General features: G+C 65.0%; 57 protein-coding genes and 1 tRNA gene (1 of these 58 running past the window's edge). 18 read left to right on the plus strand and 40 right to left on the minus strand.

Features of this window, described 5'->3' with window-relative positions; all coding sequences use genetic code 11:
- Window positions 1–227: 227 nt before the first annotated feature.
- The 5 genes from JQ592_RS34850 to JQ592_RS34870 form a co-directional block, all read right to left on the minus strand.
- Complete coding sequence (locus JQ592_RS34850; RefSeq protein WP_211407232.1) at window positions 228–1052, minus strand: alpha/beta fold hydrolase; 825 nt, start codon at window positions 1050–1052, stop codon at window positions 228–230.
- Between the two features lie 124 nt (window positions 1053–1176).
- On the minus strand, window positions 1177–1686 hold the full coding sequence (locus tag JQ592_RS34855) for a hypothetical protein (RefSeq protein WP_211407233.1): 510 nt from the start codon (window positions 1684–1686) through the stop codon (window positions 1177–1179).
- Between the two features lie 298 nt (window positions 1687–1984).
- Window positions 1985–2293, minus strand: a complete 309-nt coding sequence (locus JQ592_RS34860) for an EthD family reductase (protein WP_211407234.1) — start codon at window positions 2291–2293, stop codon at window positions 1985–1987.
- A gap of 183 nt (window positions 2294–2476) precedes the next feature.
- Window positions 2477–4183, minus strand: a complete 1707-nt coding sequence (locus JQ592_RS34865; protein WP_211407303.1) for an FAD-dependent oxidoreductase — start codon at window positions 4181–4183, stop codon at window positions 2477–2479.
- A gap of 39 nt (window positions 4184–4222) precedes the next feature.
- A complete protein-coding gene (locus JQ592_RS34870) occupies window positions 4223–4423 on the minus strand; it encodes a hypothetical protein (protein ID WP_211407235.1) in 201 nt (66 codons plus the stop codon).
- A gap of 316 nt (window positions 4424–4739) precedes the next feature.
- Here JQ592_RS34870 and JQ592_RS34875 point away from each other — a divergent pair.
- Window positions 4740–4814, plus strand: a tRNA-Thr gene (locus JQ592_RS34875).
- 1365 nt (window positions 4815–6179) lie between these two features.
- Entirely contained in the window at window positions 6180–6527 is a 348-nt protein-coding gene (locus JQ592_RS34880; RefSeq protein WP_211407236.1) for a DUF3024 domain-containing protein, read from the plus strand.
- A 741-nt stretch (window positions 6528–7268) separates the two neighbouring features.
- On the opposite strand, the gene JQ592_RS34885 is transcribed toward JQ592_RS34880, so the two are convergent.
- From JQ592_RS34885 to JQ592_RS34900, 4 genes are all read right to left on the minus strand, one after another.
- Complete coding sequence (locus JQ592_RS34885; RefSeq protein ID WP_211407237.1) at window positions 7269–7748, minus strand: cyclic nucleotide-binding domain-containing protein; 480 nt, start codon at window positions 7746–7748, stop codon at window positions 7269–7271.
- A 101-nt stretch (window positions 7749–7849) separates the two neighbouring features.
- On the minus strand, window positions 7850–8536 hold the full coding sequence (gene plsY / locus JQ592_RS34890; RefSeq protein WP_211407238.1) for a glycerol-3-phosphate 1-O-acyltransferase PlsY: 687 nt from the start codon (window positions 8534–8536) through the stop codon (window positions 7850–7852).
- 30 nt (window positions 8537–8566) lie between these two features.
- Complete coding sequence (locus JQ592_RS34895; RefSeq protein ID WP_211407239.1) at window positions 8567–9202, minus strand: ferric reductase-like transmembrane domain-containing protein; 636 nt, start codon at window positions 9200–9202, stop codon at window positions 8567–8569.
- Between the two features lie 14 nt (window positions 9203–9216).
- Complete coding sequence (locus tag JQ592_RS34900) at window positions 9217–9720, minus strand: Twin-arginine translocation pathway signal (protein WP_211407240.1); 504 nt, start codon at window positions 9718–9720, stop codon at window positions 9217–9219.
- An 819-nt stretch (window positions 9721–10539) separates the two neighbouring features.
- Here JQ592_RS34900 and JQ592_RS34905 point away from each other — a divergent pair.
- Entirely contained in the window at window positions 10540–11547 is a 1008-nt protein-coding gene (locus tag JQ592_RS34905; protein WP_211407241.1) for an LLM class flavin-dependent oxidoreductase, read from the plus strand.
- Window positions 11548–11656: 109 nt separating this feature from the next.
- Here the strand turns inward: JQ592_RS34905 and JQ592_RS34910 are convergent, their stop codons facing one another.
- Genes JQ592_RS34910 through JQ592_RS34935 form a run of 6 tightly spaced genes read right to left on the minus strand, consistent with a single transcriptional unit; the run spans window position 11657 to window position 16274 of the window.
- A complete protein-coding gene (locus JQ592_RS34910) occupies window positions 11657–12532 on the minus strand; it encodes an amidohydrolase family protein (protein ID WP_211407242.1) in 876 nt (291 codons plus the stop codon).
- A gap of 12 nt (window positions 12533–12544) precedes the next feature.
- On the minus strand, window positions 12545–12940 hold the full coding sequence (locus tag JQ592_RS34915; protein WP_211407243.1) for a RidA family protein: 396 nt from the start codon (window positions 12938–12940) through the stop codon (window positions 12545–12547).
- A 25-nt stretch (window positions 12941–12965) separates the two neighbouring features.
- A complete protein-coding gene (gene hpaH, locus JQ592_RS34920; RefSeq protein WP_211407244.1) occupies window positions 12966–13769 on the minus strand; it encodes a 2-oxo-hept-4-ene-1,7-dioate hydratase in 804 nt (267 codons plus the stop codon).
- A gap of 3 nt (window positions 13770–13772) precedes the next feature.
- Window positions 13773–14633 (minus strand): fumarylacetoacetate hydrolase family protein, encoded by an 861-nt coding sequence (locus JQ592_RS34925; RefSeq protein WP_211407245.1) that lies wholly within the window; start codon window positions 14631–14633, stop codon window positions 13773–13775.
- 54 nt (window positions 14634–14687) lie between these two features.
- Window positions 14688–15305 (minus strand): flavin reductase family protein, encoded by a 618-nt coding sequence (locus tag JQ592_RS34930; RefSeq protein WP_211407246.1) that lies wholly within the window; start codon window positions 15303–15305, stop codon window positions 14688–14690.
- A 3-nt stretch (window positions 15306–15308) separates the two neighbouring features.
- Window positions 15309–16274, minus strand: a complete 966-nt coding sequence (locus JQ592_RS34935; RefSeq protein WP_211407247.1) for a Bug family tripartite tricarboxylate transporter substrate binding protein — start codon at window positions 16272–16274, stop codon at window positions 15309–15311.
- 131 nt (window positions 16275–16405) lie between these two features.
- Here JQ592_RS34935 and JQ592_RS34940 point away from each other — a divergent pair, with 131 nt between their 5' ends.
- The 4 genes from JQ592_RS34940 to JQ592_RS34955 all read left to right on the plus strand — a co-directional run bounded on the left by JQ592_RS34940 (window position 16406) and on the right by JQ592_RS34955 (window position 20117).
- Complete coding sequence (locus JQ592_RS34940) at window positions 16406–17197, plus strand: IclR family transcriptional regulator (RefSeq protein ID WP_211407248.1); 792 nt, start codon at window positions 16406–16408, stop codon at window positions 17195–17197.
- Window positions 17198–17462: 265 nt separating this feature from the next.
- On the plus strand, window positions 17463–18758 hold the full coding sequence (locus JQ592_RS34945) for an O-acetylhomoserine aminocarboxypropyltransferase (RefSeq protein ID WP_211407249.1): 1296 nt from the start codon (window positions 17463–17465) through the stop codon (window positions 18756–18758).
- 4 nt (window positions 18759–18762) lie between these two features.
- Window positions 18763–19545: an alpha/beta fold hydrolase gene (locus tag JQ592_RS34950; RefSeq protein ID WP_211407250.1), complete on the plus strand. Its 783-nt coding sequence runs from the start codon at window positions 18763–18765 to the stop codon at window positions 19543–19545.
- A gap of 68 nt (window positions 19546–19613) precedes the next feature.
- Entirely contained in the window at window positions 19614–20117 is a 504-nt protein-coding gene (locus JQ592_RS34955) for a DUF6496 domain-containing protein (RefSeq protein WP_211407251.1), read from the plus strand.
- Between the two features lie 14 nt (window positions 20118–20131).
- Here JQ592_RS34955 and JQ592_RS34960 read toward each other — a convergent pair whose 3' ends face one another.
- The 11 genes from JQ592_RS34960 to phnG form a co-directional block, all read right to left on the minus strand.
- Window positions 20132–21085, minus strand: coding sequence for an aliphatic sulfonate ABC transporter substrate-binding protein (locus JQ592_RS34960; RefSeq protein ID WP_211407252.1), 954 nt, complete (start codon window positions 21083–21085; stop codon window positions 20132–20134).
- A gap of 21 nt (window positions 21086–21106) precedes the next feature.
- Entirely contained in the window at window positions 21107–21328 is a 222-nt protein-coding gene (locus JQ592_RS34965) for a hypothetical protein (RefSeq protein WP_211407253.1), read from the minus strand.
- 586 nt (window positions 21329–21914) lie between these two features.
- Window positions 21915–22526, minus strand: a complete 612-nt coding sequence (locus JQ592_RS34970; RefSeq protein ID WP_211407254.1) for a pyridoxamine 5'-phosphate oxidase family protein — start codon at window positions 22524–22526, stop codon at window positions 21915–21917.
- Between the two features lie 122 nt (window positions 22527–22648).
- Complete coding sequence (phnN, locus tag JQ592_RS34975) at window positions 22649–23245, minus strand: phosphonate metabolism protein/1,5-bisphosphokinase (PRPP-forming) PhnN (RefSeq protein ID WP_211407255.1); 597 nt, start codon at window positions 23243–23245, stop codon at window positions 22649–22651.
- Window positions 23242–24399 carry an alpha-D-ribose 1-methylphosphonate 5-triphosphate diphosphatase gene (locus JQ592_RS34980; protein WP_211407256.1) on the minus strand — a complete coding sequence of 386 codons (1158 nt, stop codon included), beginning with the start codon at window positions 24397–24399 and terminating at the stop codon, window positions 23242–23244. The genes phnN and JQ592_RS34980 overlap by 4 nt, the downstream gene beginning before the upstream one ends.
- A 5-nt stretch (window positions 24400–24404) precedes the next feature.
- Complete coding sequence (gene phnL / locus JQ592_RS34985; protein WP_211407257.1) at window positions 24405–25103, minus strand: phosphonate C-P lyase system protein PhnL; 699 nt, start codon at window positions 25101–25103, stop codon at window positions 24405–24407.
- 8 nt (window positions 25104–25111) lie between these two features.
- On the minus strand, window positions 25112–25909 hold the full coding sequence (gene phnK, locus JQ592_RS34990) for a phosphonate C-P lyase system protein PhnK (RefSeq protein WP_211407258.1): 798 nt from the start codon (window positions 25907–25909) through the stop codon (window positions 25112–25114).
- A complete protein-coding gene (locus JQ592_RS34995; RefSeq protein ID WP_211407259.1) occupies window positions 25902–26786 on the minus strand; it encodes an alpha-D-ribose 1-methylphosphonate 5-phosphate C-P-lyase PhnJ in 885 nt (294 codons plus the stop codon). The genes phnK and JQ592_RS34995 overlap by 8 nt, the downstream gene beginning before the upstream one ends.
- Window positions 26783–27886: a carbon-phosphorus lyase complex subunit PhnI gene (locus JQ592_RS35000; RefSeq protein WP_211407260.1), complete on the minus strand. Its 1104-nt coding sequence runs from the start codon at window positions 27884–27886 to the stop codon at window positions 26783–26785. Before JQ592_RS35000 ends, JQ592_RS34995 begins: the two co-directional genes overlap by 4 nt.
- A 4-nt stretch (window positions 27887–27890) precedes the next feature.
- Window positions 27891–28499: a phosphonate C-P lyase system protein PhnH gene (gene phnH, locus JQ592_RS35005; RefSeq protein WP_211407261.1), complete on the minus strand. Its 609-nt coding sequence runs from the start codon at window positions 28497–28499 to the stop codon at window positions 27891–27893.
- Window positions 28500–28503: 4 nt separating this feature from the next.
- On the minus strand, window positions 28504–28917 hold the full coding sequence (gene phnG, locus JQ592_RS35010; RefSeq protein WP_211407304.1) for a phosphonate C-P lyase system protein PhnG: 414 nt from the start codon (window positions 28915–28917) through the stop codon (window positions 28504–28506).
- Window positions 28918–29086: 169 nt separating this feature from the next.
- Here phnG and phnF point away from each other — a divergent pair, with 169 nt between their 5' ends.
- The gene (gene phnF, locus JQ592_RS35015; RefSeq protein WP_211407262.1) at window positions 29087–29815 is read left to right on the plus strand and encodes a phosphonate metabolism transcriptional regulator PhnF; all 729 of its coding nucleotides are present in this window, start codon (window positions 29087–29089) and stop codon (window positions 29813–29815) included.
- Window positions 29816–29947: 132 nt separating this feature from the next.
- On the opposite strand, the gene phnE (JQ592_RS35020) is transcribed toward phnF, so the two are convergent.
- The 4 genes from phnE (JQ592_RS35020) to phnC form a co-directional block, all read right to left on the minus strand.
- Window positions 29948–30763 (minus strand): phosphonate ABC transporter, permease protein PhnE, encoded by an 816-nt coding sequence (gene phnE, locus JQ592_RS35020; protein WP_246820933.1) that lies wholly within the window; start codon window positions 30761–30763, stop codon window positions 29948–29950.
- Window positions 30764–30792: 29 nt separating this feature from the next.
- A complete protein-coding gene (phnE, locus tag JQ592_RS35025) occupies window positions 30793–31677 on the minus strand; it encodes a phosphonate ABC transporter, permease protein PhnE (RefSeq protein ID WP_211407264.1) in 885 nt (294 codons plus the stop codon).
- Between the two features lie 79 nt (window positions 31678–31756).
- On the minus strand, window positions 31757–32692 hold the full coding sequence (phnD, locus tag JQ592_RS35030; RefSeq protein WP_211407265.1) for a phosphonate ABC transporter substrate-binding protein: 936 nt from the start codon (window positions 32690–32692) through the stop codon (window positions 31757–31759).
- A gap of 63 nt (window positions 32693–32755) precedes the next feature.
- Window positions 32756–33565 carry a phosphonate ABC transporter ATP-binding protein gene (gene phnC, locus JQ592_RS35035; protein WP_211407266.1) on the minus strand — a complete coding sequence of 270 codons (810 nt, stop codon included), beginning with the start codon at window positions 33563–33565 and terminating at the stop codon, window positions 32756–32758.
- A gap of 175 nt (window positions 33566–33740) precedes the next feature.
- Here phnC and JQ592_RS35040 point away from each other — a divergent pair, with 175 nt between their 5' ends.
- From JQ592_RS35040 to JQ592_RS35050, 3 genes are read left to right on the plus strand one after another with little or no spacing between them, the layout of a single operon-like run.
- Window positions 33741–34403 (plus strand): chloramphenicol acetyltransferase, encoded by a 663-nt coding sequence (locus JQ592_RS35040; RefSeq protein ID WP_211407267.1) that lies wholly within the window; start codon window positions 33741–33743, stop codon window positions 34401–34403.
- Window positions 34400–35593: an alpha-D-ribose 1-methylphosphonate 5-triphosphate diphosphatase gene (locus tag JQ592_RS35045; protein WP_211407268.1), complete on the plus strand. Its 1194-nt coding sequence runs from the start codon at window positions 34400–34402 to the stop codon at window positions 35591–35593. The genes JQ592_RS35040 and JQ592_RS35045 overlap by 4 nt, the downstream gene beginning before the upstream one ends.
- Window positions 35594–35611: 18 nt before the next feature.
- Entirely contained in the window at window positions 35612–36310 is a 699-nt protein-coding gene (locus JQ592_RS35050) for a DUF1045 domain-containing protein (RefSeq protein ID WP_211407269.1), read from the plus strand.
- 3 nt (window positions 36311–36313) lie between these two features.
- Here JQ592_RS35050 and JQ592_RS35055 read toward each other — a convergent pair whose 3' ends face one another.
- From JQ592_RS35055 to JQ592_RS35085, 7 genes are all read right to left on the minus strand, one after another.
- On the minus strand, window positions 36314–36907 hold the full coding sequence (locus tag JQ592_RS35055) for a hypothetical protein (protein ID WP_211407270.1): 594 nt from the start codon (window positions 36905–36907) through the stop codon (window positions 36314–36316).
- 83 nt (window positions 36908–36990) lie between these two features.
- Complete coding sequence (locus tag JQ592_RS35060; RefSeq protein WP_211407271.1) at window positions 36991–38391, minus strand: selenium-binding family protein; 1401 nt, start codon at window positions 38389–38391, stop codon at window positions 36991–36993.
- 410 nt (window positions 38392–38801) lie between these two features.
- On the minus strand, window positions 38802–39740 hold the full coding sequence (locus JQ592_RS35065; RefSeq protein ID WP_211407272.1) for a dihydrodipicolinate synthase family protein: 939 nt from the start codon (window positions 39738–39740) through the stop codon (window positions 38802–38804).
- 124 nt (window positions 39741–39864) lie between these two features.
- Window positions 39865–41946: a methyl-accepting chemotaxis protein gene (locus tag JQ592_RS35070; protein WP_211407273.1), complete on the minus strand. Its 2082-nt coding sequence runs from the start codon at window positions 41944–41946 to the stop codon at window positions 39865–39867.
- Window positions 41947–42067: 121 nt separating this feature from the next.
- The gene (locus JQ592_RS35075) at window positions 42068–42838 is read right to left on the minus strand and encodes an enoyl-CoA hydratase (protein WP_211407274.1); all 771 of its coding nucleotides are present in this window, start codon (window positions 42836–42838) and stop codon (window positions 42068–42070) included.
- A gap of 10 nt (window positions 42839–42848) precedes the next feature.
- A complete protein-coding gene (locus tag JQ592_RS35080; protein ID WP_211407275.1) occupies window positions 42849–43298 on the minus strand; it encodes a MarR family winged helix-turn-helix transcriptional regulator in 450 nt (149 codons plus the stop codon).
- A 44-nt stretch (window positions 43299–43342) separates the two neighbouring features.
- Window positions 43343–44002: a TetR/AcrR family transcriptional regulator gene (locus tag JQ592_RS35085; RefSeq protein ID WP_211407276.1), complete on the minus strand. Its 660-nt coding sequence runs from the start codon at window positions 44000–44002 to the stop codon at window positions 43343–43345.
- Window positions 44003–44092: 90 nt separating this feature from the next.
- Between JQ592_RS35085 and JQ592_RS35090 the strand changes: the two genes are divergently transcribed.
- Both JQ592_RS35090 and JQ592_RS35095 read left to right on the plus strand, forming a co-directional pair.
- Window positions 44093–45343 carry an HlyD family secretion protein gene (locus JQ592_RS35090; RefSeq protein WP_211407277.1) on the plus strand — a complete coding sequence of 417 codons (1251 nt, stop codon included), beginning with the start codon at window positions 44093–44095 and terminating at the stop codon, window positions 45341–45343.
- Complete coding sequence (locus JQ592_RS35095; protein WP_211407278.1) at window positions 45285–46904, plus strand: DHA2 family efflux MFS transporter permease subunit; 1620 nt, start codon at window positions 45285–45287, stop codon at window positions 46902–46904. The genes JQ592_RS35090 and JQ592_RS35095 overlap by 59 nt, the downstream gene beginning before the upstream one ends.
- A gap of 17 nt (window positions 46905–46921) precedes the next feature.
- On the opposite strand, the gene JQ592_RS35100 is transcribed toward JQ592_RS35095, so the two are convergent.
- Window positions 46922–47371, minus strand: coding sequence for a host attachment protein (locus tag JQ592_RS35100; protein WP_211407279.1), 450 nt, complete (start codon window positions 47369–47371; stop codon window positions 46922–46924).
- Window positions 47372–47609: 238 nt separating this feature from the next.
- Between JQ592_RS35100 and JQ592_RS35105 the strand changes: the two genes are divergently transcribed.
- Complete coding sequence (locus JQ592_RS35105; protein ID WP_211407280.1) at window positions 47610–48137, plus strand: Hsp20/alpha crystallin family protein; 528 nt, start codon at window positions 47610–47612, stop codon at window positions 48135–48137.
- Window positions 48138–48204: 67 nt separating this feature from the next.
- Here the strand turns inward: JQ592_RS35105 and JQ592_RS35110 are convergent, their stop codons facing one another.
- Window positions 48205–49875, minus strand: coding sequence for a tannase/feruloyl esterase family alpha/beta hydrolase (locus tag JQ592_RS35110; protein WP_211407281.1), 1671 nt, complete (start codon window positions 49873–49875; stop codon window positions 48205–48207).
- Window positions 49876–50157: 282 nt separating this feature from the next.
- Between JQ592_RS35110 and JQ592_RS35115 the strand changes: the two genes are divergently transcribed.
- The 4 genes from JQ592_RS35115 to JQ592_RS35130 all read left to right on the plus strand — a co-directional run bounded on the left by JQ592_RS35115 (window position 50158) and on the right by JQ592_RS35130 (window position 54635).
- On the plus strand, window positions 50158–51216 hold the full coding sequence (locus JQ592_RS35115; protein ID WP_211407282.1) for a toxic anion resistance protein: 1059 nt from the start codon (window positions 50158–50160) through the stop codon (window positions 51214–51216).
- Between the two features lie 63 nt (window positions 51217–51279).
- The gene (locus JQ592_RS35120; RefSeq protein WP_211407283.1) at window positions 51280–52869 is read left to right on the plus strand and encodes a vWA domain-containing protein; all 1590 of its coding nucleotides are present in this window, start codon (window positions 51280–51282) and stop codon (window positions 52867–52869) included.
- Entirely contained in the window at window positions 52870–53526 is a 657-nt protein-coding gene (locus JQ592_RS35125) for a 5-bromo-4-chloroindolyl phosphate hydrolysis family protein (RefSeq protein WP_211407284.1), read from the plus strand.
- Window positions 53526–54635, plus strand: coding sequence for a hypothetical protein (locus JQ592_RS35130; RefSeq protein ID WP_211407285.1), 1110 nt, complete (start codon window positions 53526–53528; stop codon window positions 54633–54635). Before JQ592_RS35125 ends, JQ592_RS35130 begins: the two co-directional genes overlap by 1 nt.
- A gap of 24 nt (window positions 54636–54659) precedes the next feature.
- Here the strand turns inward: JQ592_RS35130 and JQ592_RS35135 are convergent, their stop codons facing one another.
- Window positions 54660–54932 carry the 3' portion of a GntP family permease gene (locus tag JQ592_RS35135; RefSeq protein WP_211407286.1) on the minus strand. Its footprint extends 1182 nt past the window's final position, so 273 of the gene's 1455 nt are visible here — the last part of the coding sequence; its start codon lies off the right edge, out of view — the gene reads right to left on this strand; its stop codon occupies window positions 54660–54662.

Here is a 54932-nt window from a genome sequence, read left to right on the forward strand (position 1 = left end):
GTCATGATCAGAGGCCTCACCCAGTTCCACGCCATCAAGCATGGTTGGAGCCTCCGAAATGTGTGAATCTCGTAGCCTTGTGGGAGAGGGTGGATCAATCGCGCTCTGCGCGATTGAGACGGGTGAGGGGTTGTCTCCGCATACTCACTCTCAAATGCATTCGCGGATAGAACCCCTCATCCGGCGCTTCGCGCCACCTTCTCCCACAAGGGGAGAGGGAAGAATCTTCACTCCCTGAAAAACGCCAGCAGGTCGGCGTTGATCGTCTCGGCGTGCGTGGTCGGCATGCCGTGAGGGAATCCCTTGTAGGTCTTCAGGATGCCCTTCTTGAGCAACTTGGCCGACAGCGGCGCCGAATCGGCGTAAGGCACGATCTGATCGTCGTCGCCGTGCATCACCAGGACCGGCACGTTGATCTTCTTCAGGTCCTCGGTGAAGTCGGTCTGCGAGAACGCGACGATGCCGTCGTAATGCGCTTTCGCGCCGCCCATCATGCCCTGGCGCCACCAGTTCTCGATCACCGCTTCCAGCGGCTTTGCGCCGGGGCGGTTGTAGCCGTAGAACGGGCCCGCCGCGATGTCGCGATAAAATGCCGAGCGGCCGGCGGCGAGCTGGGCCTGGAAATCGTCGAACACGCTTTTCGGCAGGCCGCCGGGATTGGCCGCGGTCTGCACCATCAGCGGCGGCACCGCCGACAGGATCGCAGCCTTCGCGACGCGGCTCTCGCCGTGGCGAGCGATGTAGTGCACGACCTCGCCGCCGCCGGTGGAGTGGCCGACATGGACGGCGTTCTTGAGGTCGAGATGCGCAGTGAGCGCGGCGAGATCGTCGGCATAATGATCCATGTCGTGGCCGTCGGCGACCTGCGCCGAGCGGCCGTGGCCGCGGCGGTCATGGGCGATGACGCGGTAGCCGCGCGTGACGAAGTACATCATCTGCGCATCCCAGTCGTCCGACGACAGCGGCCAGCCATGGCTGAACACGATCGGCTGCCCCGAGCCCCAATCCTTGTAAAAAATCTCGACGCCGTCCTTGGTGGTGATGGTGGGCATGAAAGGCTCCTTCAGTGAGAATCAGTCCGGGGCCCGCGAGACGCGAACCGACGAGGCGGAGATGGTCGTGCGATGATGCGAGGTCGAGACCTCGCACCGGCCTGCGGCGATGAGAATCGTGTGATCAGGCAAAAGTCATCGGCTTGTAGCGCCGCCAGGCGCCGATCGTGAGCACGACGAAAAACACCAGCACGATGCCCTGCACCACGGCGAACACCGGACCGGAGGGCGGCGCCGGCGGCACGGCGGGCGCGAGCGCGGCGAGCGCCGGCACCTTCAGGAACGACTGGATCACCAGCACGAAGACGTTGAAATAGAGCGAGATCATCGCGGTCACGATGTAGACCGGACGCCAGACGCCCGAGAGCTTCATGCCGTAGAGCGCGAAGCAGGCGATCGCGAGCAGCACCAGCGAGATGATGCCGATGATGTGCGAGGGCAGCAGCTCCTTGAACGGAAACAGGAAGCCGGTGGCGCTGGTGAGGATGGTGAACAGCAGGAAGATCGCGGTGAGACCGGGCATCGACTTCGAGCCGAGCAGGCCGAACATCACGACGAAGCCGGCAACGATGGCGATCAGGCTGATGACGACATGGATCAGCGTAATGGCAGACAGGCTCAACCCGAGAACCATGACATCTCTCCTACTCTCTGCATTGAGACAACGAGAGTAGTATTACGGTCCTCATGGGATTGCCACATGCGTTGTCGTCACATGCATGAGCACAGCCATGCGTCATCGTGCGAATCGACAAACGCATGGCTGAATTTCTTGCAGCGCTGTCGCAAACGACGGCAGCTGTTCGTTTGTAGCCCGGATGGAGCGAAGCGCAATCCGGGAATCGTGCCACAAGCAACAGCGGCCCCGGATTACGCTTCGCTCCATCCGGGCTACGGACCTTTCGGGGTTCGACGAAAGTTGAATCGATCCTTCACACGTCCTTGGTGTCGAAGATCAGGATGTCGGCGCCACCGCTGGCGAATTTCGGCACGTCGGCGCCGGTCGCCTTGCCTTCCGGACTGGCGAAGGCCGCCTGAATGTCGGCCACGCTGTCGAAGGTGAGAATGGCGACGAGATGGATTCCGGAAGGACCTGCGGGAGATGCGACCTGCCCCTTGCTGACGGCGTATTTCTTCAGGCCGGGAAGTTTTTTCGCGAGTGGAATGTGGGTCTCGGCATAATACTTGTCGAAGGCGGCAGCATCCTTGGGTGTTTTGTACAGCACGACGATTTCAGCCATTGAGTCCTCCCTTGGGAATCCTTGTTTTTCCACGCGCGATTGGCCTCGCGACGAGACGATAGTCCGCAGGACGCGGCACGATGGCAAGCCACATTCATCTTGCCGTCTGCTTGTCTTCTGCTTGACTTATAGTTTGAGCACGATCTCGTCGGAAAACCGCTCCACACTTTTCCGTATCGTGCTCTAAAGCGCCGGTTTTGCGGCGTCGCCGAGATAGCCGTGCAGGGAGGCGACGACCTGGGCGCCTTCGCCGATGGCGCCGCCGACGCGCTTGACCGAGCCGGAGCGGACGTCGCCGACGGCGTAGACGCCGGGCACGGAAGTCTCGAGCGGCGCCACCAGCTTGCCCTGGTTCAACTCGGACTGCGCGCCCGTCACGACGAAGCCGCCGCGATCGAGCGTGACGCCGCAGCCGTGGAGCCAGCTGGTGGCGGGATCGGCGCCGACGAACAGGAAGAGATTACGGATGTCGGCGGAATCCTCGTCGTCCGACAGCCGGCTCTTCCAGCGGACGCGCCGCAGCAACGAGGTCTCGTCGCCTTCGAGCGCGGTGATCTCGGTGTTGAACATCAATTCGATGTTCGGCGTCGCTTCGATGCGCTCGATGAGATAACGCGACATGCTGGCGCCGAGGCCGCCGCCGCGGATGATCATCAGCACGCGCTTCGCATGGCCCGACAGGAACACCGCGGCCTGGCCCGCCGAATTGCCGGCACCGACCAGCGCCACCTCCTCGCCGGCACAGAGCCGCGCTTCCACGGGCGAGGCCCAGTACCAGACGCCGCGGCCCTCGAACTTGTCGAGGTTCGCGATATCAGGGCGGCGATAGCGCGCGCCGCTGGCGACCACCACCGCGCGCGAGCGCAAGGTGTCGCCGCAATCCAGCGCCAGCGCGAAGGTGCCGTTGGCGCGCGAGCAATCCAGCGAGCTCACCGACATCGGAATCATGATGTCGGCGCCGAACTTCTGCGCCTGGGTGAAGGCGCGGCCTGCCAGCGCCTGGCCGGAGATGCCGGTCGGAAACCCCAGATAGTTCTCGATGCGCGCGCTGGCGCCGGCCTGACCGCCGAAGGCGCGGGTGTCGACGACCGCGACCGAGAGACCTTCTGATGCCGCGTAGACCGCGGTCGCGAGCCCCGCCGGTCCGCAGCCGACGATGGCGACGTCGTAGATGCGGTTGTCCTTGGCCCCGCCGATCATGCCGATGGCCCGGCCGAGCTCGGTCTCGCTGGGATTGCGCAGCACCGTGCCGCCGGCCGTGACGACGAGCGGCCAATCCTCCGGCTTCGGCGAATAGCGGGCGATCAGCTCGGCGGCGTCATGCTCGCTGTCTGGATCGAGCAGATGATGCGGCTGGCCGTTGCGAGTGAGAAAGCCCTGCAGGCGCACCACGCCGGCGGAGTTCGACGGCCCGATCAGCACGGGGCCACCGATGCCGCCCTGGATCAGGTTGACCCGGCGCAGGATCAGCGCCCGCATGATGCGCTCGCCAAGCTCGGCTTCGGCCACCAGCAGCGCACGCAGCCGGTCCGGCGGGACGAGGAGCACCTCGACATCGCCCTCGGCGCGGCCGTCGACCAGCGCCGGCCGGCCCGAGAGCTGGCCGAGCTCGGCCAGAAACTGCCCCGGCCCCTGATCGATCACCGGGGTGACGTGACCGAGACCGTCGCGCTGGGTGATGGCGACGTGGCCCGCCAGCACCACGAACATGCCGGGCCCGGGCTTGCCGGTCTCGAACAGGAGCTCGCCATCCTTATAGTGCCTGAGCTCGCCGAAATGGCGCAGGCGCTCGATCTCGACTTGTGTCAGTGTCGGAAAAGTCTGCTCGGGACGCGTGAACTGCGCCATCAGCGCCTCCCTGTCGGTTCGTTGCACCTCGTCCTGCGCCATCGTCATTCCCGCTCATTCCAAAAATCTAGCTGCCGGTCTTCAGTCACCGGACTTGCCGGCGGTCTCCTCATTTAGGGAACCATCGTCATTCTGCGAGGGCTCGCTGATGGCCGCGCGCTCGCGCGCCTGCAGCTTGCGCCGCTTCAGGTTCTCGCGCAGCGCCGATTTCAGCCGGTCGTCCCGGGACGCCCGGCCCTGTTTGGAGTCCTGTCTCGCGTTCTTGTCGTTTGGGTCAGTCATCAAAGATTCACCGCAGCGATCGGCCATAACATGCCCAACGAACATGGCAGCTCAAGAGGCGACGTCGATCCGATCGTGCGAAACTCGAAATGGATCGAATCCGAGCCCTGGGCCAACTGGCCAGTTGGGCGGGGATATCGGCCCCCGAATCGGCGGGAAGTCGGTCGTTTCGAGCGAAAACGGGCATTTTGGCCCCGATATCGGCCCGATTTTCTCGTTTTGACGGGGCTAGCAAGCTTGCACAGGAGGGGGGCTTGTGGCAGATATCGGCCCGCTTGGTAGGCCCCTGTGGCGGCCGATTCTGATCCCAGCACATGCTGCCGTAGCTCAGTGGTAGAGCACTCCATTGGTAATGGAGAGGTCGACAGTTCAATCCTGTCTGGCAGCACCATTCTCTTCGTTCAATCAGACATGAATCAGCATTCTCGCGGCATGACGCCCGAGTTTTGCTGTTTTCCTTGCCCCTCTTTAAGTGAAGAGGACGCAGGGAAGGCCGGGTGCCGGCTGGCACCCATGATCCGCTGCGCGAAGATTTGCACACGCAAATGCGCAGGCGGGACAACAGGTGGGCCGGAAAAACACCCGGCCTTCCCTGCGCGATGGTTTGACGGCTTATGCCTGCTCTCCCCGGAGCCGAGTTCCTTCTGGCCTCCGTCACCTCGCGAATTGGCGATGTCTCCAGGCCCGGTTGAGCCTGAAAACATCTCCGCAAGGCTTGACCGTAGCAACGACGATCAGGACCACATGGTTTTGCCGTACGCAGCTCATCCGGCTTCGCTTTGGTAGCTTCGCCGGACTTTGGCGCCGTTCGTCCGCACGGAGCAAGACCTCACGAGGTTCATCTCGCCCTGGTCCCGCTGTCCCGTGCCCGACGCTGCCGCGTCCACCGCACCCCGATCCACGTTCGTTACGACGTACGATCGCCCCTCTCCGGGGACCGGGATGGCGGGATAGTGCCGCAAATCCGAATTTCGGTAAAGCGGAATATTTTTGCGGGAGGGGATTGACGGGGTTTGGCGGGAGGCGGGTGTTTTGCCCGACGGGCAAATTGGCGTGCATGGAGCACACAAGCCCGCCGATACGTCCAAAGTCCTGATGCCGAGATTGCGACCTGTTGGACCGCGCAAGTAAGGTTAATTCTTCCTTTCGATTGTCGGTAAAATTTTATCTATTATCGTCTTTGTCATTCATGACGAACCAGAGGCTCCGATAGTGTTTGCGTTTTGCCTGATCGTGACTGGGACTGTGCTGCTTCTGTCCGGCTTGGTTGCCTTCGGCTTTCATAGAAACTCGCTGCACTCAATGGCGTTGCTCTAGCCGTACCAGCCTTCCCTGAACGTCCGGATCTCTCTGGTCAGGACCTGAGCATCGCGGGATCACGCCCGCTTCAGCGGACTCGCAGCTCACAGGATGGTTAGAGCGAAGCGAATCCATCAGAGCCCAGCTCGGCGACCGAGGCATGATGGGTTTCGCAAGTGCTCAACCCATCCTACGGGCTGAAGCGCGCGCAAATCGTCGAAGCGAAGGCGCATCAATGGTCTGCGATGATGAGCCAAAGACTGCCTGATGGTCTCCCTGGGGCGAGGTATCGTAGCCCGGATGGAGCGCAAGCGTAATCCGGGGCCGTTAGCTGCGGATGCAGTCGTCCCGGATTTCGCTTCGTTCCATCCGGGCTACGGATCTGCTTGTCAAATCAGGAAAGTGTCCGCATGATCGCAATCAACATCCGATGCACAGCATTCGGCGCCAATGAACCATGACACTCTCAGAGTTTGAAATAAGGCGCTGCGAAAAGCTTGTCGCTGAATTCATCCAGCAGCGGCGACCACCGGCGCATCTCCGCGCCGAGCTTGATCTTGCATTCCGCATCGACGGTCAGAGCGTCGAGATTTATGAAGTGCGACCCCATTGGCGCGACCGAGACAAGACGCTCGAAGAGCCGATCGCAAAGGCTACCTACAACAAAAGCAAGAAGAACTGGAAGGTGTTCTGGCAACGAGCTGACCTGAAATGGCACGGCTACCAGCCGCACCCGGAAACAGCGTCGATCGAGGAATTCCTCGACGTCGTTGGGGAAGATTCACACGGATGCTTTTTCGGCTAGTGGCGTAGTCCGGATGGAGCGCAAGCGTAATCCGGGGCCGTTAGCTGCGGATGCAGTCGTTCCGGATTTCGCTTCGCTCCATCCGGGCTACGGATCTGCGCCGTCGCAGTAGCTCGTAGAATGGGTAGAGCGAAGCGAAACCCGTCGAAGGCCTGCGCCAATGTGAAGCATGATGGGTTTCGCAAGTGCTCTACCCATCCTACGCGCTACGCGCTGGCACGTATCAACGTGTCTCCAATGCGCCTTCCTGCACCGCAACCCGGGAGCACGAACCGGCGAAGCAAGGAGTTGCGGCTGATCGACGCGCCAGAACCGTGGCCGGCCTCCCGACATTTGAACTGCGTCGCACTGTCCGTTTGCCCTCCAATTTCATGGTGATAGTGTCGTATCTCGCGGTCTGTCCGGGAGGACACAATGGGATGGTTTGACGGGCTGTTTGGAAGAACGTCGGCGCCTACGACCCCGCTCTTTGCGAGATTCAGGCGGAAATCACGGGCACCGACTGATCCTGATCTTCTGAAGATTGCCAAGGAACGAAAAGGGCATGTTTCGAGGAGAGCCGTGAGAGACGAATATCATCGGCTGCTCCTGGAGAAGTACGCGCACGACAAGTCGTGACTTCTGGCGCGCAGGACGGGCGGAGGGAAGCCCGCAGGATGGGTAGAGCGAAGCGAAACCCATCAGCGTCTTGCTCGGTGACGAGACATGATGGGTTTCGCAAGTGCTCTACCCATCCTACGATCATCGATTGTCATCATCCGCCCGTCGCCCGGCAAACCGATCGTCGGAGCGGCGCAGGCGTCGGCACAGCTCGCGATTGATGTTCTGCAGGACGATCACGTAGGCGTGGACATCGGCCTTGTAGCAGGCATAGAGCTTGCGGGCCGTCAGCTCGTACAGCACGGTCGGGCTCTCCGTGACCACCGTGGCCGAGCGATTTTGCATTTCGATCAGCGTCATCTCGCCGAAGAAATCGCCTGGCTCCAGACGGGAAATCGGCACCACGCTCCCTGAACTCGCGCGCTTGCTCACCGCCAGCCGGCCGGACTTGACGATGAACATCGAGCGTCCCGGCTCGCCCTCGGCCACGACGGTTGCTCCGGCATCGAAGCGGCACTCGACCAGCATCGAGATCAGGAGGTCGAGGCTTGGATCCGGGAGACCGCCGAAGAACGGCGTCGCCAGCAGGAACGCTTTCAGATCGGGGGCCGTGACAGTCATCGCGCAAGGATACGCCCCGCCGTTACTTGCGGCAAGCAGAGCACATATCGGTGCTGCCGACAGCTCACACGCCCGACTTGCTGTTGACGGCTTGCAGACGGCTACACCTGCGCTTCTGCCTTCGTGTCCGGGCTATTTCGGCCAAGGCGCGGCTCCGTTCCCGCGAGCAGCCGCTGAATGTTGGCGCGATGGCGAAAGATCACGTAGATGCCGCCTGCGATCACCAGCAACCGATAGGGCAGCGGCTGCGTAAAGGCGCAGACCAGAACGATTGCGGTCAATGCCGCGAGCATCGAGCTGAGAGAAACGATCCTCGCAATCGCCAGCACGAGGCCGAAGATCGCGGCAGTTCCCAGTCCCACGGGCCACGACATCGCCAGCAACACGCCGAGCCCGGTCGCCGCGGATTTCCCGCCTGTGAAGCGCAACCAGATCGAGCGGCTATGCCCGAGCAGCACGGCAATTCCGGCCAGGCAAACGGCCCACGGCACCCAGGTTTGCAGGTCAGGCGCTGTCGGCGGCATCGGGGATAGCGCGGCATAGAGCCAGGGACAGAACGCGCGGGCAACGATGATGGCGGCCACGCCTTTCAGCGCGTCGGCGACCAGCACCAGCAGCGCGGGCCATTTTCCAAGGGTCCGCAAGACATTTGTCGCGCCGGTGGATCTCGAGCCATGCTGACGAATATCAATGCCTGCAAGGAGTTTCCCCGCCAGATAGCCCGTGGGGATCGAACCCAGGATATAGGCGATTACCAATGCAAACGCGCCTGCTGTCCAGAAAGCCATAGTGCTCTACCCATCCTGTGCAGCGCCGGCCTACTGCCGCGCAATGCTCTCACCGCGCAACGTCCGTCGCTTTCGCCACACCTGCAGGTCGATCATGACTTTCACAGCCGCCGCGAGGACAGCTGCACAAAGTGTCGCCTTCGAGATCGTCTCCATCGTCCCCTCGATCAGCAGGCAATGAACCACGCTGCCCGCGACGATGACGATCGCCAGCGGCATATGAACGAAGCGCCAGGTTCGCGGTCGCAATCCCAATCGCCGGCGCAATGCCGCCAGCAGCGCGACGATGAAGATGGCCCACATGGCAATGACGCCGAAGGGGGAGAACGGCGTCGGGGATGAGAAGGTCAGCGCGTCGATCATGTCGGGCGGGCTGGTGATCCAGAGGCCGGCGACATGGATCACGATCGCCAGAGCAATCGCGCCGCCGATCCAGTGATGCGCGCGACGTCCGCGATAGGCCGAGAACCCCGGCAGATATCCGCCGATCAGCAGGGGCTGAACGAGCACGAGGCCCAGCGCAATGATGCCGGCAAATCCGGCGAGGATGTAGACCGGCCCGCGCCATGCGAGCTGCTCGCTTGCCGCAGCGAGCGCGATCGGCACGCCAATGGCCAAGGCAAGAGCGGCCCAAATCAGGATCGCCCGGACCGTTCTCCACCCCATCGATTGCAATTCGGTCAGGCCGGCTGCAGCACGAAGTGCGCCTCGAGGCTCGTCTCCTTCGCACTCCGCATCACCGGCCGCAGGAAGACGGTCTTGAATTCACCGCTGTCATAGGCGAGGTGACCATGCGGCTGGCCGAAGATCGGAATGATCTGCGGCATCTCGAGCCGGAACTTGCCGTCCTTGTCGGTGAGCGTGGCGCCATGGCTCTGCGGCTCGTGCTCCTGCCCTTCCACCGTATGCGCCCAGATCTGGATGCGCTGCCCGGCGAGCGGAGCCCCGTCGCCGGCGCGGCGCACGGTGCCACTCATCCAGAAACCGCCCTTGCCGATGCGATCCACGATCGCCGCCCCCTTGCGGTAGTTGTTCGCTCCGCCCGACATCGACTCGGTCGGTGCGAGGCCGTCCGCGCGGGCCGGCAACAGCAGCCCGGGTACGCCGGTGGCCAGCATTCCGGTTGCGAGAACGGAGCCGCCGGCGGCGAGGAGGTTGCGGCGGTTGAGTACGATCATGGTCATGTCAGTTCCTCCGGGCGACCGGGCATTGGCTCTGGCAAGGGTACAACAACAGGCCCAAAACGCCCAGTTGGGACCTTGGGCGCCATCGGTTTCAATAACAGTGTTGTGAACGAAATGCAGGTCGCTCAAATGGCGTCGCTGACGAGGCATCCTCGGACATCGGCAATCGACCTCTACGTCGTCAGTATCCCAAGTAGCGCGGCAAGTTCGTGCAGCTGGTGAGCATCAGCCAGAGGGGGATCGTGCAAAACAGGCTCCACCCCACATTCACGACGACAAACATTCCGTTGTATTGAAAGGTGGAGGAATCAGGCCTGTAGCGGTCGTACAGTTTCTTCGGCAAGGCATTTGGGAAAGGCCCGTAGTCATTGCCTGCCGCACTATCGTAGACTCTCTGGGAAAACTGCTTCCACCGCAAAACATTGTAGCAAATCCAGGCTGTGGGCAGGGCAGTAAACAGGCCTACGAAGATCCATAGCGACGTACCCTGTCCATTTGTGGCGTGAACCATCCACCCGGAACAGCGGCTCTGACTCGGATCAACAAAGATCAGGATGAACAGAGCGCACATGAGCCACCCGACACAGGTGGCTGCCGCCCATCTCGCGACCTTTAGACAAAAATCAGGGTCGTAGTTGGGGAGATGCGGTCGTTCGTTCATAGATTGTAGTCTAGCTGACCTGCCCAAAGCTGCAACATGTGGGCGTGAGGTGGAAGGCGCTTCGAGGCAAAGGCGATCGTCCAGCACGCTAACATTTCGGCGCCCCGCCCCTATATGTGAGGCCCCGGCGCGTATCGCGCCCCATCCGGTCCTCACACATGATCCCCTTCTCCGTGCTCGACCTCGCTCCCATCCGCCAAGGTGGCGACGCCGCGCAGGCGTTCCGCAATTCGCTCGATCTTGCCCAGCATGCGGAGACGTGGGGCTTCAAGCGCTTCTGGCTGGCCGAGCATCACAACATGACGGGGATCGCGAGTGCGGCGACGTCGGTGGTGATCGGACACGTCGCAGGGGGCACCAAGACGATCCGCGTCGGGTCCGGCGGGATCATGCTGCCGAACCATTCGCCGCTGGTCATCGCCGAGCAGTTCGGCACGCTGGAGTCGCTCTATCCCGGGCGGATCGATCTCGGGCTCGGCCGCGCGCCGGGCACCGACCAGTTCACGGCGCGGGCGCTGCGACGCGATCTCGCAACGAGCTCCGAGAACTTTCCACATGACGTGCTGGAGTTGCAGGCGCTGCTCGGCGATGTACAGCCGAACCAGGCGATCCGCGCCGTGCCCGGCATGGGGACCAAGGTGCCGCTCTGGATCCTGGGCTCGAGCACGTTTGGCGCCCAGCTGGCGGCCATGCTCGGCCTGCCCTTTGCGTTTGCCTCGCATTTCGCGCCGCAGATGATGATGCCGGCGCTGCGCGAATATCGCGCCCGCTTCGAGCCCTCGGCGCAGCTCGACAAGCCTTATGCGATGGTCGGCGTCAACGTGTTCGCCGCCGACAGCGATGCGGAGGCGCAGCGCATGTTCTCCTCGCTGCAGCAGCAGTTCATCAATCTGCGCCGCGGCACGCCCGGGCCCCTCCCGCCGCCGGTGGACGACATGGACGCGCTGTGGTCGCCGGCGGAGAAGGCGGGCGTCGGCCAGTCGCTGTCCTGCTCCGCGGTCGGCACGCCCAGCGTGGTCGAGGAGAAGCTGAAGGCACTGATCCTTGAGACCGGCGCGGACGAATTGATGACCACGGGGCAGATCTACGATCACGCCGCGCGGCTGCGCTCGTTCGAGATCGCGGCCGAGGTCCGCGATCGGCTGGCGAAGCAGCCGGCGGCGTAATGTGGAGACGGCGCTCGTCATTGCGAGCGCAGCGAAGCAATCCAGATTATCTCGGTGGAAATAGTCTGGATTGCTTCGTCGCTTCGCTCCTCGCAATGACGAGGAGGAACTAGTCCGGAAAGCCGAACAGTTTTGCCGGATTGTGCACCAGGATCTTCTCCAGCTCCGCCTGGTCGGCCGCGTAGCGGTACATCAGCTCGAGCAGATCGGCATCGTTCGGCGGCTGCTTGACCGAGACCGGGTGCGGCCAGTCGCTGGCCCAGACGCAGCGGTCGGGCGCTGCCTCGATATAGGCGCGCGCGATCGGGATGACGTCGTCATAGGGCGGGCCGGCCTTCGAAGTCTTCTCGCCGAGCGACAGCATCACCCAGAAATTGCCCTTCTCGAGCAGCTCCAGCATCTTGCGCAGGTTCGGATCGTTCCTGCCGGCCTCGGGGGCAGGACGCGCCATGTGGTCGATCAGCACGGGCACGTCGAGATTCTCGTACTTGGCGACGCTGGAGACGATGCCGTCCTTCTCCGGCTGGATCTTGACGTACCAGCCGAGCTCGCGGATGCGGGCGATGGCGCGGGCGAAATCGGCATCCGACAGCACGGCGCCGAGCTCCTGGCGGAAGCTGAAGCGCGCGCCGCGCACGCCGGCATCATGCAGCTTTGAAAGATAAGAGTCGCTCGCCTCGGCAAACACCAGCGCATTGGCGCAGCCGCGATAGTTCGGGCCCATCGCGGCGAGGCCGTCGAGCACGACGGCATGATCGGCGCCGTAGGTCGTGGTCTGCACGACGATGCCGCGCTCGATGCCGAGCGTCTTGTGCATGCGCAGCGCCGCTTCCCAGGTCGCGGTCGGCATCCGGTAGGCTGCGCCGGGACGCTCCGGATATTTGTCGATCGGACCCAGCACGTGGAACTGGCTGTCGATGGTCTTCGGCGGCGGCGCCTTCACCGGGCGGCGCGGATTGGGATCGAACGGCAGATAGGTCGGCATGCGCAAGGCTCCTCAGTCGATCACGGCGGTGAAGTCGCACTGCACCAGCGCGCCGCCGTCCATGTTGTCCATCGGCAGCGCGTGGCGCGCCGGTCGCGAATGGTCGTCCGGAAACATCTTCAGCCACTCGACATTGACGGGCCCGCGCTGCGAGCGGTCCTTCAGCCACACCGTCATCTTGATGATGTCGTCCGTGGTGCCGCCGGCGGCCTCCACCGTCGCCTTCATGTGCGCGAACATGTTGGCGCATTGCGCGTCGAGGCTTTCGGGCATCGCATTGGTCGCGGGATCGCGGCCGAGGATGACGCCGGACATCACGAGATTGCCGATGCGGCAGGCGTTCGGAATCGGATTGACGTGCTTGAAGCCGCCGATGTGGATGCTCTTGCGCCGCGTTTGACCGGTCATGGTGCGCTCCCTTCTTGTTGTTGCTTTAGACGAACTGGCACGACACCGAGCCGAAAGCGCCATAGTCGGCATGAAACGTGTCGCCGCGGCGGATGTCGACCGGACGCGTGAACGATCCCGCCAGCACGACTTCGCCGGCGGCGAGATATTCGTCATGCGGCGCGAGGCGGTTGGCGAGCCAGGCAATTCCGTTGGCGGGATGGTTGAGCACGCCGGCGGCAAGGCCGGTCTCCTCGACCTCGCCGTTGCGGAACAAGAGCGCGCCGATCCAGCGCAGATCCGCATCCATCGGGCGGATCGGCCGGCCGCCGAGCACCAGCGCGGCGTTCGCCGCATTGTCCGAGATCGTGTCCATGACTTTTCGCATCTTGCCGGTCTCGGGATCGACGCGATGCATGCGCGTCTCCAGGATCTCCAGCGCGGGGGTGACGTAGTCGGTGGCGTTGAGCACGTCGAAGATGGTGCAGTCGGGCCCGCGCAGCGGCGCCTTCAGCACGAAGGCGAGCTCGACCTCGATGCGCGGCGCGTGGAAGCGGTCGAACGGGATCGGCGTGGCGTCGGCATAGAACATATCGGCGAACAGCACGCCGTAATCGGGCTCATTGATGCCGACCGCGTTCTGCATCGCTTTCGAAGTGAGGCCGATCTTGTGTCCCTTGATGACGCGGCCGCGGCCGAGCTGAAGTTTTGTCCAGGTGCGCTGGATCGCGTAGGCATCCTCGATGCTAAAATCCGGATACTCTTTCGAGAACATCGGGATCAGCGTCTTGGTGCGCTCGGCTTCATCGAGGCGCGCGGCAAGGCGTTCGATCGTGGCGGTATCCAGCATGATCTATTGCTCCGCGGCGACGGTGTTGCGCAGCACACCGATGCGGCTCGACTCGACCTCGACGACGTCGCCGTCCCTGAGCCAGCGCGGCGGATCGAAGCGCGCGCCCGCGCCGGTCGGCGTGCCCGTGACGATCATGTCGCCGGGCTTCAGCGTGGCGAAGGTGGAGAGATAGGAGATCAGGAAGTCGAACGGGAACATCAGCCGTTCAGTCGTGTCCTGCTGCCGCACCTCGCCGTTGACGCGCGTGACAATGTCATGCGGTCCGCGCGGATCGAGCTCGTCCGCCGTGACGATCCACGGACCGATGCTGCCGGAGCGGTCGAAATTCTTGCCCTGCGTGACGTTGAACTTGCCGTGGCGAAGCCAGTCGCGAATCGTGCCCTCGTTGCACAAGGTCATGCCGAAGATGTGCGACCACGCCTGTTCGCGCGGGATGTGCCGGCCGCCCTGCCCGATCACGATGACGAGCTCGCCTTCATAGTCGAGCTGCTCCGAAACCTTGGGCTTCTCCAGCGGCTGGCCGGAGCCGGTCATCGAGGACATGCTGCGCACGAACAGGCTGGGATATTTGGGCAGGTCCGAATTGTCTTTATACTCAGCATTGCGCTCGGCGTAGTTGACGCCGATGCACCAGAGCTTTTCCGGCGCCAGCACCGGTGGCAGCAGGACGAGCTGGTCCAGCGCATGGTCCGGCTTTTGCCCGGCAACCGCTTCCTGCGCATCGGCGAGTGCATTGGCCGCGATCAGCGCCTTCACATCCGAATAGTCGCGCCCGATACGCCTGGTCAGATCGACCACGCCACCTTCAACGGCCGCGCCATAGCGCGGCTCTCCGTCCAGGAGATAGCTCAGCAGTCGCATTGTGATTTCCTCCGATGATCTTGAGGCGGCTTGGCCCGCGACGGGCCCGCGCGCTCAGTCTTTCGATTTGGGAGTCTGGAACACGGTGTTGAGCGTCACGATCTCGCCGAGGCGGGCGTAGCGCGGCCCGCCGATGCGCGCGATCGGATCGAGCGCCTTGGTCTCGACCTTGCCGTCGTTGACGAGGCCGTCGCGCAAATGGAACATCACGACCTCGCCGACGATGAGCCGGCTCTTGGCATCGCCGAATTCGAGGCATTGCCGGAAGCGGCACTCCATCGCGACCGGCGCTGCGGCAAGCCGCGGCACCTTGATGCGCTCGCTGGCGATCGTCTCCAGCCCGAGCTCTTCGACCTCGCTGATTTCAGGCGGATGTTCGATCGAGCTGTCGTGCACCGCCTTCATCAGGGGCGTATCGGCGATGTGGATGACATATTCCTCGGTGTCGAGGATGTTGTGCGCGGTGTCCTTGTAGTCGGCGCCCTTGCGGCCGACGCTGATGGCGAGCATCGGCGGCTTTTGCGAGACGAAGGTGAAGGCGCTGAACGGCGCGAGGTTGAGCACGCCCTTGCTTGACAGGCTCGTGACCCAGGCGATCGGGCGCGGCACCACGATGCCGGTCATCAGGCGATAGATGCGCTCGGCGCCGAGCTCGGTGGGGTCGATCCGCATCGATCATTCAGCCCTGATGTTGGCCTTGCGCACGACCGGGATCCACTTGGCGTCCTCGCGCTCCAGATACGCCCTGAACTCGTCCGGCGTCATCGCCGTGGCTTCGCCGCCGAGTTTTTCGAATTTGTCGACCACGCCAGGGTCTTTCAGGATCGCGACCAGGGTTTCCTGCAGCTTCTCGACGACAGGCGCGGGCGTGCCCGCGGGCGCGAACAGGCCGGTAAAAGTCTGGCCGTCAAAGTCCTTGTAGCCGAGCTCGGCGAAGGTCGGCACGTCAGGCAGCGACTTCAGGCGATGCGGTGAGGTGACGGCGAGCGCGCGGAACAGGCCGGCCTTGATGTGCTGGAGGCTGACCGTGAGCTGGTCGAACGCGAACTGCACCTGGCCGCCGAGCAGATCGTTGACCGCCGGCGCATTGCCGCGATAGTGCGCGGTCACCCATTGCAGCTCGAGGTTCGACTGCATCAGCTCGCTGAGCAGATGGTTGGTGGTGCCGGGGCCTGGCGAGGCCATGGTCAGCTTGCCGGGCTCGCGCTTGGCGAGCTCGATGAATTCCTTGAAGTTGCTCGCCTGCACCGACGGATGCACCTCGAGCACCAGCGGCGTCATCGAGATGGTCGAAATGGGAAGGAAGTCCTTCTTCCAGTTATAGGCCTCGCGCTTGTTGATCTCGGTCGCGAACAGCACCGGGCCGTTGGCGCCGACGAACAGCGTGTAGCCGTCGGGCGCGGACTTCGCGAACGCCTCGCCCGCGATCATGCCGCCGGCGCCGGCCTTGTTCTCGATGATGAAGGGCTGGCCGAGCTTTTCCTGGAGCTTGTCGGCGACGATGCGCGCGGCGCTGTCGACATTGCCGCCGGCGGGATAAGGCACGATCAGCTTGACGCTGCGAGCGGGCCATTGCTGACCAGAGGCGGGCCCTGCCAGCATCGCGGCTGCAGCAGCGATGGCAATCCAGATTAATCTCATGTTAACCTCCCAGCGGCCCTTCCAATTCCACGTCGGGTGCCGATGACGTCGCGCACGGCATCCCGATCGCGGCGCAATCTCCAGATGCGCACTTTACCTGTCGAGTGAATTGTGGCGTTCTTGTCCATATTATGGACAGAACCAGATCCGCCCGCAACGCCATGGAACCGCGGCAGGGCGCGCAGGCGATCCGGCGCGCGCTCGCGGTGCTGCGCATTCTTGCCGCAGGCCGCGAGGACGGTGTGCCATTGGCCGAGGTGGTGCGGACCACCGGCCTCACCCGCCCGACCGTGCATCGCATCGTCCACGTGCTGATCGAGGAAGGCATCGTCGAGCGGCACGAGCGCACCGGGCGCTACGCGATCGGCAACCAGGTACCTGAACTCGCGCTGGCGCGTCCCCGGCCGTCGCGGCTGCTGATCGCCGCCAATCCCTCGCTGCAACGTGCATCCGCCGCGATTGGCGACACGCTGTTCCTGACCGTGCGCACCGGCAACGACACGCTGTGCGTCGATCGCCGGATCGGCGTCTATCCGATCCAGGTGCTGTCGATCGAGGTCGGCGCGCGCCGGCCGCTCGGCGTCTCCAGCGCAGGCGTTGCCATCCTCGCCGCGATGCCGGCGCAGGAGGCGCGAAAAATCGTCGCGGCCAACGAGAAGCGGTTCGAGGCCTACCGGACCGATGCCGCGACGGTGCTCGGCGAGGTCACCGCCGCGCGACGGCTGGGATACGGCATGAGAGAGATCGGCCTCGTGCAGGGCACGAAATCGATCTCGACCTGGATCAAGACTCCGGACGGGCAACCCGCCGCGGCGATGACCGTCTCCGCCGTTCGCACGAGGCTCGGGCCAAGGCGCGAGCAGGAGGTCACGGAGATTTTGTTGCGGGAAGCGCGGATTATCGAGCAGGCGATCGGCGGTTAGCGCTGCGCGCCGATGCCAGCGCGACTTCGCCTCTCCCCGCTTGCGGGGAGAGGCCGGAATTTGAGCGCAGCTTGAATTCCGGGTGAGGGGGAGCCTCCGCGAGTCCAACTCCCACCGTCCCCGCGGAGAGTCCCCCTCACCCCAACCCTCTCCCCGCAAGCGGGGCGAGGGAGCGCACCGCGAACGCGGCACTGTCAATGGCTGACTTCGCACACGTTTTTATGGCACAACGGCCGCCATCACCGACCGACCAACGAGGCCACGCATGCCCGCGCCAAAGCCGCCTGCCTTCGAGACCCTGAGCCTGCATGCCGGCCAGCATCCGGATCCCACGACCGGCGCCCGTGCGGTGCCGATCTACCAGACCACGTCCTACGTGTTCCAGGATTCCGACCACGCCGCCGCGCTGTTCAACCTTGAGCGCGCCGGACACATCTATACGCGCATCTCCAATCCGACCACGGGCGTGCTGGAGGAGCGGCTTGCGGCGCTGGAAGGCGGCGTCGGCGCGATCTGCACGGCGAGCGGCCAGGCGGCGATGCATCTGGCCATCGCCACGCTGCTGAGCGCCGGCGACCACATCGTGGCGTCGAGCTCGCTCTATGGCGGCACCATCAACCTCTTGGCACACACGCTGCCGCGCTTCGGCATCACCACGACGTTCGTGAAACCGCGCGATCTCGACGCGTTCCGGTCGGCGATCAAGCCGAACACGAAGCTTGTGATCGGCGAGACCATCGGTAATCCCGGCCTCGAGGTGCTCGATATCCCGAAGGTTGCGGCGATCGCGCATGAGGCAAAGATTCCGCTGCTGATCGACAACACCTTCGCCACGCCCTATCTCAGCCGCCCGATCGAGCTAGGGGCCGACATCGTCATGCATTCGGCGACCAAATGGATCGGCGGCCATGGCATCGCGATCGGCGGCGCCATCGTCGACGGCGGCCGGTTCGACTGGCGCGCGTCGGGCAAATTCGCTGTGCTGACCGAGCCCTATGGCGGCTATCACGGCATCGTCTTCGACGAGCAGTTCGGCACGGCCGCCTTCATCATGCGCGCCCGCACCGAGGGCCTGCGCGATTTCGGCGCCTGCCTGTCGCCGACCAACGCGTTCCAGCTCTTGCAGGGCGTCGAGACACTAGGCGTGCGCATGGACCGGCACATGCAGAACACGCATCTGGTGCTGGAAGCGCTCAAGTCCAACAAGGCCGTCGACTGGGTGCTGCATCCTTCGCTGGAGACCCATCCCGACTACCAGCTCGCCAAGACGCTACTGCCGCGCGGCGCCGGCTCGATCGTGTCCTTCGGCATCAAGGGCGGACGTCCCGCGGGACGCAAGTTCATCGAATCCCTGCGCATGATCAGCCATCTCGCCAATGTCGGCGATGCCAAGACGCTGGTGATCCACCCTGCCTCGACCACGCATCAGCAGATGGACGCCGAGCAGCTCAAGGCCGCCGGTGTCGGCGAAGAGCTGGTGCGGCTCTCGGTAGGCATCGAGACCGCCTCCGACATCATCGACGATCTCAACCAAGCGCTGCGCATCTCGCAAAAGGCCTGACACCATGAAGCTTTCCGTCAACGGCACTGATGTGTTTGTCGCAACCGGCGGCCGCGACTTCGACAAGTCGCTGCCCGCGGTGGTCTTCATCCACGGCGCCGGCTTCGATCATTCGACCTGGGCGCTGCATACGCGCTGGTTCGCCCATCATGGTTTTGCCGTGCTGGCGCCCGACCTGCCCGGCCACGGCCGCTCGGCGGGGCCTTCGCTCTCGAGCATCGCGGAGATGGCCGACTGGACGGCCGCACTGCTCGATGCGGCCGGAGCTGCGAAGGCACATCTGATCGGTCACTCCATGGGATCGCTGATCTCGCTGGAGACGGCGGCGCGGCATCCCGACAAGGTGTCGGCGCTGAGCCTGATCGGCACCGCCGCGACCATGACGGTCGGCCCGGATCTCTTGAAGGCCGCCGAGGCCAACTCGCAGGATGCCAACGACATGGTCGCGATCTGGGGCCTCGGCTTCAACGCGGAACTCGGCGGCAGCCTTGCGCCGGGTCTGTGGATGCACGGCGGCGCGCAGGCGGTGCTGAAGGCTTGCGAGCCGGGCGTGCTGTTCAGGGATCTGTCGGCCTGCAACTCCTATACGAATGCGCTCACCGCTGCGGCAAGCGTGAAGGTGCCGACGACGCTCATTCTCGGCGAGCGGGACATGATGACGCCGGCCAAGGCCGGCAAGGCGCTTGCGGCCGCGATCCCGCATGCCAAGACCGTCGTGGTGCCCGGCGCCGGTCACATGATCATGGCCGAACGCCCGGACGAGTTGCTGGCTGCGCTGAGGAACTAAGCGGATCGATCTCCTGCCTTGCGCGTTGCGGTCAGACATCCCTCTGAATCAAGAAGGGGAACTCGACCATGCCAAGACAGGAAATCATTCGTAAAGCCAGGCAGGACAAGCGCGCCGGTAAATCGGCCAGCACGCAGGCCGGCGAATTCGTCAAGGACGAGATCGACAGGATCCGGAAGGGCAAGCACGGCGCGCGCTCGACCAAGCAGGCCATCGCCATCGGCCTGTCCGAGGCGCGTCGCGCCGGTGTCGATCTGCCGCCACCGCGCAAGGGAAGCACCAAGAAGTCGACGCGCCGCAGCGCCAGATATGCTTACGAGGTCGGCCAGGGCAAACGCACCGCGAAGCGCCGCCCGAAGGTGTCGCGCGCCGTCGAAGGCGTGCTGAAGAAGGAGCCGCGGTCGACCGCATCGCGCAGCGCGCTGTCGAAACAGGCCAAGCGGGCCGCAAGCCGCCGAACCGCAGCGTCCCGCTCGGCCGCCGCACGGAAGGCGAGCCACACCAAGGGCTCCAAGGTCCGCTCCGCCGCCGCAAAGAAGGCGGCACGCACCAGGGCGCGCCGCCGGAGCTGATCAGCCGCGCCGGCTCAAGAACCCGGCGTCCATTTCCAGACGATGTCGGAGACGGTGACCGGCTTCGGGATCAGGCTGAGCTTTGCGAAACGATCGGCGACGGCCTGCTGGCTTGCGACAATTTCGGCATCCAGCGGCACCACGCGGAAGTTGGAGCGATCCACGAAACGCCTGACGGCCTCGATGTCAACGCCGGTCGCGTCTGCCTGCGCTTTGGCGACGTCCCCGTGGTGTTCGTTGGCCCAGACACCTTCGGACGCGAAGGTCGTGTTGAGCTTCGCGACCAGCGACGGGTATTTCTCGACGAAATCCGTATTGGCGATGTAGAACGCATTCGGCTTGTGCACGTCCTTGTCAAAGACGATCACACGCGCGCCCTCCTTCAATTCGGCGAGCGCGAGATACGGATCCCAGATCGACCAGGCATCGACCGAGCCCTTGACGAAGGCGGCCGTCGCATCGGCAGGAGCCAGCGGCGCCGGCGTGATGTCGGACCAGGACAGGCCGGCCTTTTCGAGCGCCGCGACGAGCAGATTATGCGCGCTCGATCCCTTGCCGAAGGCGACGCGCTTGCCTTTGAGATCGGCCAGCGCGTGAATCGGCGAATCCCTGGGCACAATGATCGCCTGGGTGTTGCCTTCCGATTTCACCGCGGCGACATAGCGGATCTTGGCACCGCCCGCCTGCGCGAAGATCGGCGGGGAGTCGCCGACATAGCCGAAATCGACGCTGCCGACATTGATGGCTTCGAGCAGCGGCGGACCGAACTGGAAATCGACCCACCTGATCTCGATGCCGAGCGGCTTGAAGGCGTTCTCGAGCGTCTGGCGCTGGCGTACCGCTGGGAAGAAACCGCCCTTCTGCGTGCCGATGCGGATTTCCGCCGGCTTGTCCTCGGCCCGCGCGGGTGCAGCCAGGGCGGTCGCAAGCAACAGCGTCGTTGCAAGGATATGTCGTCGGGTGATCATAACGCGGTCCTTTCGGTGGGATCAGTTGGCGAAGAGTTGCGAGCTCGCGCGACGGCTACGCTCGGAGAACACGGCACGGGCGGCGCGCTCGGCCTCGCGGGCCGAACGGAACTGGCGGCCTTCGAGGCTGTCGAACAGGCGCTCGGAGGAGAAGAAGCGGAAGCCGCGCTCATCTCTTGTGATGATGCCGGCGGCGCGGTCCTGGATCTCGATGATGTAGGCGTTCGACTGGGTCTGGGACATGACTGCTCGTTCGCCGAAATTCGGCGTTCCTGTCTTGAGATTTTCGGTGTGAGGTGCTGCTAGGAGACGGTCAGCAACAACAACAGGCGCCCGTTGCCGCCGAGAAACAGCGCCGCGTCATGCATGCCTGCATGTCGTTTCGATTGCGCTGGTGATCGGTTCTCATGGTGCGGCTTGGGCTCGAGGAGCAGTCTCTACGCTCCGAATATCGAGCGATTGGCGCGATTGGTCAATGAAATGGCTATCCATATTTGTGACCGGCACGCCGGGACGCTTCTCCCGCCGCAAGCACTGACAGACGGATTCATCTCGCTTGGCCAACGATCATCGGCTGCGACGATATCCCGTGCACTTGTAGGGTGGGTTAGCTGAGTGGATGCGCAAAGCGCGTCCGCTCAGCGTAACCCACCATTGTCTTTATCCGCGGAGACAAAAGAGGTGGGTTACGCCAGCGGCCTGCGCTTCGCGCAGCCGCAAGGCTAACCCACCCTACAAACTCTTCGCCTCTCCCCGCATCCGCCTTCGCCCGAAGGCGGGCTTCGGCGGACAAGAGCGCGGGGCGAGGGAGACGAGAGAGCGCGGACGATCACCACATCGTCGCGGCGGCCCGCTCGGGCCAGATGCGGTCGTACTCGGCGCCGCCGACCTTGTTCTGGCTCATCTCGGCGAGGATCTGCCCCGGCGTCGGCAGCGTCTTCGGATCGACGCGCTTGTCGGGATTCCAGAGATCGGAGCGGACGATGGCGCGCGCACATTGGAAGTAGATTTCCTCCACGTTCATCACCATCACGCTGCGCGGCGCCTTGCCCTCGACCTTGAACGAGGCCAGCAGGTCCGGATCGATCGAGAGATGCGCACGGCCATTGGCGCGCACGGCGTTGCCGGAGCCGGGGATCAGTAACATCAGCGACACCCTGGGGTCGCGCACGATGTTGCGCAGGGAATCGACCCTGTTGTTGCCGCGGCGATCCGGCAGCATCAGCGTCTTGGGATCGTGGATGCGGACGAAGCCGGGGAGATCGCCGCGCGGCGAGCAGTCGATGCCCTCGGGTCCGATGGTGGCGAGCGCGGCGAACGGCGCCTTTTCGATGAAGATACGGTAGAGCGGCGTGACATGGTCGGCGACTTTCACGGTCGAGGCGTCGTTGGTGACGCCGTAGATGGCCTCAAGCTGCTCGACCGTTTCGATCACCGTCATTCCGCTCTCTCCTTGTTGTGCCGGCAAGAGCTCCGTTCCGATGATATCGGAACGCAGCTCCGGATTCTTGGTTTGACGCGTTTTCTTAACGCGAACCGGCATCCACTTCGCTCGAAAACGCTTTAGTCTTGCCAGCCTTCATTCCTGATCGCGCGCACGAGCTGGCGGCTGTGATACTCCGCGCTGCCGGCGTTGAGGATGGTGACATCGGCGATTGCCGATGCGTCGTCGACGCTGCGCGACAGCCGCTCCGCGATGTTGCCGTCGCTGTGCCGGGCGCGCGCGGCGAGCCGCTGCGCCAGCACGTCCGGCGGCGCCGTGATCGCAACGACCACGACGTTGGCATAGGCCTGGCGCAACGCGGCAATCACCGTGCGCGAGACGTTTGCGACGACCGCACGCCCCGCGCGGATGTCGTCGTTGATCTCCAGCGGCAGCGCATAGGAATGCCCATGCGCCTCCCAGTGCACGGCGAAGTCGCCGTGTTCGCGCGCGCGGCGGAATTCGTCCTGGCTCATCGCGATATTGTCCTCGTCGGCCGACGACGCACGCGTCACGATACGGCGCGGGAAGACGATGTCAGGATCGTCGCTGCAGGCCGCCTGCGCCAGTCGAAGCAGAGTGTCCTTGCCGGCGCCGCTGGGGCCGACCACGAGCACGAGCCGGCCGGGGCCGATCGCTCCCGCCTCGCCCTCGGCCATGGTCGCGATCTCGCTCATGCGACGCGGTGTCCTTCGCGCCAGACGCTGCGGACGACGGGAACACTGCCTGCGACATGCACGCGGATCAGGTCGGCGCGCTTGCCGATCGCGACCTCGCCGCGGTCGGTGAGGCCGACCGCCTCTGCCGGCGCCTTGGTCACCGTGCGGACCGCCGCCGGAAGGCTGATCGCTGGCACGTGCTCCGGCAGTTGCAGCGCGGCCATGAGAAGGCTCGAGGGGATATAGTCCGACGACAGGATGTCGAGCAGGCCTTCGCGCGCGAGATCGACCGCGGCGATGTTGCCGGAGTGCGAGCCGCCGCGCACCACGTTCGGCGCGCCCATCAGGATGTCGATGCCGGCCTGGTGCAGGCCGCGCGCGGCCTCCAGCGTGGTCGGGAATTCCGCCACCGAAACGCGGTCGCGCACGGCGTCCGCGACGTTCTCCTCGGTGGTGTCGTCGTGGCTCGCCAGCGGAATCTTGTACTGATGCGCCAGCGCCACGATCTCGCGCATGTTGGTCGCGGCATGAAGCCTCTGATATTCGAAGCGCTTTGCGAACAGCTCGTCGAGCTCGGCATCGGTCTTGCCACCGCCCTTGCCCCGGTAATAGTCGCGCAGCTTGACCTCATCGCGGAACTGGCGCTGGCCGGGCGTATGGTCCATCAACGACATCAGCTTGACGTCGGGACGATCGATCAGCTCCTTGGCCTCCTCGACGACGCTCGGCATCGGGATTTCGCAGCGCAGATGCAGGAAGTGGTCGGCGCGCAGCAGGCTGGCCTCGCGCGCGGTGGTGATTGCGGCGGCGAGCACGCCGGCGCGGCCATCGACTTCCTCTGCGCCGTCCTCGCGCCAGACCCGGAGCGAGTCGAATACGGTGGTAATGCCGGAGGTCGCGAGCTGGCCGTCATAGGAGATGACGGCGGCGACCGGGTTCCAGAACACCTTTGGCCGCGGCACGTAGTGTGCTTCGAGATGGTCGGTGTGGAGCTCGATCAGGCCGGGCATGATCAAATCGCCGCCGGCATCCTCTGCGCCTGCGGGTGCCCTGCCCTCGCCAATCTCGGCAACGCGGCCATCGGCAAGAGCGAGCCAGCCCTGTTCGATCACCCGGTCGGCCAGGACGATCCTGGCGTTGGCAATCAATGTGTCCTTCGGCTTCATTTCCATGTCCTTCAGGCCGCGGCGGCAAAGCTGGTGACGTCGACGATGCGGTCGGCAATCAGATGACGGATTTCGTCGTCATGGACAATGGCGACCATGGCAACGCCCTGGCGCTTCTTTTCGGCGACCAGCTCGACCACCACAGCGCGGTTGGCAGCATCGAGCGAGGCGGTCGGCTCGTCCAGCAGCAGAATCGGCAGGTCCGAGATGAAGCCGCGCGCGATATTCACGCGCTGCTGCTCGCCGCCGGAGAAGGTCGCGGGCGGCAACTGCCAGAGGCGCTCGGGGATGTTGAGACGGTGCAGCAGCTCGCCGGCGCGCGCCTGTGCGTCGGCGCGGGCCATGCCGTTCACGATCAGCGGCTCGGCCACGACGTCGATGGTCGCAACCCGCGGCACTGCCCGCAGGAACTGGCTGACATAGCCGATGGTTGAGCGGCGGATGTTGAGGACCTGCCGCGGCTCGGCGGTGGCGAGGTCGACCACCGCGCCGCGATGGCGGATGCCGATGCGACCGTTGTCGCAGCGGTAATTGCCGAAGATCATCTTCAGGATCGACGATTTGCCGGCGCCTGATGGCCCCGAGAGCACGACGCATTCGCTCGCGTTGACGTGGAAGGTCACTCCGCGCACCACCGGCAGCTCGATGCCGCCCTGCAGGTGCATCGTAAAGGTCTTGCCGGCGTCAGTGATGTCGATCATGGCGGTCATTGGCTGGCTCATGGCGGCAGAATCGAGGAGACGAGGAGCTGGGTATAGGGCTCACGGGGATCGTCGAGCACCTGGTCGGTGAGACCGGTCTCGATGACGCGGCCGCCTTTCATCACCATCACGCGGTGTGACAGGAGGCGTGCGACCGCGAGATCGTGGGTGACGATGATGACGGCGAGGTTCAGCTCGGCGACGAGGCTGCGCAGGAGGTCGAGCAGGCGCGCCTGTACCGATACGTCAAGTCCGCCGGTCGGCTCGTCCATGAACACCAGCCGCGGCTCGGTGACGAGGTTGCGGGCGATCTGAAGACGCTGGCGCATGCCGCCGGAATAGGTCCGCGGCGCATCGTCGATGCGCGCTGTGTCGATCTCGACGCGGGTCAGCCAGTCGGAGGCAGTGTCGCGGATGCGGCCGTAGTGATTCCACCCGACCGCCATCAGCCGCTCGCCGACATTGGCGCCGGCAGAGACCGCCATGCGCAGGCCCTGCGCTGGATCCTGGTGCACGAAACCCCAATCAGTGCGGAACAGAAAGCGGCGCTCGGCCTCGCCGAGGGTGGCGAGATCGCGGGTCACACCGTCGCGCATGCGGTACGACACATGCCCCGCGCTCGGGGTGAGCTGGCCCGACAGCATTTGCAGCAGCGTCGATTTGCCCGAGCCGGACTCGCCGACGATCGCCAGCACCTCGCCGGGATAGAGCGAGAACGACACGTCGCGGCAGGCGGCGATGCGACCGAACGACTTGCTGAGGGATTTTGCGACCAGCAGCGGCTCGTCGTTGTCGAGCGTAGCCTGATCAACCATGCGCCTTCTCCTTGTACGGCGCGGCGCTGAGGCTGCCGTGATGGCCGGCGGCCTGGCGGCCCTCGCAATAATCGGTGTCGGAGCAGACGAACATGCGCCCGCCCTTATCGTCGGTCACGATCTCGTCGAGGTAGGAGTTCTCCGCACCGCACAGCGCGCAGGGTGCATTGAAGCGGTAGGGCTCGAACGGGTGATCCTCGAAATCGAGCGAGACCACCTGGGTGTAGGGCGGGATCGCATAGATGCGCTTCTCGCGGCCGGCGCCGAACAATTGCAGCGCCGGGCAATTGTCCATCTTGGGATTGTCGAATTTCGGCGTCGGCGACGGGTCCATCACGTAGCGCGCGTTGACCTTGACCGGATAGGCGTAGGCGGTCGCGATATGGCCGAAGCGGGCGATGTCCTCGTAGAGCTTGACGTGCATCAGGCCGTATTCGGCGAGCGCGTGCATGCGCCGCGTCTCGGTCTCGCGCGGCTCGAGGAAGCGTAGCGGTTCCGGGATCGGCACCTGGTAGACCAGCACCTGGTTTTCGTGCAGCGCCGTCTCCGGGATGCGGTGACGGGTCTGGATCACCGTCGCCTCGTCCGTTGCCGTCGTCGTGGCGACGCCGGCGGTCTTGGCAAAGAATTTTCGGATCGAGATCGCGTTGGTGGTGTCGTCGGAGCCCTGGTCGATCACCTTCAACACGTCCTGGGGCCCGAGGATCGCGGCCGTCACCTGCACGCCGCCGGTGCCCCAACCATAGGGCATCGGCATCTCGCGGCTGGCGAACGGCACCTGATAGCCGGGGATCGCGATCGCTTTCAGGATCGCGCGGCGGATCATCCGCTTGGTCTGTTCGTCGAGGTAGGCGAAGTTGTAGGCGGGCGCGTTCATTCCGCGGCCTCCTTCATGGCATCGGGCGCATTGGCCTCGGCAAACTCCTTGCGCAGCTTGCGCAGCAGGCCGAGCTCGGACTGGAAGTCGACATAATGCGGCAGCTTCAGGTGCTCGACGAAGCCGGTCGCCTGGACGTTGTCCGAATGCGACATCACGAATTCTTCATCTTGCGCCGGGGCCAGTGCCTCCTCGCCGAGCTCGCGGGCGCGCAACGCGCGATCGACCAGCGCCATCGACATCGTCTTGCGCTCGCTCTGGCCGAAGGCGAGGCCATAGCCGCGGGTGAAGCACGGCGCCTCGGTCGCGGAGCCCTTGAACTGGTTGACCATCTGGCACTCGGTGAGCTCGATCGCGCCGAGCGGCACGGCGAAGCCGACGTCTTCGGCTGCGAATTCGACCTCGACCTCGCCGAAGCGAATCTCGCCGACGAAGGGGTGGTTGCGGCCGTAGCCGCGCTGGGTGGAATAGCCCATCGCGAGGAGAAAGCCTTCGTCGCCACGCGCGAGGTTTTGCAGGCGCAGGTCGCGGTCGGCCGGGAAATTCAACGGCTCGCGGGTGAGATCGCCGACGCTGGCGCCGTCCTCGGCTTCCGGCGAGGATTCGATCAGCCCGTCGCGGCCGAGGATGTCCGTCACGCGCGGCGTCAGCGCAGCGGACGTTTCAGCCGTCGCCGGCGTCTCCGGCACAAAACCTTCGGCGAGCGAGGGATCGAGCAGGCGGTGCGTGTAGTCGAAGGTCGGTCCGAGGATCTGGCCGCCGGGAATGTCCTTGAACGTCGCCGACACCCGTCGCTGCACCAGCATCGCGCCGGTGTCGACCGGCTCGCTGGTGCCGAAGCGCGGCAGCGTGGCGCGGAACGCGCGGACCAGGAAGATCGCCTCGATCAGGTCGCCGCGCGCCTGCTTGATCGCAAGCGCCGCGAGCTCCCGGTCATAGAGCGAGCCTTCGCTCATGACACGGTCGACGGCGAGCCCAAGCTGCTCCGAGATCTGGTCGAGGGTAACTTCCGCAACGCTCTGATCGCCGCGCCGTGCATTGGCAAGCAGGCGGTGGGCGTTCTCGATGGCGCGTTCGCCGCCTTTGACTGCGACATACATGCTTCTAGCTTCCCTTGCTCACGACGCGCGTGGTGCGGGGGATCGCGACCACGGCGTCATCTGCGACCAGCACCACATCGATACCGCGCGGAAACAGCGCCTCATTGAAGCGCAGGCGCTCGAACAGGTCGAAAGGCTTGATCGACGCCTCGAGCGACGCGACCCCATCGATGCCGGGACCGCGCAGCTCGAAGCTGCGCCCGGAGTTCAGGCTGTCGACTTGAATGATCACCGTGGTCGACCGGTCCGGATATTCGCTCGTGCCGAGCGCGAAGCGCTCGAGCGAAGGCAGCGCACCACCGTCGCTGATGAGCGCGAACGAAGCGATCGAGGAATCCTGCACCACCGGCGCGCCGGTGTGGAACTTGAGCCACTTCAAGACGTCGGAACTCTCCGCCATCCGCGCATCGAGCCAGAGCGGCGTATCATGGTCGAACAGCGTCAGCGCGATCGCCGCGGTGCCGCGCATCATCATGCCGGGCGCTCCCGCCATCGGCACGATGCGCTGGACCGAGCCCGGCCGCGCCATCGCGTCCATGACCGAACGAAAGGTCGATTGCGCCGACAAGACCTTGTCGGCGAAACCCGGCGGCAGTTCCGCAATCGTGGTCATGATCTCACCCCTCACCGCGCACCATGGTGTAGAAATCAACCTTCGTGGCGGCGGTCTCGGCCGCCGCGTGCTTCCGCCTGACCATAAGCTGCTCGCGCAACGGCGCGATAACGCTGCGCTCGACCAGCCCGCCGAAATCACGGGACTGCACCAGCGCATCACATAGCGCGATCAGCCGCGCCTTCTCGCCGTCGCGCCCGAGCGTGTAGCCGAAGCCGACCTCGCCGCTGGCGAGCCGCACCGCCGCGCGCGACACCGTGGCTTCGCCGAGATTGAACGGCGCACCGTCGCCGCCGACCCGGCCGCGCAGCATCACGAGGCCGTTCTCCGGCGCACGCAGATCCTGATGAGCCGGCAGGGCGAGATCGCGGAGGCGAGCGGCGATCTCGCCCGCCTCCGCGTGCGCCAGCACGGCCATTGCGGCCTTGCGCTGGGCTTGCTGGGTATTGTGCTGGGTCACCGATCCACCGAACTTTTGACAGAACTTGCCGAATCCAAGTTGTCTATGATACTAGACAACTTCATACGGACGCGCCATGACTGTTTCGTGACAAAGATGTGATTTTCGGGCTAGGCTGACTGACGACATGAACATGCAGGACACAGCCTCTTCGGGCGTCGCTTTGTGGCGCCTCGTTGCCGACGGCATCGAGCGCGGCATCGCCGACGGCCGCTTTGCGGCCGGCGACAAGCTGCCGGGCGAGATGGAGATCGCCGAAACCTATCGCGTGAACCGCCACACCGTGCGGCGCGCGCTGGCAGCCCTTGCCGAACGCGGCATCGTGCGCGCCGAACGCGGCAGCGGAACCTATGTCGAGGCGCAGAAGCTCGCCTATCCCTTGCGCTCGCGTACGCGCTTCTCCGAGATCGTCGGCGCCGACGGCCGCGAGCCGCATGGCCGCCTGATAGAGGCGACGGATGACGTCGCGACCCGCGAACTCGCGCGGGAGCTGGGACTGAAAACCGGCGCGCCCTTGGTGAGGATCGAGGCGATCCGCCTCGCCGACCGCACGCCGATCTGCGTCTCCACCACCTGGCTGTCGGCGGAACTGTTTCCGGGCGCAGGCGAGGTGTTCGCCGCAACGCGCTCGATGACGAAACTGCTCGAGCATTTTGGCGTCCGCGACTATCGCCGCGGCGCGACCCGGATCACCGCCGGCATCGTGGATGCGACCGATGCCGCGCGGCTCGATCTTCCGCTCGGACGTCCGATCCTGGTGGTCGATGCCACCGACCACGATCTCGCCGGCAAGCCGCTGGTGACGAAGCATTCGCGCTTTGCCGCAGAGCGCGTGGAGTTTTTGGTGGAGTCGTAGGGGACTCTCTCCACGAAACCGGAGCCGTAGGGTGGGCAAAGGCGCACTTCGCGCCGTGCCCACGATCTTTCTCGATATCTCGTTAGAAGTGGTGGGCACGCTTTCGCTTTGCCCACCCTACGGCACCGTTGCTCAGGCGACAGCACGCCTTCCAATAATCGCAAACCGCAGCTTGCCCGAGATGAAATCGATCGCGGCAACCGCGACCAGGATCATCAAAATCAGGAACGACACCTTCTGCCATTCCAGCACACGGATCTGCTCGGCAAGCTGGAGGCCGATGCCGCCGGCGCCGACGATGCCGATGATGGTGGCCGACCGCGTGTTGGATTCGATGAAATACAGCACCTGGCCGGCGATCACGGGCAGGACCTGGGGCAACAGGCCGAAGCGGATCTCGTGCAGCGCGCTGCCGCCGGAGGCGCGGATGCCTTCGACCTGCTTCTGGTCGGCCCCCTCGATCGCCTCGGAGAACAGTTTGCCGAACGCGCCGAAATCCGACACCGCGATCGCGAGCACGCCGGCGAACGGACCGAGGCCGACGACGTTGATCCACACCAGCGCCCAGATCAGCGTGTCGACGCCGCGGATCGAGTCGAGGAAGCGGCGGATCGGGAAGCGCAGAATGTTGGACGGCACGATGTTGCGCGCCGCCAGCAGGCTCACCGGCAGTGCAAACACCGCCGCCAGCGTGGTGCCGAGCAGCGCGATCGAGAGCGTCTCGCCCAGCGCCTTCAGATAGATCGGCAGGGAGGAGCCGGGATCCGGCGGGATCATCATCAGGCTGATCCAGCCGAGCTGGCTGAGGCCGGCGAAGAAGCGCGACGGCGAGAAGTCGAGATCGACAAGGCCGTAAGTGAGGATGGCGAACGCCGCGACGATCATCACAGGTGTAGCGAGCCGCGCCGAGGCCGGCCGGTCGAATACGTCAGGGTAGCGCGCGCGCATCTCGCGCGTATCGACCTGCTGCGGCTTCGTCACGTCCGCGCATCCTTGCCGAACAGGCGGCCGCGCAGCCAGCCGGTGGTGATGTCGATGATGAAGACCGTGACGATGATGGTGAGCAGGATGGCGCTGACGTCCGAATAGTAGAACTTGCGGATGGCGACCACGAGTTCCTGACCGATGCCGCCGGCACCGACGAAGCCCATCACGGAAGCTTCGCGGACATTGATCTCGAAACGCAGCAGTGCGTAGCTGGCATAGCCGGCCGTGACCTGCGGCACGATGGCGAAGCGCATGCAGGAGAGCCAGCTCGCCCCGGTCGAGCGGATGCCCTCGACCGGCTTCATGTCGGCATTCTCGACGATTTCCGAGAACAGTTTTCCCAGTGCGCCGGTGGAGTGGATTGCAATCGCCAGCACGCCCGCCATTGGCCCCAGGCCGAAGGCAATCACGAAGACCAGTGCGAAGACGATGCCGGGGACGGTGCGGGCAAATTCAAGCAGACGCCGCACGACGAAGCGCAGCCAGGGCGACGGCGAGGTGTTCTCAGCCGCGAAAAAATTGAGGCAGAATGCGAAGGTCGCGCCGATCAGCGTGCCGACATAGGAGATCAGCAGCGTCTCGCCCAGCATCTTCAGCCATTTGCGCCAGCCCCACAGCCACTCGCCGACATCGGTCCAGACCCGCTGGCCGCTGTCGAGCGTGAGGATGCGGTCGAAATAGCTGATGAAGTTGCCGAAATAGGTGAACAGCGTGCGCAGATTCACCTCTGCGCCGATCGCGGCGAGAACCAGCGCCGCGGCAAAGATCGCAGCTCCCAACAGCAGACGAAGCCGCCTGCGCGAGACCGCCTGGCGATAGGCCGCGTTGAGCGCGGCCAGCTGCTGCTCGGGGAGGATCGAAACCGCGATGGTCATCTGGTCAGGGCGAGTGGTGGTTCAGAAAAGAGAAAGAGCCGGGTCCATCGACCCGGCTCGAGTAGCTCGTCCCGAAAGCTCAGGACGCCTTCTTCTTACGCAGCGCATCGACGAACTTGATCAGCTCGATCGTGCCATCCCAGTCCTTGGTGGTGGCGGGATGAAAACCCTTCTTCTGGCCGTCGGAGAGCCGGTCGAACGCGGCCTTGTCCTTGGCCGGCGCGTCGAAGAACGCCTTGGCGATGGCGGCCTTGGCGTCTTCCGGCAGGTCGGAATTGTAGGCATAGGGGCCGTTGATGATCGGCGCCGACTTGTGGATGATGCGGAAATCATCCTTCTTCATCGCCGAGCCGTCGGCGTTCTTCAGCATGCCCTTGGTCAGCATCTGCGCCAGCGTGGAATCATCGTCGCTGGTCCACTGGTTGGCGGCGACGTCGACCGTGCCCTGCGCCAGCGCGAGCATCGCGTTCTCGTGGCTGCCGGTGAAGACGACCTTGCTGAAATAGCCGTCGGCATCCGGGATGCCCATCTTGTCAAGCTCGAAGCGCGGCACGTTGTTGCCCGAGGTCGAGTTCGGGTCGACGAGACCGAGGTTCTTACCCTTGAGGTCATCGACCTTCTTGTAGGCGCTGCTCGCCTTGACGAAGAACACCGAATAGTAGCCGGTCGAGCCGTCGGCGTTGATGTCGTTGGCGAAGGCGTCGGTCTTGACGCCGGTCAGGCGGGCGCGGGCGAACGAGGCCGAGCCGTAGCTGGCGATGTGGATGTTGCCGGCGCGCTGGCCCTCGATGACGGCAGCGTAGTCGTTGGCGATGCGCAGCGTGACCTTCACGCCCAGTTCCTTGGAGAGATAGCTCACGAACGGCGCCCAGCGCTCGGTGACGCCGGAGGCGTTCTCGGCCGGGACGACCGCGAAGGTCAGCTCGGGATATTTGGCCTTCCAGTCCTCGGCGGACGCGGAAGCAGTGAACGCGAGCGCGGCGGCGCCGGCAAGAACTAGTCTGCGAGTGAACATGATACCCTCTTCATCGGTTGGGGTCGGTTGACGCAATACTGGCAACAAAAGATGCGGCGTGACTCAGGCCGCCGCGGCGGTTCCGAGCGCCGGCACGCCCTCGGGCGCCGGGACAGGCATGCCGCCCATGACGTCGGCGGCTTCGAGATCGTAGAGCTCGCGCGCGACGTGATCGGTCAGCGCGGACGGCGCGCCATCGAACACCACGCGGCCGGCGGCCATGCCGATCAGGCGGTCGCAATAGGTGCGGGCGAGATCGAGCGAATGCAGGTTGCAGAGCACGGTGATGCCGAAGTGCTTGTTGATGCGCAAAAGCGCATCCATCACGATCTTGGTGTTGCGCGGGTCGAGCGAGGCGATCGGCTCGTCGGCGAGGATGATGTCGGGCTGCTGCACCAGCGCACGGGCGATCGCGACGCGCTGCTGCTGTCCTCCGGAGAGCTGGTCGGCGCGCTGGGCGGCGAGCGAGGCAATGTCGAACTGCTCGAGCGCGGACATCGCCAGCGCCTTGTCCTGCTCGGGCCAGATCTGCGACAGCGAGCGCCAGGCCGGCATGGTGGCGAGACGCCCCATCAGGACGTTGGTGAGGACGTCGAGCCGGCCGACCAGGTTGAACTGCTGGAAGATCATCGCCGAGCGGGCGCGCCACTGCCGCAGCTCCTTGCCGCGCAACGCGGTAACGTCGATGCCGTCGAACAGGATGCGCCCTTGCGTCGGCGTCACCAGGCGGTTGATGGTCCGGAGCAGCGTCGACTTGCCGGCGCCGGATCGTCCGATCACACCGACGAAGCCGCCGGGGGAAATTTGAAACGAAGCGTCGTCCACAGCGGCTTTTGCGCCGAAGCGGCACGTCAGACCTTCAACCACCAGCATACAGGGGCTCCAGAGTAGCTGGAGCCAATCGCTAACGCCCGCGCTTGACACTTGTGTGACACGCACGTTGCAGTGCGGCGATCCTACACACCTCATCCCCTGTCATCGCCATGTCATGACATTGTCATCAAGCCACTCGAAGAGGATTGCCCGCCCTCGAACGTTCGGACACAACATGGCCGGCAAGGTGCTTTCAGTCCAACCGGCCATCGACGCGTCCGCGAAGCTCCATGAGACCAGGCTCGGCGCCTACACCGAGGTCGGCGCACGCACCATCCTGCACGATGTCACGATGGGCGATTACTCCTATGTCGTGAACGACTCGCAGATCACCTACACGACCATCGGAAAGTTCTGCTCGATCGCGGCGATGACGCGCATCAACCCCGGCAATCATCCGATGCAGCGCGCGACGCAGGCCCATTTCACCTATCGCTCCAGCGCCTATTTCGAAGGCGAGAGCGACGACACCGAGTTCTTCGACTGGCGCCGCCAGCATCACGTTCATATCGGCCACGATGTCTGGATCGGCCATGGCGCGATCGTGCTGCCGGGCCGCAACATCGGCACCGGCGCGGTGATCGCAGCCGGCGCCATTGTCACCAAGGACGTGCCGGCCTACACGATCGTCGCCGGCAATCCGGCGCGGATCGTGCGGCGGCGGTTCTCGGAAGAGACCGCCGACCGGCTCGCAAGGCTCGCCTGGTGGGACTGGGATCACGACAAATTGCGTGAAGCCCTGCCCCATTTTCGCAAGCTCGGGATTGAAGATTTCCTCGCCACGTATGAAGCACGGGCAAGCTCCCCTCGCAGCAGCAAGAAAAGCGCAATCGCGTGACAGACATTTTCCTTGAAGGCGGCCGGGCCCTGATCGGCACCGAGATCGTCGAAACTTCGCTGAGCGTCTCTGGGATCGATATTGCCGAGATCGACGCCTCCCGCGGCCGCGCGCGACTCGCGATCGATGCGCGCAACCTGCTGGTCCTGCCCGGCATCGTCGACCTGCACGGCGATGCCTTCGAGCGGCAGATGATGCCCCGCGCCGGCGTCGACTTCCCGATCGACGTCGCGCTCGCCGACAGCGACCGCCAGGCGATCAGCAACGGCATTACCACGGTGTTTCACGCCACGACCTGTTCGTGGGAGCCGGGCCTGCGCAGCGCCGACAATGCGCGGAGATTGATGGAGGCGATCGAACGACAGCGTCCGCAATTCGCCGCCGACACCCGCTTCCATTTGCGGCACGAAACCTACAATCTCGACGCCGAGAGCGAGATTAGCGAGTGGCTCAGCGAAGGCCGCGTCGACCTGTTCGCCTTCAACGACCACATGGACGGGGTCGTTGCGGACATCTCCAATCCGCGCAAGCGCAACCGCATGGTCGAGCGCACCGGACTGTCGAGCGAGGCATTCGACCAGCTGGTCGAACGCGTGGTCTCGCGCAAGGCTGAGGTGCCGGATTCGGTCTCGCGGCTCGCCGCTGCCGCCCGCGCAGCCGGGGTGCGGATGCTCTCGCACGACGATGCGACCCCTGCGATGCGCCGGGAATTTCGCGAGATGGGCGCGATGATCGCAGAGTTTCCGATCAACGAGGAGACCGCGCGCGCCGCCGCTTCCGCCGGCGATGCCATCGTCTACGGCGCGCCGAACGTCGTGCGCGGCGGCAGCCATACCGGCTGGACCCGGGCATCCGACATGATCGCAAAAGGGCTCTGCTCGGTGCTGGCGTCGGACTATTACTATCCCGCACAGCTGCTCGCTGCGTTCCGCCTCGCGGCCGACGGCGTGCTGCCGCTGGTAAAGGCCTGGGATCTGATTTCGGCCGGCCCCGCGCGCGCGACTGGCCTCTCCGATCGCGGCCAGCTCGCTCAAGGACGCCGCGCCGATATCCTGCTCGTCGACGACAGCGCGCCGTTGCGGCCGCGGCTCGTCGCAGTGATATCAGGCGGAAAGCTCGTGCATCTCACCGATGCGACGCGGCTGCTCAGCGCGGCGGCGACGCCGCGCGAGGCTGTCGTCGCGGCCTAAATTGGTTATGCTCGGGCGATGACAGGTTTTCCCCGCTACGCGATCTATTTCGCCGCAGGCGCCGACAGCGCCCTCTCCCGCTTCGGCGCTGAACTGCTCGGCTACGACGCCTATACTGGCGACGAGTTGCGGTTTCCGCAGCAAGCACTGCATGTCGCACCGGACTGGCGCGACGTCAGCGCCGATCCCCGCAAATACGGTTTTCACGCCACGCTGAAGGCGCCCATGGCGCTGGCATCGGGCAAGACCGAAGCCGAGCTGATGGCCGCCTGCGCGGCCTTCGCCGGCCAGGCGCGGCCTCTTCCGGTGATCCGCCCCGTCGTCGATGCCATCAGCGGCTTCATCGCCGTCATTCCGGCCGAGCCGGTCGAAGCGCTTCAGGAACTCGCCGCCGATAGCGTCCGCGATTTCGACGCCTTCCGTGCGCCGCTGACGGCGGAAGATCGCGCGCGGCGCAAGCCCGAAAAGCTCGGCGAGCGGCAGCGCGACTATCTCGACCGCTGGGGCTATCCTTACGTGATGGAAGAATTCCGCTTCCACATGACGCTGACAGGGCGGCTGGATGCGGAGCGCCGCGGGCCGATTCTGGGAATGCTGCGGGAGCGATTTGGGGGACTGAAGCTCGATGCGCTGACCGTCGACCGCCTCGCGCTGTTCAAGCAGGATGATGCCAAGGCAAGATTCCGCATCATCGGCGAGTGGGCTTTGGCGCGGTAGACCTCAGCGCCAGCTCGCAAGATTGAAGGCGAGCGCCACTGCGCCAACCAGAACGAGGCTGATCGCCCAGACTGCATCGAGATTGAACCAGCTTCGCGAGACGAACCTCAATCCCAGATGGCGGTAAACCAGCCACGCCAGACACCCGCCGGCGCCGACCATGGCGGCAACATGCACCAGGGACACCAGCACCGCCATCCCGAGACTTGCCCTCATCAGCGCGCCCGCCGCCTCATGGCCGGCATCGAGCTCGAAAGCCTGACAGAGCCCGAGATAGATCGGCACGAGCATCAGGGCGGCGCCGTGCGCAATGGCGACGGCAAATGACCAGAGCGCCAATTGCGTCGGCGGAATTCGTGCCAGCGCGCGCGGATGACGCCGGTCGATCAGCCGATAGACGCCAAAGCCGATGACGAGAAGGCTCGCGCTGATCTGGATCGGACGCTGCCACTCGGCCAGCACGAGCAGGAACGCGAATGGCAGCAGCACGAGGAGTGTTGCCAGGAGATGCCCGGCCGCCAGAGCCCACAATGCGCGGAAGAGCGCGCGTGGGCTCTTGTCCATGAGCCCGGCCGAAACGGCGAGCGGCCATCCCATTCCCGGATTGACGCCGTGGTAAAGACCGCTCGCGACAAGCGCGAGCCACAGCCAGCCAAGGGCCGGGCTCGCATGCGTCCCATCTAGACCGACGGGTAGCAAAAGGAGTCGGTCGAACAGTCGCCGCCTTCGAGCCTGATCTGGTGCGCACGATATCCGTCGGGGAAGCTCACAAAATAGTTCTTGTCGAGCTCGAGGCCGCCGTTGCGGCCGACATTGGCCATGACTTCCACACCCGGAACCCCGTCGGGATAGAACTGGTCGTCCCAGGTGGAATAGAGCGAATTGGTCCAGTACACGCGCCGGCCGTCGCGGCTGATCTCGACCATCTGCGGACCCGCCGCAAACGCCTTGCCGTTCGGATGGGGCGTGCGGCGCGCGATGCCTCCGATGTGGACGGAGCCCGCAAGCTTCGGCTTGCGCGGATCACTGACGTCGTACTGGCGCATTTCACCCGTGCCCCAGCACGAGACATAGAGAAACCGGTCGTCCATCGACAGGTCGATGTCCGTCACCAGCGGCGGCACGGCGCCAAATCCCTGCAGCAGCGGCGGGAGCTTCTCCTTGGGCGCGGGTTCGGGAGGGATCGTCGCCGTCTTCTCGGCATGGAATTTTCCACCCTCGCGCCACCAGGTCCAGATCGATGCTTCGAGGTTGGTGGTGTCGACCACGACGCCGACGAAGCCGTACTCGCGAACCGGATCGTGCGCTGGCCGTACCTCCAGCGCCATCTGATGATTGGCGCCGAGGTCGATAGTCTGGACGTTGCGACGGGCGCGAAGGTCCCAGAAGTGGAGACGATGGCCGTATTTGTTCGACAGCAGATCTTCCGGGACGATCCCGTTCTCGAACTGCGGCGGCAACGCCCATTCGCTGGTCACCATGTAGTCGCGCGGCAGATTCCACCAGAAATCATAATGCAGTGCCTGCGGGCCGCGGTCGATCTCCCATCGTCCAAGGACCTCGAACGTCTCGCAATCCATGATGAAGACGCCTGGAGGCCCGTTGGTGCCGTCCTTGCCGCCGCCCCCCAGCGTGCTCACATAGATGCCGTCCGGCCCGCAATGGATGGTATGCGGCCGCGAGTAGCCGGTCTTCTTGAAGACCTCCTCCGGCTCGATGATCTTGTGGATCTTGGCTTTGGTCGGATCCGGCTTGGTATCGATGATGTAGATCCGCGACGAGCGCAGCCCGGGGATGATGAGATAGCGCCGCTCGATGAAGGCGTGTCCGGCGAGCGGCGACAAGGCGGAGGAGCAGGCATTCCAGCCGAAATGATGAAACTCGTCGCCCTTGTTGGGCATCGTCACGGTGTGAACGATCTGGCTATAGGTCGGCGATCCCGGCTTGACGTCGATGACCGCAAGAGCGTCCGGCTTCGAGAAATCCGGACTGAGCAGCAAGGTGTAGGCAAAGTTCTCCGCAGGTGCTTCCATCGCAAGCTTGGGCGATGCGTGAAAGGTGGGATCCGGCCTCATCGTCATGGCACTGCCTCCCTGTTCTGTCGGTTCGTGCCAACCTGGCTCGGGATAACGGCATAATGAAGAGGTGTTACGCGATGTCTTGGGATTCTCCGCAGGGCCGGTTGGCGAGTGTACAATATGCCATCGCAGGGCTGCGGGAAACGGCCCGGACCGCGTTAATTCGACGCCTTGGGGCAAAATTGGGCTAACGAGATAAGGCGAGCGCGCACCTCACATTCAGTGTCGTCCCGGCCTAGTGCGCAATTGCGCACGGGGGGCCGGGACCCATAACCCCAGGGAGAGGTTATGGAGTGAGCTGCCAACTCCGAGTCTTCGTCAAACTTCTCCCTGTGGTTATGGGTCCCGGATCTGCGCGCGCTTGGGGCGCGCTTGTCCGGGACGACAGTTGGGATATTCAGCGACGGCGGAGGCTACTTCCCCCACCGCAGCGCCAGCGCATCGCGCTCCTTGGCTAGCTCGAGCAACCCTGCCCGCGTCGCCGGATGCAGCGGTTGCAGCGGATGCCGCACGGCCTCCGACTTGATCACGCCGCCGGCCTGCATCATCACCTTGCAGGCGATCAGGCCGCATTGGCGGTTCTCGTAGTTGATCAGCGGCAGCCAGCGTTCATAGGCGGCTTTCGCCTTTTCCCGGTCGCCGGCGAAATAAGGATCGATAATCTGGCGGATGCCGTCGGGGTAGCCGCCGCCGGTCATGGCGCCGGTGGCGCCGGCGTCGAGATCGGCGAGCAGCGTGATCGCCTCCTCACCGTCCCAGGGTCCCTCGATGTCCTTGCCGCCGGCCTCGATCAGGCTGCGGAGCTTTGCAGCGGCGCCGGGAACCTCGATCTTGAAATAGCGGATGTTGGAGAATTCGCGCGCCAGCCGCGCCAGCAGCTCGACCGACAGCGGCGTGCCGGCGACGGGCGCATCCTGGATCATGATGGGAATATTGATCGCGCCCGAGAGCACCTTGAAGAATTCGACGATGCCTTTCTCCGGGACCCGGAAGGTCGCGCCGTGATAGGGCGGCATCACCATCACCATAGCGGCGCCGGCGGCTTCGGCCTGCTTGCTGCGCGCGGCGCAGACGGCGGAGCTGAAATGGGTGGTGGTCACGATCACGGGAACCCGGCCCGCGACATGGTCCAGCACCGCATGCATCACGGTTTCGCGCTCGGCATCGGTGAGCACGAACTGCTCGGAGAAGTTGGCGAGGATGCAGAGACCGTGCGAGCCGGCGTCGATCATGAAGTCGATGCATCGACGCTGGCCCTCGAGGTCGAGCTCGCCGCGCTCGTCGAAGATGGTGGGCGCGACCGGGAACACGCCGCGATAGGGGCGCTGGGCCTTGTGTGGGGTGACCGGCATCGAACTCTCCATCCCTGATGTGTCTTACGTCTAAGGCCGCATACGGGGCGCGGCGGCACACATGTACCCGCCACGCGGACCGGCGGCAATGCCTGCGCGACGTCAGGATGGAGGATGAGCGAAGTTACGCGGTCTTCACCGCACCGAGGAAGCCCTCGACCGCGACGCGGAGACGGTCGGCATCGGCCGACATCTTCTTCACGGATTCCGACAGCACCGTGCCGGCATTACCGGTCTCCTGGTTGAGTCTCGCGACGCTGCCGATGGTATCGGTGACCTCGCGGGTACCTTGCGCGGCCTGCTGGAAGTTGCGCGAGATCTCGGTGGTGGCTGCGCGCTGCTGTTCCACGGCGGCGGCAATCGCCGTCATCTTCTCGTCGATGCCGCTGATGGCGCCGCCGATGGAACGGATCGCGGTCACCGCCTGGCCGGTCGCACCCTGGATTTCCTCGACCTGGCGGGAGATCTCTTCGGTCGCCGTCGCCGTCTGCGCTGCGAGGCTCTTGACCTCGCCGGCGACCACGGCAAAGCCGCGGCCGGCCTCACCCGCGCGCGCAGCTTCGATCGTGGCGTTCAGCGCCAGCAGGTTGGTCTGGCCGGCGATGGCGTGGATCATCTTCACGACTTCGCTGATGCGGCTCGCGGTCTGGTCGAGGATCTCGACCGTCGCATTGGTCTGTTCGGCCTGCGCCACGGCCTCGCGGGCCTCGCGCGCGCTCGACTGCACCTGCGCGGAAATCTCGCCGACGGAGGCGGAGAGCTCCTCGGTCGCGGCCGCGATGGTCTCGAGATTGTTGGTGGCCTGCTCGGCCGCCGAGGACACCGACGCGGTCTGGCTGCTCGATTCCGCAACCAGCGAGCGCACGCCGGTTGCCGTCGTATCAAGCTCCTTCGTTGAGGCCGCAACACTGTGAATGATGGCCTGCACGGTGTCGTCGAAGCTGCGGCACGCCGCATCCACCGTGCCGGAGCGGGCAAGCTGCAGCGCCTGCTGCGATTCGCGTTCCTGGCCGAGACGCTCGGCGGTCGCCGCGCTCTCTCGCAGGCTTTCGAGCGCTGCGGCCATGGTGCCGAACTCGTCGGGATACCGGGATTGCGGCACCGGCGTCGCGTAGTCACGCGCACCCATCCGGGCGATGGCGTCGAGAATGGCGCGCACCGGGCGCATCAGGCGGCTACGCACCACATAGACGCCGGCCAGGGTCACCGCCAGCGCCAGCAGGAACGCCAGCGATTGCACCACGAGATTGGTAAGGGCCTTGGCCTGGATCGTCTCCGCCCGCGCGATCGACTGGTCCAGGGCCTTGTTCGCGATGGCGACGATGGACGCGAACGGGGACTGGCACAGCGCATTCCATTCCGAGGCGGGCATCGCGGGCTTGCCGCTGCCGTCGAAATTCCTGGTGAGCTCGCCGATCTGCTTGAGCACGCCGTCGGTCTTGGCCCGCGCATCCTTCGCGGCGCCGACCATCTCCGCGGTCACCTCGGGCGCGGCCAGCAGCTCATCCATCCCGGTCCAGCCGGATGCGATGGAGCCGTTCCAGCTCGCAACGGTCTGCTTCTGGGCCTCGTCGAGCGGCTTGCTGGCATTGACGTTGGGACGCAGCGTCGAGCACTGGATGCCGTAGCGGTCGCGCACCTGCCAGGCGAGACGGCGGACCTGGATCATGCGGGCGATGAAGGGGTCATCTATCCAGGCGCGGTTCGATACCGCAGTGGACGCCAGATTCGCGGTGTCGATCACCTTGGTGACGGCATCGTACCAGGCCGCGGTGCGCTCCATCTTGCGCTCGCCACGCGGCTGCTTGGCCTCGTCGTAGAACAGCTCGAATTTTGGCGCGGCCTCGCTCCAGCGTTGTTTCAGCGTGCTCGCGAGCTCGTCGCGGCGGGCGAATTCGACGGTGGAGATCGCTGCGACGATGGCATCATAACCGGCCTGCTCGGCTTTCTCGGCGGCGCCCAGCTTGGCACGCGCATCGTCCTCGCCGAGCAGCGCGCTCTGGGCGTCGCCGCGATTGTTGCGAAGCGCGAGGACGCCATGGAAGATCGCCTTGTCGGCGGCGGCAAGGCGGGCCGTATCCAGGCTGTCGCTATAGCGGCCGAAGGCGCCGACCATCTGGATCGTGGTGCTGGTCAGCGCACCGGCAGCCAGGAGCGCCATCAGCACCAGGAGCAGCGTGCTTACCGATTTCTTAAAAATTGCCATGAGCCAGGGGGCCTATTCTTCAATAGCGGCCACCTTGCATCGCGACATGCCAATGTTTCGTTAAGGTTGTAGTCAAATACCAGCTTTCCGGCCTGCCGCGCCTGCGCCAGGCCGGGGCTCGTTACGCGACCTTCGTGAAATCCGGGGGGCGCCGCTCGGCGAACGCCGTGAACGCCTCGCGCGCCTCGGCGGTGCGCAGGCGCCGCGCGAACTGCTCGCCTTCCGCCTGCATCTGCGCGACCAGCGCCTCGCCGTTGCGCATCAGCTTCTTGGTGGCGGTGAGCGCGCCGGCCGGCTGGCGGGCGAGCCGCTGTGCCAGCGAGAGTGCCTCGGCATCGAGCTTGTCGAGCGGCACGACGCGGTTGGCGAGACCCCATTCCAGCGCGGCCTTGGCCGGCACCGTCTCGCCGAGTGCGAACATCTCATAGGCGCGCGCATAGCCGATGCGGGCCGGCATCAGCAGGCTGGAAGCGGCTTCCGGCACCAGCGCGAGGCTGACGAAGGGCGTCGACAATTGCGCGTTGTCGGCGAGCACGACGAGGTCGCAATGCAGCAGCATCGTGGTGCCGACGCCGACGGCGCGGCCCTGCACGGCGGCGACCAGCGGCCGGGTGCAGCGCGCCAGCGACTGGATGAAGCGGATGACGTTGCGGCTGCCTTCCGACTTGCCGGAGGCGACGGCCGCGAACTCGCCGACATCGTTGCCGGCGGTGAACATGTCGCCCTCGCCGCGGATCAGGATCACGCGGGCGGATGGATCGAACTCGGCGGATTCGATGGTGTCGGCGAGCTTGCCGTACATCGCGTCCGTCAAAGCGTTCTTCTTGTCGGGGCGCGCCAGCGTGAGTGTGAGAATTCCGCCGTTGTTCTCGATCCGGACATGCTCGGTCATTGCTCTCTCCTTAGTCCTCTTGGCCTCTTGGAAACTTGTCCTGAATGCTGGTCAGCCAGCGCGCGACGATGTCGATCTCCGCAGCTGTAAATCCGTCCGTCAGTGCCGCGTTGATTTTGGCCGCGTCGGTCTTCGCCTGCGCCAGCACGGTCCGTCCCTTCGGCGTCAGCCACACGCGAAAGGCGCGCCCGTCCTCGCGATCGGCCCTGCGCTCGACCAGCCTCGCCGCAGCACTGCGATCGACGAGCCCGGAAATCCCGGCCGGCCTCATGTCGAGCGCCGCGCCCGCCTCTCCCATTAGGACGCCGTCCTGCTTGCCGAGGATGAACAGCAGCCCGGCCTGCGCCGGCGTCACCTCGCTCGACGGCTGCGCCGCCATCCAGCGCTGCAAGCGGCGTTGCGCGACGGTCAACAAATAGATCAGCCGATGGTGCTTCGCTGCGGCCTCATTATTTCGCATGCGAAATATATAGTCGGGCAGATCGGGATTGTCAAAGGGAGCCGTTAGGTCGACCTGGCGCGGCAGCCGTCGAGCAGAATTGCGGCGCATGTCTGCGCCCGCCTCTCGATCTCGTTGCGCGAGGGCAGTGTCAGACTTGCGTAGATCGCCGCGCGCTGCGGCGCCGACACCATCATGCCGATCATCATTCCGGCGGCTTCATCGACGTTATCGAGTGCGATGCGCTTCTTCTTGACTTGATCGCGAAGCCAGCCCGCGAGCGCCGCCGCGGTGCGAGAGATGCCATCCCTGTAAAAATTCGCGGCAAGGTCGGGGAACGTGGCCGACTGCTGCAGCACCATACGCTGGAGCGCCACGACCTCCGGATCGAGCGCGAGATCTGCGCAGGCGACAAGTACGGCAGCCAAGCTCGTTTCGATGTCGGCCTGATTGTTGGCCTGAAGATCGACGTCGGAGAGCAACCGATCGAGCCGGTCCGCGCACATCGCTTCGAACAGTGCCGCCTTGCCCGGAAACAGCCGATAGAGAGTCTTGGTGGAGATGCCGGCGCCGCGCGCCAGCTCTTCGGTGCTGGTTGCTGCGTAGCCGTCGACGGCGAAGGCATGCCGTGCGGCCTCGATGACGATTCGCTTCGTCTCGTCGTCGCTGCGGACCGGCGGCCGCCCGCGCGGGCGGCCTTCTGATGACGGTTTTGCCTGAGCCATGTTTTTAGATGATGCCTGTCATTCCATTGACTCTCCCCAAGCTAGTCCTATTTTGGAAATCGTCAAGTTTCCTAATTCAGGGAGCCGGCCATGACCGTGCACACCGACCCGTCCAAGAGCGAAACCACCGTGGTGCCGACCAGCCCGCCCGAAGGCATCCTGCCCGCCGCGCCGATCCCCGCCCCGCGCCGAAAGCTGAACCTTCGCAAGCTGTTGCTGGCGGGAGCGGCCGTCGCCGCGCTCGCCGGCGCGAGCTGGTACGGCTACGATTACTGGACCGTCGGGCGCTTCCTCGTCTCCACCGATGACGCCTATGTGAAGGCCGACAACACCACCATCGCGCCCAAGGTCAGCGGCTACCTCGACCGCGTCGTGGTCGCCGATAACGAGCATGTGAGGATAGGCCAGGTGCTGGCCCGGATCGACGACCGCGACTTCCGCGTCGCGCTCGATCAGGCCAGGGCCGACGTCGCCGCCGCGAACGCGACGGTGACGAGCAAGCAGGCCCAGCTCGAGGTTCAGGAAGCGGTGATCGCAGCCGCGAAAGCGACCATCGATGTCGACACCGCCGCAAAAACCTTCGCGCAGCAGGAGAACAAGCGCTACACCGATCTCGCCAGGACCGGTTATGGCAGCGTGCAGAATGCGCAGCAGGCGCAGGCGCGCGATGCCGGCGCCGACGCCGCGATCGCGCGCGACAACGCCAACCTCGTCTCCGCACAGAAGCAGGTCGACCTGCTCAAGGCCGAGATCGTGCAGGCCAGGGCCGCCGCCGCCCGCGCCGCCGCAGTCCAGCAACAGGCGGAACTCAATCTCGGCTACACCACGATCGTCTCGCCGATCGACGGCGTCGTCGGCAACCGCACCTTGCGCGTCGGCCAGTACGTGCAGGCCGGCACGCAGCTGATGTCGATCGTGCCGGCCACGGGCGCCTATGTCATCGCCAATTTCAAGGAAACCCAGCTCACCCATGTCCGCGCCGGACAGAGCGTCGAGATCGAGGTGGACACGTTCCCGGGCCAGCTCGTGCATGGCCATGTCGATTCCATCGCGCCGGCCAGCGGCCAGGAGTTCGCCCTGCTGCCACCCGACAACGCCACCGGCAATTTCACCAAGATCGTGCAGCGCATTCCCGTGAAGATCGCGCTGGACGCCGAGACCGCGCCTGCGATCGCGCTGCGGCCCGGCATGTCCGTGATCCCGACGATCGCAACGCGCTCAGCGCCGGCCGCCCAGGCGGCAGCGACGCTCAAAGCAAAACCTGTTTCCGGAGGGTCGTGCCATGTCAAGCAGCCTCGCAATCTCGACGCCAGCGCAAGCAATACCGGCCGCGACGCCTGAGCGCGTCGCCGCCGCCCCCAATCGCGCCAGCGCCACGATCTGGATCGCCGTGTTCGCGGCGATGATCGGCGCCTTCATGGCGATCCTGAACATCCAGATCACCAACGCCTCGCTGCTCAACATCGAGGGCGGCATCGGCACCGGCGCCGACAACGGATCCTGGATCTCGACGTCCTATCTGATCGGCGAGATCATCGTCATTCCGCTGACCGACTACCTGTCGCGGGTGTTCTCGTTCCGCAACATCATCCTGAGCTTCGCGAGCCTGTTTGCGGCCTTCTCGGTCGCCTGCGCCTTCACCCACGATTTGCCGTCGATGATCGCGATGCGCGGCCTGCAGGGCTTCTTCGGCGGCGTGCTGATTCCGATGGCTTTCACGCTGGTCTTCACCAGGCTGCCCAAGGGCCAGCAGCCGATCGGCCTTGCCATGTTCTCGCTCGCCGTGACCTTTGCGCCGGCGATCGGCCCGACCATCGGCGGCTATCTCACCGAGAACTACGGCTGGCAGACCATCTTCTTCGTCAACGTGCTGCCCACGGCGGTCATGGTGACCACGCTGTTCTTCACGCTGGAGCGCCAGCCGCTGAACCTCGCTCTGCTGCGCGAGGGCGACTGGTTCGGCATCGCGACCATGGCGGTCGGCCTCGCTTCGCTGCAGGCCGTGCTGGAGGAAGGCAACAAGGACGACTGGTTCGGCTCGCCCTTCATCGTGCGGCTCGCGGTCATCGCCGCGATCAGCCTGTCGCTGTTCATCGTCAACGAGCTCGTGGTGGAGAAACCGCTGCTGCGCCTGCGCCTGTTGACGCAGTGGAATTTCGGCATCGGCACGATCGCGGCGGTGTTCCTCGGCTTCGCGTTGTTCGGCTCGGTCTATCTCCTGCCGGCCTATCTCGGCCAGGTGCAGGGCTACAATGCCGAGCAGATCGGCAACGTGCTGGCCTGGACCGGGCTGCCGCAGCTCCTGCTGATTCCGCTGGTGCCGAAGCTGATGCAGCGTTTCGACGGCCGCTATGTCGCGACCGTCGGCCTGCTCCTGTTCGCCGCGAGCTCCTTCATGAACATCCAGATGTCGCTGAATTATTCCGGCGATCAGTTCCTGGTGCCCAACATCGTGCGCGCGGTCGGCCAGGCGCTGACGCTCGCGCCGCTCTCGGCACTCAGCCTCGGCAGCGTCGCGCCACAGGATGCGGCCGCCGCCTCCGGCATCTCCAACATGATGCGCAATCTCGGCGGCGCCATCGGCACCGCGGTGCTCGCCACCATCGTCACCAAGCGCGAGCAGTTCCACTCCAACATCATCGGCCATTCCGTCACGCTCGGCCGCGAGGAGGTCCGCAGCCGCATTGCCCAGATGACGGACTACTTCATGGCCCACGGCGTGCCCGATCTCAATGCCGCGCGCGAGCAGGCCATCATCGCGCTCGGCAAGACCGTGAAGCGCCAGGCGCTGGTGATGGGTTATTCCGACACCTTTGCCGTGATCGGCGTGGTGCTGGTGCTCGCCGCGATCGCGGTGCTGCTGACGCGGCGGGTGAAGGCGGCGGGCGGGCCGGCGCATTGAACGGGTCCCTGGGCACTCTAATACTCGACCGCCAGATGCCGGGCGATTTCGCCGACCGGAAATCCGGTCAGGTTCTTGGATAGCTCGCCGACGATGCGCGCCTTGACGTCGGCGTGAAAGGCATTGCGCAAGTCCGCGAGCGCCCTCGGCGGTGCGACGACCACGATCGCCTTGACGTCGCGCTCGCGCACGAGCCGCTCCATTGCGCCGGCGACACGCTGCGCGAATCGATGCTCCTCGATGCAGTGCCAGTCGGCATTCTCTACGGCTACCCTTTCCCCGGTGGGCTTGTTCACCCGGCCGGGACGATCGGTGCCCTGCTCTCGCGTAGGCGGATTGTCGTCCTTGAAGACGTCTTCGGTCTTCAGATCCGGATGCAGGGGATTTCCGTCGTTGCGCAGGAACAGGGCCTTGCGGCCATCGCCGACGAACACGAACGCGTTGTGAGGAATGATCAGACCGCCCATGTCCGACGCTCCAACGTTGGCACCCAGCATTCAAACCTTTCTTCGAGACCTGGTTGATTCAAATCAACGCGAGCTTCCCGCGCTAAACGGTACGCAGTCCTTACCAATGTCGGAGCACGGGAACCGCGATACATCCGATCTCGCGCTTTTCAAATTTGAGAGAAATCAACGACGGGTCGTGGGCACCGGGAGAGAATTTCCTGCATGGACCAAGCTCCATTTTCTAAGGAGAAAGATCATGGCAAGCGAAACCAAGCTCCCTGTCACCAAGAAAGCCAACGAACCCGCATTCGCAAGCGAAGCGTGGCGACCGTTCGAGACGCTCCGCAAGGAAGTTGACCGGCTCTTCGAGGATTTCGGCGGCGACGATTTCTGGCGCCGGCCCTTCCGCTCGCTCGCCGGCTTCGAACGCAACCTCGCGCAGAAGCTCGCCTCCACTCCGGCCGTCGATGTCGCCGAGAGCGACAAGGCTTATGAGATCACAGCCGAATTGCCCGGGATGGACGAGAAGGACATCGAAGTGAATGTCGCCAACGGTGGGCTGACCATCAAGGGCGAGAAGAGGGTGGAAAAAGAGGAGAAGCAGAAGGATTACTACGTCTCCGAACGCCGCTATGGCTCCTTCGAGCGCTATTTCAGGCTGCCCGAGGACGTCGAAGCCGACAAGATCGAGGCGTCGTTCAAGAACGGCGTGCTCAAGGTGACGCTGCCCAAGACCGCCGAAGCGCAGAAGCCGGCCAAGAAGATCGTGGTCAAGGCAGCCTGACGATGAGTTCAAGCGGGGCTGCCGTGACCGGCAGCCCGCGCATTTCTCTCCCAACTGGCGCGCTCGCTCACTGCGCGCAGAAATAGCTCGACGCCTCCGTCACCGACCCCGCCTTGTAGTGCGGCCAAGCCGGCCAGCGGCACAGTGGCAGCGCGCGGACGATAGGGAACGCCGGCGCTTCGACCTTCTGCTCGGTCACTTCGAGGTCGCCCGGTGCCTTGTCCTTCTCGACCCAGTCGACCAGCACGCTGAGCATGTCGACATTGGCGGGCGCCCCGGAGCCGACATGATCGACGCCGGGCGCGGTGTAGAGCCGCGCGAACTGCGCCGTCGTCGCCGTACCCATCAAGCGCTCGACGTTCTCGAAATAGCGGATGCCGGCGTAGGGACTCTGCGCATAGTCGGCCATGTGCTCAAGGATGATCAGCTTGCCCTTGCGCTCGCGAAAGCGGCTGAGATCGGGATTGGTCGAATCCATCAGGCCGGAAACCTCGAGCAGCCGCGCCTTGTGGTCCTCGGGTTTGTAGGTAGTGACGTCGAGCTTGGGATCGCGTGCGAACACATATTGAATGCCGCCGGCGCCGTAGATCCAGGCGATGCCGTTGTTGGGCGCGGGCGGCTGCGCCGGCGGGGCGGTACCGAGCCACCACGCGGTCCAGCCGCCGGTCGGGCCGATAGCCGGCGTGTCCTCGCCCGACACGCCCCAGCCCGGATAGTCGTCGAGGCCGTTGGCGAGCACGAACGGAAATTTGTAGGTCGCGTGCAGCGTGTTGATCGCCTTGATCTGCGGATCAGTGAGGCACTGATCGCCGCTCTTGCCGCCCCCGCAACGCAGCGTCTCGACCTTGAACACTGCTTTGCAGGTGACGGGATCCTGCACCAGCGCATCGTCGGAGCCGTCAGCCTTGTCGCACGCCGCCCGCACGGCCTCGCCGACGAGCTTGACCTGCGCCGGATTGATCCAGCCCTCACCCATGCTCGCAAGCCCCGAGCGCGTGCCGGCATGCTGCAGGCCGACCCAGTTGATGACGGGCACGCGGGCGAAGATGCCGTCGAAATCGTCGGGATATCGCTGGGCCATGGTGAGGCCTTCGCGGCCGCCCTCGGACGAGCCCATGAAATACATCTTTTCGGGCTTCTTGCCGTAGGCGCGCTCCATCAGCGTGACGGCCGCGTCGCGCACCCTCTTGTAGGCGCGGTGGGCAAAATTCTCGAAGGCCTCGTCGTTGAGCGCGAAAACTTGCGGCGGCTCGCCCGGTTTGGTCTCGTGGCCGGAGTCGGTGCCGTAGGTGACGAAACCGCGCGCGAGCGGCGCCGGCTTGTCGAAGGGATAGGCCGGCGGCAGCGCCAGGCCGGTGATCAGCACGCCATTGAAGCCGCCGCCGCCATATTGCACCGAGCGCCCGTTCCATTCGACCGGCAGGTTGACCTGGAATTTGATCGGCGGCGCCTTGGAATCGACGGGATCGATATGGCCGAGCACCTTGCAGAAGGCAGGATTGGCGGGCGTGACGCGCCCCGATGGCGTCGGGCCGCGCTCGGCGACAGCGAGAGGCGATGGCGACTGGAACGTCGCGGCATCGATCTTCACCGAATCAAGCGCGCCGACGAGACCTTTGCAGACCGCGTCCGCATCCTCGGCGAGCGTCGCTGCCCACGCCGTTCCTGTCGCCGTCACGGCCGCAGCAGCCCCGAGCCACGCAAATAGTCTCGCAATCCTGCGCCCCATCGTTTCCATCCCCATTGCGTTGTTAGAGTTCAGCCGAACAGGCCGATCGATTCAATGCAACTCGCTGCCCGCCGTCAATCGTCGCGGCACTTGCCGCGCATACCGGCGCCGGTAGGGGCTGGCCCGTAAAGATTTGAACCTAATGTGAAATTTTGTCCCATCACCGAACTTGGGCGGCCGCTCCGCCGACCAAGGCACAGGGTGTCATCAATTTGTCAGACGCGGCGGGCTTTCCTGCTGGAACTTTAGGGCCATGTTATCCTGGCCAAGGCAAGAACCAAGGAGCGAGTGGTGAGCGAAACGATCAATGTCCCGGCGCTGCCAACCGACGCGTCGGCGGTCGCGCGCATCAAGTCCGAGATCGACATTTCGGATCGCTCGCGCCTCGTCACGTTCGGCGAGCGGGCCCAGCGCTCGGTGGTCGAGTTCGCCGACCGCATCCTCGCCCAGACCCAGAACCGCGAGCTCGGCGCCACCGGAAAGCTGCTGACGGACATCCTCGGCAAGGCGCGCGGGCTCGATCCGGCCGACCTCAAGGACAAGGGCTTCCTGGCCCGCCTGTTCTCGTCGGCGGAGGCGCGCCTGCGCCGCTTCACCGAACAGTTCAACGACGTCGCCTCGCAGATCGACCGCGTCTGCGTCGAGCTCGACCGCAACAAGGAGGTCCTGCGCCGCGACATCGCCCTGCTCGACGATCTCTACGAACAAACCCGCGGCGCGCTCGGCCAGCTCGATATGCACATCGCCGCCGGCAAGGCCTTCACCGAGGAATTCCGCGGCGGCAAGCTCGTCGAGATGGAGCGGACCGCGAAGGCGCAAGGCGCCGGCAGCGACGCGATGCTCGCCGCGCAGACCTATCAGGACGCGCTCCAGGCGCTCGACCGGCTGGAGAAGCGCGTCTTCTATCTGCAGCAGGCGCGCCAGATCGGCATCCAGCAGCTGCCGCAGATCCGCATCGTCCAGTCCGGCGACGAGACGCTGATCGAGAACCTGCAGGCCACGACCGAGCTGACGATCCCGGTGTGGAAACAGAAGATGATCCTGCTGCTCGGCCTCAACCGGCAGAAGTCGGCGCTGGAGCTGCAGAAGACGGTCACCGACGCGACCAACGAGATGATGCGCCAGGCATCCGAGATGATGAAGACCCAGGCGATCGAGATCGAGAAGCAGTCGCAGCGCGGCATCGTCGACATCCAGACCCTGGAGAAGACCAACCGGGACCTGATCGACACCATCGCCGGCGTGCTGACGGTGCAGGAACAGGGCCGCACCAAGCGCGCCGAGATCGAGCATCGGATGGCTGAACTGACAGACGAATTGAAGTCCGCAATATCCAAGGCTGCGCCTTGATGCGTGCCGCGTAACGATTTTTCCATGACTTCTGCATAAGGGCTGCTGCATGAAGGCTCGCGCATGAGGAATTTCCGCTTCCTGCGGCGCCCGCTGGCGCTGCTCGCGGCAGTGCCGCTGCTTGCCGCGCTGCTGTCGGGCTGCGGCGGGCCGGGGCCGCAATTCACCATCCTCTCGGGTTCGGAGAACGACATTCTCGAGCCGCTGGTGCAGGAGTTCTGCAAGTCGCGCAACGCGACCTGCACCATGCGCTATCAGGGTTCGCTCGACATCGCCCTCGCGCTGAAGGCCGGCGATCCCGGCGCCGATGCGGTGTGGCCGGCCGCCTCGATCTGGATCGACATGTTCGACACCACGCGGCGCGTGAAGATGGTCAAGTCGATCGTGCAGATGCCGGTCATTCTCGGCGTCCGCCGTTCCAAGGCGCAGGAACTCGGCTGGATCGGCGCCAAGGTGACCGCCAAGGACATTCTCGGTGCCGTCGAGGGCGGCAAGCTGAAATTCCTGATGACGTCGGCGACGCAATCGAATTCGGGAGCGGCCGCCTACCTTGCGATGCTCGCGGCCGGCATCGGCAAGCCCGACCTGATCGAGGCCGGCGATCTCGACAAGCCCGAAGTGCTGGCGACGGCGCGCGGCCTGCTGAAAGGCGTCGAGCGCAGCGCCGGCTCCAGCGGCTGGCTCGCCGACCTCTATCGCGACGGCGAGCGCAGCGGCGCGCATTACCAGGCGATCTGGAACTATGAGGCCGTCATCAAGGAGACCAACGACAAGCTGGTCGCCGACAACCGCGAGCCGCTCTATGCGATCTACCCCGCCGATGGCGTGGCGGTCGCCGATTCGCCGCTCGGCTTCGTCGATCGCGGCCGCGGCAAAGAGGTCGAGAGCTTCTTCGCCGACCTTCAGGCCTTCCTGCTCAACGGCGATGCGCAAGGCAAGATCGCCAAGACCGGTAGGCGGGTCGAGATCGGCCGCGCCACGCCGCTTCAGGCCGATCCGAAGACGAACCTCGATCCGTCCCGCCCCGTGACGGTGATCCGTCCGCCGGAGCCTGCGGTGATCCAGAAGGCGCTCCTGATCTATCAGGAGGCGCTGCGCCGGCCCTCGCTGACCGCGCTCTGCCTCGACGTCTCCGGCAGCATGCAGGGCGCCGGCGAAACGCAACTGCTCGACGCTATGCGCTTCCTGCTCACTCCGGCGCGCACCCGCGAGGTGCTGGTGCAGTGGACCAAGTCGGATGAGATCCTGGTGCTGCCGTTCAGCGATCACATCCTCTGGACGGCGCGCGCGAGCGGCGACGAAAGCGAGCAGACCAGCCTGCTCGCCCGCGCGCTCGAATTGCGCGCCGGCGGCGGCACGGATTTCTACACTTGCGCCGCGCAGGCGCTCGCTGCCATGAAGCCGCGGCTCGGCGACGGCCAGCATCTCCCGGCCATCGTCATCATGACCGACGGCAAGAGTCAGGGCTATATGTCGACATTCGAGGCGGCTTGGCGTGCGGATGGCCATCGCGTACCGGTGTTCGGCGTGACATTCGGCTCCGAGGTCGATCGTAGCCAGCTCGACAATCTGGCAAAACTGACCGGAGGGCGCGTGTTCGACGGCAGCAAAAGTCTCACCGACGCGTTCCGCGCCGTACGAGGGTACAACTGAATGGCCGCAACGCCGTCCGGGCTTGGCTGGATCGCGGGTGGGGTGGCAGCCGCAGCGCTGCTGCCGTCGCTGGCGATCGGGCTCGGCATGCCATTCCTGATCGCGCTCGCGATCAGCGCGGCCGCCGGCGGCGGCATCGTCGTGGCTCTGGCGCCGAGAAACCGGTTCGCGGCGCTGGAGGCCGGCGGCATTGCCCGCGGCAAGATCGAATTCGCAAACGAGTTGCTGACTGAAGCCGAGCCGCTGGCCGAGCGCATGGAGGACGCCGCATCGGCGATCCGCACCCGCGCGGTCGCCGATCGCATCCGTCATCTGGTGAAGGTCGCGCGGGACATTTTCGCCGCCATCGAGCGCGATCCGCTGCGGCTGGACCGCGTGCGGCGGTTCCTGACCTACTATCTGCCGCGCGCGGCAGAGATCGCCGAAGCTTACCGGACGCTGGAGAAGAGTCCCGTGCCGGACACCGCGCGGCTGGCGGCCATCGGCGAGATGATCGACCGGCTGGACGGCGCCTTCACCCGCTATGCCGCCAATCTCCAGGACGCCGATCTCGACAAGCTGGACATCGAGCTGAAGCTGTTGAAAAGCTCGCTCGACGAGGACATCGGCCCGACGCCGCCGGCGGCCCCGGTCGAGACCAAGAGAGGAACCTCCTGATGGCTATCTCGCGCCGCGCCTTCGGCATCGGCCTCGTCGCCGCGAGTGCGGCGGCGACTGGCGGCTATGTTTACCTGCGCGAGCACCCCGAGATCGCCGGCCGCTTCGGCGAAGCCAAGCGGCTGTTCGGCTTTGCCGGCGGCGAGAAGGAAGGGTTTCTCGCCAACGCCCGCGTCAAGAACACGCTGGAGCGCCGCTTCGGTCTCGTCCTCGACGGCCGCCGCGCGGGCTCGGTCGAGATGGTGCGCGAGCGCGCCCTGCTCGACCAGAAGCCGCAATTCCTGTGGCCGTCGTCGTCGGTGCTGGTCGAGGTGGCACGTTCGTCCGGCGTCAAGATCTCCCGCGACCAGGTGATCTTCAACTCGCCGATCGTGCTCTATTCCTGGGACCGCATCGCCGACGGCCTCGTGAAGGGCGGCATCGCCCAGCCCGCCGGCGGGCCGCGCTACACGGTGGACCTGTCGAAACTGCTCAAGGCCATCATCGCCGGCGAGAACTGGTCGGCGATCGGCGTCGCCGACCTGTTTGGTCGCGCCCGCGTGGTCTGCACCGATCCGAACAAGTCGAACTCCGGTTTCATGTTCGCCGGCCTTGCGGCCAGCCTGCTGTCCGGCGACGTCGTGATGCCCGACACGCTGAGCCGGATCGACGGCGATGTCGCCACCGTGTTTCGCCGCATGGGTTTCAAGCCGCCGTCTTCAGGCAAACTGTTCGACGACTACGTCGCCGGCGGCGCGGGCGCCCAGCCGCTGATCGTCGGTTATGAGAACCAGCTGGTCGAATGGGTGCTCCAGGATGCGGAGCGCTGGAAGCGGCTCGAGGCCAATGCGCCGGCCAAGCCCGTGATCCTCTATCCGCAGCCGACGGTGTTCTCGGCCCATCCGCTGATCAGCATCGAGCGCCAGGCCGACGACCTCATCGAGGCCCTGACCAGCGAGAGCCTGCTGGAAATGGCCTGGGAGGATCACGGCTTCCGCGGCCCGCTCGGCACCATCGGCAAGGCCCGCAACGCGCTTCTGCAATCGCGCCTGCTCGAACGGATCGACGCCGTGCTGCCAATGCCGGATGCGCCGGTCATGCTCGCCCTGCTGGACCGGCTGGCGGCGTAGGCAGCGCTCGCGTTCGCATCCGGCTCAGAACGATCCCAGCGCGCTGCCCAACGCGATCACAGCCACCAGCGCCAGCAACGACGTCACGATGCCCACCATGACGATGTCGAAATAGCTGTCGCGATGGGTCAGGCCGCAGATCGCAAGCAGGCTGACCACCGCACCGTTGTGCGGCAGGATGTCCAGCGTCCCCGAGCCGATCACCGCCACGCGATGCATCAACGCAAGGTCGATGCCGGTCCGCGCGGCAAGTTCGACATAGGTCGGGCCGAGGGCGTCGAGGGCGATGGTCAGGCC

It is taken from the genome of Bradyrhizobium iriomotense, assembly GCF_018129405.1.
Classification (GTDB): domain Bacteria; phylum Pseudomonadota; class Alphaproteobacteria; order Rhizobiales; family Xanthobacteraceae; genus Bradyrhizobium; species Bradyrhizobium iriomotense_B.

Bases quoted from the DNA above. Each gene is read 5' to 3' on its own strand.
- JQ592_RS35110 (WP_211407281.1), bottom strand. From the start codon at position 49,875: ATGGAAACGATGGGGCGCAGGATTGCGAGACTATTTGCGTGGCTCGGG.
- phnF (WP_211407262.1), top strand. From the start codon at position 29,087: ATGAACATGCAGGACACAGCCTCTTCGGGCGTCGCTTTGTGGCGCCTC.
- JQ592_RS34965 (WP_211407253.1), bottom strand. From the start codon at position 21,328: ATGTCCCAGACCCAGTCGAACGCCTACATCATCGAGATCCAGGACCGC.
- JQ592_RS34940 (WP_211407248.1), top strand. From the start codon at position 16,406: ATGGACAGAACCAGATCCGCCCGCAACGCCATGGAACCGCGGCAGGGC.
- JQ592_RS34925 (WP_211407245.1), bottom strand. From the start codon at position 14,633: ATGCGACTGCTGAGCTATCTCCTGGACGGAGAGCCGCGCTATGGCGCG.
- JQ592_RS34850 (WP_211407232.1), bottom strand. From the start codon at position 1,052: ATGCCCACCATCACCACCAAGGACGGCGTCGAGATTTTTTACAAGGAT.
- JQ592_RS35100 (WP_211407279.1), bottom strand. From the start codon at position 47,371: ATGGGCGGTCTGATCATTCCTCACAACGCGTTCGTGTTCGTCGGCGAT.
- JQ592_RS34935 (WP_211407247.1), bottom strand. From the start codon at position 16,274: ATGAGATTAATCTGGATTGCCATCGCTGCTGCAGCCGCGATGCTGGCA.
- JQ592_RS35105 (WP_211407280.1), top strand. From the start codon at position 47,610: ATGGCAAGCGAAACCAAGCTCCCTGTCACCAAGAAAGCCAACGAACCC.
- plsY (WP_211407238.1), bottom strand. From the start codon at position 8,536: ATGGCTTTCTGGACAGCAGGCGCGTTTGCATTGGTAATCGCCTATATC.
- JQ592_RS34895 (WP_211407239.1), bottom strand. From the start codon at position 9,202: ATGGGGTGGAGAACGGTCCGGGCGATCCTGATTTGGGCCGCTCTTGCC.
- phnD (WP_211407265.1), bottom strand. From the start codon at position 32,692: ATGTTCACTCGCAGACTAGTTCTTGCCGGCGCCGCCGCGCTCGCGTTC.
- JQ592_RS35000 (WP_211407260.1), bottom strand. From the start codon at position 27,886: ATGTATGTCGCAGTCAAAGGCGGCGAACGCGCCATCGAGAACGCCCAC.
- phnK (WP_211407258.1), bottom strand. From the start codon at position 25,909: ATGGTTGATCAGGCTACGCTCGACAACGACGAGCCGCTGCTGGTCGCA.
- JQ592_RS34855 (WP_211407233.1), bottom strand. From the start codon at position 1,686: ATGGTTCTCGGGTTGAGCCTGTCTGCCATTACGCTGATCCATGTCGTC.
- JQ592_RS35065 (WP_211407272.1), bottom strand. From the start codon at position 39,740: ATGCCGGTCACCCCACACAAGGCCCAGCGCCCCTATCGCGGCGTGTTC.
- phnE (WP_211407264.1), bottom strand. From the start codon at position 31,677: ATGACCATCGCGGTTTCGATCCTCCCCGAGCAGCAGCTGGCCGCGCTC.
- JQ592_RS34880 (WP_211407236.1), top strand. From the start codon at position 6,180: ATGACACTCTCAGAGTTTGAAATAAGGCGCTGCGAAAAGCTTGTCGCT.
- JQ592_RS35040 (WP_211407267.1), top strand. From the start codon at position 33,741: ATGGCCGGCAAGGTGCTTTCAGTCCAACCGGCCATCGACGCGTCCGCG.
- JQ592_RS34930 (WP_211407246.1), bottom strand. From the start codon at position 15,305: ATGCGGATCGACCCCACCGAGCTCGGCGCCGAGCGCATCTATCGCCTG.
- JQ592_RS34865 (WP_211407303.1), bottom strand. From the start codon at position 4,183: ATGGCGCAGGACGAGGTGCAACGAACCGACAGGGAGGCGCTGATGGCG.
- JQ592_RS34905 (WP_211407241.1), top strand. From the start codon at position 10,540: ATGATCCCCTTCTCCGTGCTCGACCTCGCTCCCATCCGCCAAGGTGGC.
- JQ592_RS35095 (WP_211407278.1), top strand. From the start codon at position 45,285: ATGTCAAGCAGCCTCGCAATCTCGACGCCAGCGCAAGCAATACCGGCC.
- JQ592_RS35050 (WP_211407269.1), top strand. From the start codon at position 35,612: ATGACAGGTTTTCCCCGCTACGCGATCTATTTCGCCGCAGGCGCCGAC.
- JQ592_RS34900 (WP_211407240.1), bottom strand. From the start codon at position 9,720: ATGACCATGATCGTACTCAACCGCCGCAACCTCCTCGCCGCCGGCGGC.
- JQ592_RS35130 (WP_211407285.1), top strand. From the start codon at position 53,526: ATGGCTATCTCGCGCCGCGCCTTCGGCATCGGCCTCGTCGCCGCGAGT.
- phnL (WP_211407257.1), bottom strand. From the start codon at position 25,103: ATGACCGCCATGATCGACATCACTGACGCCGGCAAGACCTTTACGATG.
- JQ592_RS35055 (WP_211407270.1), bottom strand. From the start codon at position 36,907: ATGGGATGGCCGCTCGCCGTTTCGGCCGGGCTCATGGACAAGAGCCCA.
- JQ592_RS34945 (WP_211407249.1), top strand. From the start codon at position 17,463: ATGCCCGCGCCAAAGCCGCCTGCCTTCGAGACCCTGAGCCTGCATGCC.
- JQ592_RS34970 (WP_211407254.1), bottom strand. From the start codon at position 22,526: ATGACGGTGATCGAAACGGTCGAGCAGCTTGAGGCCATCTACGGCGTC.
- JQ592_RS34910 (WP_211407242.1), bottom strand. From the start codon at position 12,532: ATGCCGACCTATCTGCCGTTCGATCCCAATCCGCGCCGCCCGGTGAAG.
- JQ592_RS34915 (WP_211407243.1), bottom strand. From the start codon at position 12,940: ATGACCGGTCAAACGCGGCGCAAGAGCATCCACATCGGCGGCTTCAAG.
- JQ592_RS35090 (WP_211407277.1), top strand. From the start codon at position 44,093: ATGACCGTGCACACCGACCCGTCCAAGAGCGAAACCACCGTGGTGCCG.
- JQ592_RS34980 (WP_211407256.1), bottom strand. From the start codon at position 24,399: ATGGAAATGAAGCCGAAGGACACATTGATTGCCAACGCCAGGATCGTC.
- phnN (WP_211407255.1), bottom strand. From the start codon at position 23,245: ATGAGCGAGATCGCGACCATGGCCGAGGGCGAGGCGGGAGCGATCGGC.
- JQ592_RS34950 (WP_211407250.1), top strand. From the start codon at position 18,763: ATGAAGCTTTCCGTCAACGGCACTGATGTGTTTGTCGCAACCGGCGGC.
- phnG (WP_211407304.1), bottom strand. From the start codon at position 28,917: ATGGCCGTGCTGGCGCACGCGGAGGCGGGCGAGATCGCCGCTCGCCTC.
- JQ592_RS35085 (WP_211407276.1), bottom strand. From the start codon at position 44,002: ATGGCTCAGGCAAAACCGTCATCAGAAGGCCGCCCGCGCGGGCGGCCG.
- phnC (WP_211407266.1), bottom strand. From the start codon at position 33,565: ATGCTGGTGGTTGAAGGTCTGACGTGCCGCTTCGGCGCAAAAGCCGCT.
- JQ592_RS35060 (WP_211407271.1), bottom strand. From the start codon at position 38,391: ATGACGATGAGGCCGGATCCCACCTTTCACGCATCGCCCAAGCTTGCG.
- JQ592_RS35125 (WP_211407284.1), top strand. From the start codon at position 52,870: ATGGCCGCAACGCCGTCCGGGCTTGGCTGGATCGCGGGTGGGGTGGCA.
- JQ592_RS35075 (WP_211407274.1), bottom strand. From the start codon at position 42,838: ATGACCGAGCATGTCCGGATCGAGAACAACGGCGGAATTCTCACACTC.
- JQ592_RS35120 (WP_211407283.1), top strand. From the start codon at position 51,280: ATGAGGAATTTCCGCTTCCTGCGGCGCCCGCTGGCGCTGCTCGCGGCA.
- phnH (WP_211407261.1), bottom strand. From the start codon at position 28,499: ATGACCACGATTGCGGAACTGCCGCCGGGTTTCGCCGACAAGGTCTTG.
- hpaH (WP_211407244.1), bottom strand. From the start codon at position 13,769: ATGCTGGATACCGCCACGATCGAACGCCTTGCCGCGCGCCTCGATGAA.
- JQ592_RS34870 (WP_211407235.1), bottom strand. From the start codon at position 4,423: ATGACTGACCCAAACGACAAGAACGCGAGACAGGACTCCAAACAGGGC.
- JQ592_RS34860 (WP_211407234.1), bottom strand. From the start codon at position 2,293: ATGGCTGAAATCGTCGTGCTGTACAAAACACCCAAGGATGCTGCCGCC.
- JQ592_RS34955 (WP_211407251.1), top strand. From the start codon at position 19,614: ATGCCAAGACAGGAAATCATTCGTAAAGCCAGGCAGGACAAGCGCGCC.
- JQ592_RS34960 (WP_211407252.1), bottom strand. From the start codon at position 21,085: ATGATCACCCGACGACATATCCTTGCAACGACGCTGTTGCTTGCGACC.
- JQ592_RS34995 (WP_211407259.1), bottom strand. From the start codon at position 26,786: ATGAACGCGCCCGCCTACAACTTCGCCTACCTCGACGAACAGACCAAG.
- JQ592_RS35070 (WP_211407273.1), bottom strand. From the start codon at position 41,946: ATGGCAATTTTTAAGAAATCGGTAAGCACGCTGCTCCTGGTGCTGATG.
- JQ592_RS34885 (WP_211407237.1), bottom strand. From the start codon at position 7,748: ATGACTGTCACGGCCCCCGATCTGAAAGCGTTCCTGCTGGCGACGCCG.
- JQ592_RS35080 (WP_211407275.1), bottom strand. From the start codon at position 43,298: ATGCGAAATAATGAGGCCGCAGCGAAGCACCATCGGCTGATCTATTTG.
- phnE (WP_246820933.1), bottom strand. From the start codon at position 30,763: ATGCGCGCGCGCTACCCTGACGTATTCGACCGGCCGGCCTCGGCGCGG.